The sequence below is a fragment of the Burkholderia reimsis genome, assembly GCF_003294055.1.
Lineage (GTDB): Bacteria > Pseudomonadota > Gammaproteobacteria > Burkholderiales > Burkholderiaceae > Burkholderia > Burkholderia cepacia.
Map to the genome: position 1 here is coordinate 167,468 of NZ_QMFZ01000002.1, position 55,795 is coordinate 223,262.

The window sequence follows — 55,795 nt, forward strand, 5'->3', positions numbered from 1 at the left end:
CGACGCGGCGCCCGCAGCCGCGACGCGCAATATTTGCCGCCGGGCCTGCATGTCCGGCTTGTGCTTGCGTTTCATTCCGAGTACTCCATGCTTTCTCGCTTTTCTCGACGGATTCAACTCACGGCGCGGCCAGCACGCCGTCCTGCGAAAACAGCACCGGCTTGCCGCGCGCGTCGATCAGCGCGGCGGTGAGCGTCGCGCGATCCGCGCGCTGCGCGACGTCGAACGGGCCGCCCGCGACGCGCTGCGTGAACGTCAGTCCGTCGAGCCCGACGCCGACCAGCCCGCCGCCGGTCGCGACGAGATCGGTGATCGAGCTGTGCGCGCCGGTATTCAGCGCGGTCCATGTCGTGCCGCCGTCGTGGCTCTCGAACAGGCTGCCGAGCAGCCCGCCGACCACGATCCGGCCGTCCGGCATCGCGACGCCCGACCACAACGTGCCCTTGCCGCCCGTTGGCAGATAGACCCAGTTCGCGCCACCGTCGGCCGACTTGAGCACCATCCCCTGTTCGGACACGACGTAGAGCGCCTGTGCGGCATCGGCAAACGCGTGATAGAGATTGCGGTCGGCCTTGCCGCCGCCCGGCGGCTTCGGCAGCGTCGTGCGCGCCCACGTCTTGCCGCCGTCGTGCGTCTGCAGCATCAGCGACCACAGGCCGACGGCAATCCCGTCCCGCGCGTTCGTGAACAGCACCGAGAACAGCGGCTGGTCGACCGACGTATCGAGCCGCTGCGTGACCCACGTGTCGCCGCCGTCGTCGGTCGCGAGAATCGCGCCCCACTGGCCGACGGCCCAGCCGTGCTTCGCATCCGCGAACGACACGGCCGACAGCGTCGCCGCAACCGGCACGCGTCGCGCCTGCCGCCAGGTCTTGCCGTCGTCGTCGGACAGCAGCACGATGCCGTGCTCACCGACCGCGACGATCCGCGATCCGGCGCGCGCCGCATCCATCAGCATCCGGTGCGTCGGCGCGGCCCACGCATGCGCGGGCTTCGTGGCCCAGGCCGCCACCGTTCCGTCCTGAGGTTGCGCGAAGGCCGCCGCGGCGGCGCACAGCGCGGTACAGGCAATGAGCGTCTTGATCATGGATGAACCTCCGTAGGGGTGTGCGCGGGCATCAGTGGCTGAACAGCACCGACCAGCCGGCATGCGCGACGCCGAGCGCGATGACGGGCGGCTTGTCGGCAACCTGCGCGGCCGCCGCCTGACGTCCGGCGTCGCCGTCGTTCGACGACGGGGCCACGGCCGGTTCGCCGCCCGTGGCGTGGCGCACGCTGACGCGTTGCGCGTTGGTTGCGAACGCGCGGGCCGGCGCGGGCTGTTGCGCAACCGTTTCATGGAAGCGTGCGAAGCCTGTCGCCACGAGGCAAAGTGCGCCGCACACAGCAAAGGTCTTGACCATGACTGGATCTCCGTCGGGATGTGCGTCAACTTCAGTGGCTGAACAGGCCCGGCGCGCGGGCCGGCTTGCGGCGCGGGAACCAGCGTTCGAGCAGCGACGCGAGCGCGGGCAGCGCGGTCATCGCCATCACCAGGTTCACGATGAACATGAACGCGAGCAGCTTGCCCATGTCGGCCTGGAACTTGAGCGCCGAGAAGCTCCACGTCGCGACGCCGATCGCCAGCGTGATCGCGGTGAAGATCGTGGCCACGCCCACTTCGAGCATCGCGTGCTGCACGGCCTTCACGATGTCCTGTCCGCCCGCGAGATGCACCTGCAGCCGGTTGTAGATGTAGAACGCGTAATCGACGCCGATGCCGACTGCCAGCACCATCACCGGCAACGTCGCGACGGTCAGCCCGATCTGCAGCTCCTTCATGAACCAGTAGCCGATGAACGTCGCGACCGACAGCGGCACGCAACAGGCGAGCATCGCGCGCCAGTCGCGATAGGCCAGGAACACGAGGACCAGGATCGCCGCATACACGTAGAGCATCATCGGCAGCTCGCTCTTCTCGACTTCGTCGTTCGTCGCGGCGAGCACGCCCGCGTTGCCTGCGGCGAGCCGCACCGTGATGCCCGGGAACGGATGCGACGCGCGGTACTGCTTCACGTCGTTGAGGATGCGGTTGATCGTCGTCGCCTTGTGATCGGTCAGGAACAGGTGCACGGCCGTCATCCCGCAGTCGCGGCTCATGAAGCCCTTCAAGCGCGACACGTCGACCGACACCGCGCCGTAGTTCTCGGCGGCGATCGGCACGACGTTCATCTTCGGGAAGTCCTCGTTGTAGCCCTGGTTGTACGCGCGCAGCATCGCCGAGTACGACTGCACCGATACGACGCCAGGCTCGGTCTTCATCGCGGCCGAGAAGTCGTCCTCATACAGGCCGACCGCCGGGTTGTCGCACGCCTTGCCGGTCGATTCGATCGCCACCGTCAGCCAGTCGAGGCCCATGTCGTAGTTGCCGGCGATCGACGTCGCGTCGCGGTTGAAGCGCGCGTCCGCGCGCAGCTCCGGCGCACCCGGCTGCAGCGTGCCGATCACGCGATCGCGGCTTTGCCACGCGGCGAGCGCGAAGATCGCCACCGTCAGCGCGACGGTGACGCCCGCGTACTTCGGCTCCGCCACGCGGGCGAGCACGCGCAGCGGTTTCGCACGCTGCTGCGCGCGCTTCAGCGAGTTGTCCGCATAGGTTTTCGTGAAGTTGAAGCACGATGCCGCGACGGGCAGCAGGATCAGGTTCGTGACGATCTTGTAGGCCACGCCGAGCGACGCGGTGATCGCCAGCTCGCGCACCATCGGAATCGGAATCAGCAACAGCGTGATGAACGACACGAACGCGGTGATCAGCGCGAGCACGCCGGGGATCAGCAGGCCGCTGAAGCTGTGGCGCGCCGCATCGAACGAACTCTGCCCGTGCGCGATCTCGCGGACGATGAAGTTCACCTGCTGCACGCCATGCGACACGCCGATCGCGAACACGAGGAACGGCACGAGCACCGCGAGCGGATCGAGGCCGAAGCCGAGCAGCTTCAGGGTGCCGAACTGCCATACGAGCGACGTCAGCGAGCACGCGACCAGCAGCACCGTGAAGCGCACCGAATGGCAATACCAGTACACCGCGAGCGTCGTCAGCAGCAGCGCGACCGCGCAGAAGCCGAGCACGGCCGTCGCGCCGTCGGCGATATCGCCGATCTGTTTCGCGAAGCCGATGATCTGGATCTCGTAGCCGGCATCCTCGAACGGCTTGCGGATCTTGTCTTCGAGCAGGTGATTGAACGCCACGTAGTCGAGCACCTTGCCGGCGCTGTCGCGCTCGTTCAGCTCGGCCGTGATCATCGCGCTGTCCTCGCCGTGCGACACGAGCGTGCCGACGTAGCCGCCGAGCGTCGTCGCGCGGCGCACCCGCGCGACGATGTCGGGCGTCAACTGGTCGGGCGTGACCGTGCCGGGAATGATCGGCTCGGCGCGAAACCCTTCGTCGGTCACTTCGTTGACGAACGCGTTCGGCGTCCACAACGAGCGCACGCCGATCCGGTCGACGTTCGGCAGGTACGTGACGGCCTGCGTGACGTCGTACAGCCGCGTCAGCCCCTGCTTCGACCAGATCGACCCGTGCCTCGCACGCACGACCACCGTGATCCGGTTCGCGCCGAGCAGGTCGTTCCGGTATTGCTGGAACGTGCGGATGTACTCGTGCCCGATCGGCATCTGCTTTTCGAAGCCGGCATCCATGCGCAGTTGCACGGCGAACACGGCCATCGCGACGGTGAACAACGCGATCGCCGCGAGTACGATCGCGCGGTGACCGAAGAAAAGCCTTTCCAGGCGACTGACCAGACGATTGAGCACGACGTTACCCCTTCATGTATTGCGGTGGCCCACCTGCCACCTGCCACCCGCCGCCGTCAGAAATTCCGCGTGACGAACAAGCCGACGAAATTGCGGTCCGCATAAGGCTGGCCCACCGTGTTGTGACCGCCCCAGAACGAAGTGAAGTTGATGCCGGCCTGCCAGTTCGGCGGGTTCTGGTTGAACAGCACGTAGACGTTCAGCGACTTCGCACCCTGCATGTAGTTCGCAGTGAAGGTCGGCGTGTAGCCGTACAGGCCGGTGCTGAACGTCACGCCCGGCGTGACCTGCCAGCCGGGAATCAGCGTGCCGTCATAGGTCCAGTTGAAGTCGATCGTCGCGCCCACCGAGCTCGACGTACCCTGGCCCATCCCGATCGGATAGCCGGCAGCCGACCCGTTGTTCAGCCACGGCAGGTAGCCGGTCTGCGGCACCTGCGTGACGGTCTGGCCGCCGACCGTGCGCGTGACGCCGCTCGGGCTCAGCCCCGGGTAGTAGATCCACGTCAGTTCCCACGTCAGCGCGGCCGAATCGGCGCCGAGCAGCTTCAGGAACGGATACTCGCTGCGCGTGAGCGCGAGCAGCCCGTTGATGTCGTACTGGAACTTCTTCTTGTCGACCCATTGCGGGCAGTCCACGCCGGCCACGCCGTTCGTGTTCAGGTCGAGCGGGCCGCCCGCGCCGTAGCAGCTCGACAGCGCGACCGCATCGCGCGGCCGGTACGACAGTTCGGTGCCGATCGCCCACGGGCCGACGCCGAAGTTCGCGCTGACGCCGAACAACTGGCGCCGGCCGAGATACGACCATTGCTCGGTGCCGTTCGCGAGCGACGCGAGCACCGGCGACTTGTCGGTGTAGTTCAGGTAGTAGAACGCGAAGTTCGCGTCGAACGAGCGCGGCGAATAGTTGAACTTCACGCCGAACTGCGGCCGGTATTTCGCCGGCAGGTTCGTCGTACTCGGCAGGCCGATGTCGTTGAACGGCGGCCCCGCGTATGTGCCGTTCACGAGCCCGTTCTTGATCGCATTGAGCGTGTCCTGGTTGCCCGCCGCACCCGATCCGCCGATCGCGTTCGCGATCGTGCCGGCGCTCGGGCCGATCACGTTCAGGTTGTTCGTGTTGATCGTGAACGGCTCCGCGCCTCGGCCGAAACCGTTCGTCACCGACCAGTACGAGCCGACCGGCGGATAGCGGTTGCCGTTCCACTGGAACTGGTAGTACGCCTCGGTGCTGAACCCGTGCGACAGGTCGGCTGCCAGGCTCACCATCGGCGCGGGCAGCAGCGCCTGCTTGAGCTGCGAGCCGGGAATCAGCAGCTTTTGTGTGTCGATGGAGTTCGTCGCGTTGATGCCGCTCTGCGCGAACATGCTCTCGCCCCAGTTGATCACCTGGTTGCCGAGCCGCACGTGCGCGTTGCGCCCGCCGATCGTGAAATCCTTCTGCGCCCACAGGTCGAGCAGCTGCGCGTTGTAGACGACCTGCGCGGCGGCCGTGCTCGACAACGGCGTGCGGTTCGTGTTCTTGGCCATGAAGTCGTACATGCCGGTACCGCGCACCATGAACTTCAACCCCTCGCTCGGCATCTTCAGCAGCAGCTCGCTGGTCGCGCTGATGTAGGTGCTGAACGGTTGGCCCCTGCGATAGTTCAGGTCGCCGTTGTCCGCATAGCCCCACTGGTTGGTGTTCGCGCCCGCGCCGCAGCCAAAGGCGTTCGGGTCGCCGGTGAGCGAGCAGCTCGGGTTTTTGGTGCGAATACCGGCGCCGGCCGTGAGGTTCGACACCCACGAGCCCTGCAGGGCCCCGCCGTTCAACGTGAAGTCATACGCGTACGCGCTCGACGTCGCGGCGCCCGCAATCGCGACCGATACCGTAGCATTCCTTAACAATCTTGCCGGTTCCATGATCCACCTCCGCCCCTGTTCGATGCCGGCGCACGATCGTTGCGCGCGCCGGTCCTTGTATCCGTCAGCCGGTCACCGTCAACGTTCGCTGACCGAGCGCAGCGATTCCGCCGTGTAGAAATCCTGCTTGAAGCGCGGATCGTCGGCCTGACCGAACCAGCGAATGTCCTTGCCCTGACCGATCGACGACGCATCGAACACATAGCGGCCATTGATCATGTCGTACTGCGCGAGCGGTTCGTTGTCGCAGGTGCCACCAAGCTCCCATACCGGAATCGGGTAGCTTTCCCGCACCTTCCACAACTTGCCCTGCGCGTCGTAGTCCTCGCCGACGAGCGCGAGCCAGCTGTCTTCGTCGAGATAGAACACCTTCTTCGACGCGACGTGCCGCGCGCTCGGCTTCAGCGTCGCTTCGACGACCCACACGCGATGCGTCTCGTAGCGACGGTTCGCCGCGGCGAGGCCGTCGGGCGTCGCGACGTCGTGCAGCTTGCTCTTGAACCGGTACATGCCGAACGCGTTGTACGGGACGAGCATTTCCTTCTTGCCGACCAGCTTCCAGTTGAACCGGTCGAGCGAGCCGTTGATCATGTTGGCCTCGTCGATCAGGTACTGGTTCTCGAAGCCGATCAACGGCGCGTCATGCGTATAGGCCGGCATGCGTCGCACGCGGCGCTGTCCCGGGAAGTAGTAGTAGGTTTCCGAATCCTTGTTGAAGTACTGCCGCTGAACGAAGGCCTGCCCGGCCAGCGCGGCCGGCGAGTTCATCTGGAAATAAACGGCGGCGCTCAACTGGTCGACCTCCTGCGGCGAGGTCTTGCCGAGCTTGGCCGACGGGAAGTAGAACGTCTGCGGGCCGACCGCGTCGATCCATTCGCTGCTGCCGGGGCGCGGCGAAATGCTCGTGGCGACCTGCGCCCATTCGACGCCTTCGCCGCGATAACGCATCTCGTAGTTCAGGATCGCTTCGATGCCGTTCTTCGGTTGCGGGAACGGCACGCCCGGCAACGCGGCCGCGGCGAGGTTCTCGCCGCTCGCATCCAGCTTCGCGGCCGTGAGGTTCGCCTTCGAGTTCTGCTCGGCGGCATCCGGCAACTGGCATTCGCGGTGGGACGGGTAGACGTCCATCCGATAGCCCTTCTTCTGCTTGATCAGCGCGACCTGGCCGGGCGACAGCTTGTCCGCATACTTGTCGACGTTCGCCGCGTCGATCGAATAGAGCGGCTTCTCGTTGCGATGCTTCCAGAAATCGCCGCGTACCTTGCCCCACTCCCAGCCGGCGTCGGGCGACTGCTTGCCCGCATAAGCCGGCACCGCGCCGTCCTTGCTCGCCGCACGATCGGCGCCGGCCGGTGTCAAGTCGTCCGCCGCGACGGCGGTGCCGATCGCGACACATGCAGCGGCCGCGATCGCGGACGTGGTCCAGAAACGATGCTTCTTCATCATGGTTCTCCTTCCTGCTCCGCCTTCGCTCGCCCATCCCGGACGAAACGCATTTGTTTCGATCGTCGTCGTCAATCGACGATGACGTCGCGCCCTGATCGAGGCCGGCCGGGGTCCCGGCCGGCCTCGTGCCAATCGACTGCTATCCCGTTACTTTTTCGTTAGGACTACGATTTATATGGAACGCAAATCCCGCGAAAAACCCTCGTGCCTTTCGTCAGCCCTTGCCGGAGCCGGCCACCGCCACCGCGCGAATCTCGACGCACAGCCCCGGCAGCGCCAGTTGCGTGACGCCGACCGCTGTCCACGACGGGTAACGGTCGGGGAAATACACGTCCTTGACCGCCGCGAAGCCTTCGGTCTCGCATTGCAGATCCGTGTGGAAAGTCGTGAGCTCCACGACATCGGCGAGGCTCGCGCCGGCTTCCTCGAGGATCGCCTTCAGGCACTCGAACGCGATCCGCGCCTGGGCCTGCACGCCGTCGGCCGGCTGCATCTGCGCGTCGAGGCCGACCTGGCCCGACACCCAGATCGTGTCGCCGACGCGCGTCGCCGGCGAGAAGTGGTACGCGTCGTACCACGGCTGGAACGCAGCCGGCACGATCGATTGCCGCTTCGGAGTTGCTGTCATGACGAATTCTCCCGGTTCAGACGAGTTGGCGGAAACACGGCGCGCGGAACGGATCGCCGGCCTTCAGCCCGGCGAGTTCCTCGACGAACAGCACGCCGGCCGGCGTGAATCCCGAGCGGCTTTCGTCGGGCAGCGGGCTGAACACCGCGTCGTCGCCGAAAAAGCGCAGCACGAGCGTATGGCGATCGGGGAAATCGGCGTCGACCGCGCCGCCGCCGTGCAGCACGCCTGGATGGAGCAGCAGCACGTCGCCCGGCTTCGTTTCCCACGACAGGATGTCGTACGCATCCGGCGCCGCGCGGCGCTCGGCCTCGATGTTCGGCAGGCGCGGCCACACGTCGCCGCCGTGCAGCGGGTCGGTCGGATCCTCGGCGTTCTGGAACGTCGTGCCGTCATGCCGCACGCCGTGATGCGAGCCGCGCACGATCTCCAGCGCATTACGCTTGGGCACGTGCTCGAAGCTGATCCACGCGTTGCCGAAGTGCATGCCCTGCCACGGCAGGTACGACGTGTCCTGGTGCCACGGCGAGCGTGCGCTCTTGCCGCCGCCCTTCATGAACAGCTCCTCGGCGAAGTACCACACGTGCTTCGAACCCCACAGGTCGGCGAACAGCTGCCCGAACGGCAGCGTGCCGACCAGCGCGTCGAGCCGCTCCTTCGCATACGGGTTCGCGTTGTCGTTGTGCGACTTGTATTCGGTGCCGTCGAGCAGCGTCGTCGCCATCGGGCCCGGATTCTCCATTCCCCAGTCGAACACCGCGCGGCATTGCGCGAGTTGTTCGTCGTTGAGCACCCCTTCGACGAGCACGGCTCCGTCCTCGAAGAACGCCTTTCGCTTCATTGCATCCATCGTCTATCTCCCGATTCGTTCAGCCTCAACCGGCGGTTCGTCTTCACTGCCGGCACATCAGTAGAACATGATGACTATGTTAGGTCATCATGACAAAAATAATTAAAAGAAAAAGACGGGGTATTCCCTGTTTCGTCTGCATGATCGACCGAGCGTCGCCGCCCGCCGCCGGCCCGTCATGACAACCGGCTTTCGGCCTTCATACAAGTGCACGACAACGCACGACCTCAGTTTCTTCGCGCCTTCATCCGCGCAAGTGGTCGAACACCGTGTGCGTGATGAAGCCAACCAGTACCGCATCGGCCAGCGCATCGACTGCGCCGTGCGATTGCATGCCGTCGCACAGCGCGGTCAGGCCGAGCGCCAGCACCGGCGTGGGCAACGGCAAAGACACGCCGGCCCGCGCGGCATACGCGTCGATGCACGCGGCCGCGAGTGCCTGGCGGTCTCTTAGCAACGCGCCGAAGCGCGCACGGAACCGCGGATCGCGCGCCGCCTGGAACTGCGCGTCGAGCCACATCAGGTGCACTGCAGGCTGGGTCGTGCCCCTTCGCCAATACGCGAGCATCGCGCGCTGCGCATCGTCGACCGGATCGTGCGAACCGACGATCCGCTGCAATGCCGCGGCAGCCTCGTCCCGATCGCGGCGCAGCAGCTCGAACAGCACGTCGGCCTTGTCGCGGAAGTTCGAGTAGAATGCGCCGCGCGTATGCCCGGCCGCCGCTGCAATATCCTCCACGCTCGCGGCCGCATAGCCTTTCTCCGCGAGGATCGCGCGCGCGGCGCCGAGCAGGCGTTCGCGCGTCGCATCGCGCCGCTCCGCGCGGGTCAGGCGGACCCGGTCCATCCGCGCGCCCCGCAATCGCCGCAGCCGGACCAGCAAGTGGTGCGAGCCGTCTCCACGTCCTCGGTATAACTACTCATTTCGGATACGACAAGATGCGCGCGTTCGCACTGCTGCGTCCGGCGTCTCGCTCCAGTGCGCAATATGCGTAATAGAGCGCGACGGTCAGGTACGACCAGGTCAGCAGTGCCAGTACATAGAAATTGAACACGACGTTGGTTTCCTCGCCCGGGATCTTGTAGAAATCGTAGATGCACGCGATCGCCTGCGAGGCGACGAGCGCGAGCGTCGTCGTCAGCGCATGGAGCGCGTGGCCGGCGCGCACGAGCCGCCACACGAAACCGGCGAGATAGATCGACATCAGTGTCCACATCGCCACGTAGAAGTACGGCAGCGCGTGCTGCAACACGCCGGCCACGAGCGCGACCGTCCCGAGCGTCGCGAGCACGAACAGCGTCACGTCCTGCCGCATCGACGGCCGGTAGCCGTGCGTGACGGCCATCAGGCCGGCGACCGCGATCACCGGCATCCCGAAGCCGCGCGAGAACGCGTCCAGAAAGTGCGAAATGAAGTACGACACCGGCGATTCGGTCGCGAAGAAGATCACGGCATTGGACGCGGATATCGTCACGATCCACCACTCGATACCGATCAGGAAGTTGCGCTTGCGCACGAACTTGAAGCCATAGAGGCCGGTCGTCATCGCAAGCGTCGCGCTGGAAAGACAAAGGACAAGTGATCTGTGATCCATGGTTCGAACTCCCGAAGTCGATTGCTGCCGTTGATTCACTGCCTGGCGGAGCTGAGGCTCGCGAGATAGGTTGCCACCGCCGCGCGGTCATCTGCCGACATCGCCTGCGCGACGCGCTGCATCGTGCCGGTCGCCTCGCTGCGCGAGCCGGTCGCGAACGCGTCGAGCTGCGCAAGCAGGTAGTCGTATCCCTGCCCGGCCAGCCGCGGGAACTGCGCCTGCCCCGTCAGCCGCGCACCGTGGCAGGCCGCACACGCGCCGCCCGTTACCAATTGCTCGCCTTTCGTACGTAGTCGTGCATCCGGCTTGAAATAGCGGTTGTCCAGCGGCGCCTGCTTCGCGTAATAACCGGCCAGGCGGGTGATCTCGGCTTCGCTCATCGTCATCGCGAGCGGGCCCATCGTCGGGTTCGTGCGCTGCCCGCCCGCAAATGCGCGAAGCTGCGCGGCCAGGTATTGCGCCGGCTGGCCGGCAAGGCTCGGATACGCCTGGCTGAGCGACGTGCCCTTCACGCCGTGGCAGCCCATGCACGCGTCTGTCACGCGCGGCCACGGGCCGCCGTCAGCGTCATCGGCTTGCGCGGCCGCATCGATATGGCGCTGCAGGCGATAGAAGCCGAGCAACGTCGGGCCGTAGAGGGCCAGCAACGCACCGATCGTCACCATCGCCGTGAGCAATAAAAGCCGTTTCTTCATCTTCGTTATCCTAAACATGACGCAGCGCATTCAGCGCCTGAAGCGCGCTTTGGTGACCGGAGCGCACGGCGCCGTCCATGTAGCCGGCCCAGATGTTCGCGGTCTCGGTGCCCGACCAGATCAGGTTGCCGCACGGCGCACGCAGCGCTTCGCCGTGCGCGCTCCAGAAGCCGGGCGGGATCGCCGATACGCACGTGAGCGTCCACGGGTCGGCGAGCCCCCAGTCACGATCGTGGTACGACACCGGCGCGCGCGCTTCGTCGCCCCACGCCTGCGCATAGAGATCCATGTGCATCTGCTTCGCGGCCTGCGGATCCGACGGCACCAACGCATTCCGGACGAACGCGTTGATCACGCCGATCTCGCCGCCCGGCGGTGAATTGTCGTAAGCCCAGAACACCGGCCCGTCGGTCTGGAAGATGTGGCCGTTCAAGCCCTTGTCGCGCCAGAACGGGCGGCGGTAGACCATCGCGGTCTTGCGCGCCGGCGAATGGGCCGGCCACGCACGCTGCAACGCGTGGCGCTTTTCAGGCAGCGGCGGATCGAACTGCACCTGATGACACAGCGCCGGGTGAAGCGCCATCACGACCTTTTTCGCGCGCACCGTGCCGCGATCGGTTTCCAGCATCACGACATCGCGATCCCAGCCGACGATCCGCCGCACCGGCGACGACAGCCGCACCTTGTCGCCCAGTTGCTGCGCCATCCGGATGCTGAGGATCTGCGAGCCGCCGACGAAGCGGGTTTCCTGCGCGCTGTGCTTGATCGAATCGAGCTGCGCGTAATCGCAATCGGCGGAGTTGATCATCGACAGGAAGTGCAGCAGCCCCATCTTCGCCGGCGCGACGCCGCCCGACAGCGAGATCGACGCGTTCCAGCCCATCCGGTCTTCCGCCTTGATGCCCTGCGTCGCGAGCCAGTCGCCGACCGACAGTCGGTCGAGTTCGCCGACCTTGGGCGACGTCCACGGCGCGCCCGACGGCACGTCGCGCGACAACCTGCTCAGTTTCGCCGCGACGGCCTCGTCGGTGCCGAAGGTGCCCTCCAGGTCGATCTCGGCGCGCCCGTCGCCGCCGAGAATCACGGTCTTGCCCGCGTAGTAGCTCGGGAACGTGCCGACTTCCAGCTCGCGAGCAAGATCGGCGACCGCCGTCTGGCCCGGGCCGATCCACTGGCCGCCGACTTCGGTCACGAAGCCGCCGCCCACGTCGTAGTTCAGCGTGCGGCCGCCCACGCGGTCGCGCGCCTCGAGCACGACGACGGATTCGCAGCCGGCGTAGCGCAGGTCGCGCGCGGCCGTCAGGCCCGCCAGCCCGGCGCCGACGATCGCGACATCGAGCACGTCGCTGTCGTTCCCGGCGGCAGGCGCCGCATCGGCCTTCGCCCGCGCGGCGCCGAGTGCGAGACCGCCCGCCGCGACCGATGCACCGGCAACCTTGAGCCACTGCCTGCGCTGCAGGTCGGCCGCCCCGCTGATGGATGACTTCCTGGACATGATCTGTGAATGACGCCTGCATTGGGGCGCGAACTCCGGCTGCCCTGGCGGCAGGCGGCCATCGTTCGCGCGGAGTCTGAAGACAGGATGCGATCCCGATCCGCTTCACCTGCCACCGGGCCGCCTGCCCTTGACGGGGGCGCTAATCCGGTTCGCATTCCTGCATGTACACGCGCCGTACTGCCCCATACCGATAAGGATTTTCTGGCGCCCTGAATTAGTAAATGTTACAAAAGTTAGGTCATGATACATAAAACATGATCGAAAAAAAAAGACAGGGTATTCCCCTGTCATACAGTACCTTGCCACGCATTTGAAAGGCTATGGAAAGTAAAAATATTGCCGCTTCGACGCACAAGATGCCAATTCATGCGTGGGGCGCAACCGGGATTCGCGAATAGGTCACGCGGATGACTTCGGTGAGCCCCTCCAGGCCATCGACCACGGTAATCAGGATGTCCTGGCAGCCGCGCGTCTTGAGACCGCCGTCGCAAGGAAGCCATACCTCCCCGCTGCATTACTCTTACCGCGTTATGAACCAGCCGCGAATCTAATACAGCCGTGGCCATGGATCGTTTCGTTGTCGAAAACCGAACGAGTCGGGATAGCACGCGATGCCGACTCTTGAATAGTTTTTGACTATTGATTCGATGAATCAATATATGAGAAAAAGCTCACAATCATTGAGACCCTACAAAGAGGTCACTTTTTGCCGCCCACCACCATCCATCCCCAATAAATCCCCTTGACGACCTATCTTTCGATATATATCTTTAGATATGTTTTCCGACATATAGGACACGATCATGCGACACAACCCTTCCCGCGGCCATGCCCGAAGCGACGGTCATGGTGCGCATGCCCGCCCTGACTGGTTCACCGGTCTCTGGTACGCGATTGGCCGCCACCGGCGCGGCCACGATCCGTTCGGTGGTGGCGGCCCGTTCGGCGGCCGTGGCGGGCGCGGCGGCTTTGGAGATTTCGGCGACGACGGCATGCCACGCGGCCGCCAGTTCAGCTCCGACGATCTCCAGTTGCTGTTGCTTGCGCTCGTCGCCGAGCAACCGAGCCACGGCTACGAGCTGATCAAGGCGCTCGACACGCGTTCGAACGGTTTCTACAGCCCGAGCCCCGGCATGGTGTATCCGGCGCTCACGTATCTCGAAGAAGTCGGCTTCGTCGCGTCGCAGGCGGAAGGCAACCGCAAGCGGTATGCACTGACCGACGCCGGCCGCACCCATCTCGACGCCCAGCGCGAACGGGTCGACACGCTGTTCGCACGCCTCACGCACCTCGCGCGCAAGATGGAGTTCATGCGCCGTGCGTTCGCCGGGGAATCGGCGGGCAACGAAACGCAGGACGAAACGCAAGCAGGCTGGCTGCCGGAGTTCGTCGAGGCGCGCCTCGCACTCAAGCGCGCGTTGCTGCACAAGAGCGCAGCCGGCCCGGATGAACAGCGCCGCGTCGCGGCCATCTTGCGCCGCGCGACGGCCGAAATCGAAGGCGGCACCGGCGCGTGATCCGCGCCGCCCCGTCAAACCTCAGGAGAACGGATTGATGCAGAACACATCCGAGCGCACCGTGACCCGCGTGCGCCACACCCTCAAGTTCCGCTTGCTGCAGGTCCTGCGCGTGCACGCCGTGACGCCGCACCTGCTGCGCGTCACGCTCGGCGGCCCCGATCTCGCGGATTTCGAATCCGCGTCGTTCGACGATCACGTGAAGGTATTTTTCCCGCCGCCCGGCGCCGAACGGCCTGCGATGCCGACGCTCGGCGCGAACGGTCCGGAGTTTCCGGAAGGCGAACCGAGGCCGGTCGCGCGCGACTTCACGCCGCGCCGCTTCGACCGCGCCGCCCGCGAACTCGATCTGGAATTCGTGCTGAACCACCCGGGCCCCGCGTCGCAGTGGGCCGCACAGGCACGCGTCGGCCAATGGCTCGGCATCGGCGGTCCGCGCGGTTCGTTCGTTGTCCCGACCGGTTTCGACTGGCACCTGCTGATCGGCGACGATACGGCGCTGCCGGCGGTCGCGCGGCGCCTTGAGGAATTGCCGGCCGGTGCACGCGCGGCCGTCGTGATGGAAGTCGCGGATCGCACCGCGCAGATCGCGTTCGACACGCGCGCCGACGTGCATGAAATCTGGCGCTTCCGCGCCGAAGCCGACGCCGCAAACGGCGACGTGCTGCTGAATGCCGTGCGCGACCTGCCGCTGCCGCCGTCCGGCGACGGCTACGTGTGGGCGGCAGGCGAAGCGCTGTCGATGCGCGCGGTACGCCAGCACCTGACCGGCGAGCGCGGCGTCGACAAATCGCGCATCCGCGCGGCGGCCTACTGGAAGCGCGGCGCGGCGGCCGTGCACGAAACCCTGGAAGACTGACGGATGCGGGTAGCCGTCAAAGGCGTACCCGGTTGACCGGCGGATGACACAATCGTCGCGTCGGCGCACCAGCGGGCTTGGCACCGCTATCGCGACTGGTATATATCTGTGTGTGCGACGCCGCTGTCGGGCGACAGCCGTCGCAGCCTGCCCAGGAGCGTCCGGTCATGACAAAAGAAAGCCCCGCTTCGCCTTTCCTTCGCAACCTGAAGATCGCCGGCTATTGCGGCCTTGCCGCGGTGGTACTTGTGCTGTTCGTCGCGATGTGCGCGATCCTGAAGGAAAGCGCGCTCGACCGCGACGCCGCGCAACATCCGGCCGATACGCCCGAACTGCACGATGCGGGGGGCGGGCCATCCGCATCGGCTGAACCGGCCAGGACACCCGGCTGACGGCGTCCGGCCCGATCCCCCCGCTTACGGCGCGTGCCGGCGCCCCATCACGACTGCATGCACCGAATCGCCGAGCCGTTCGAGCAGCGCGGTCGCGCGTTGTCCGTACAGGTGCGCGGCCAGCGCGCCGGCCGTGCCGACCAGCACGCCGCCCGCCATGTCGAACGGCCAGTGCACGCCCGCATAGATACGCCCCCATGCAATCGCCGCGGCCAACGCGGCCATCACGAACCCGGTGAGCCGGGTCGTGCCGCCGAGCATCAACCCGACTGCCATGCTCCACGCGAACGTCATGTGATCGCTCGGAAACGAGCTGTCCGGCGCATGCGGAATCAGTTGCGTGCCGACGCCGGCCATGAACGGACGCGGCGAGAACCAGAAATGCCCGATGACCTGCGCGAGCGCGAGCGCCACGCACACGCCGACACCGGCCTCGATCGCCTGGCGCCGCGTCGTGCGTGCGCCGAAGATCCAGGTCAGCAGCAGCATCGCGGGCAGCGCATAGACGAGCCAGTCGGCGGCGAAGATGGCGAGGCGGGCAACGCCCGGCTGCGGCGCAACCCCGGCGTTGATGGCGGAAAAAAGGGTGAGATTGAGGGTCTGCATGAATCCGGTTGCGTGGGGCGTAAAAACTCGGCCGGTTGCCCGGCCTGATACGAACGATGCTAGGGCGCTCCCGCTTAAGCGATGCTTAATGCGGCAGTCGCACGCGACGAAGCCCGCCGCGGCGAACGCACTTAGAGCCTGCACTGCAGCACAAGTTCACACAATTGTCACATTCCCGAGCGACCGCCTCCCGGAAAAGCTCACCTACCATCCCGGAAAGGCTCACCTTTTTCACATCGTGACGTCATCGATGCATGCGAATATCGGAACGCCGGGTGCCGTCCAGGCCGTTTGCATCATTCATCTCAATATTTACGCGTCGAATTCTACGAAATCGGCAACAATTAATTCCATATGCGGCATCGCACAACGGCAACGCACAGGCATAGGATTACGAGCTTACGAGCACTCATCCACGAAGCGATCAACAACAAGGAGTCCGCATGAAACCCAGCGATGTCCGATCGAAAGCGTTTGCGATGCCGTTGACCAGCCCTGCCTTCCCGATGGGCCCTTACCGTTTCGTCGATCGTGAGTTCCTGATCATCACGTATCGCACCGATCCGGACCGTCTCCGCGAAATCGTCCCCGAGCCGCTGCAGGTCACCGAGCCGCTCGTGCATTACGAATTCATCCGCATGGCCGATTCGACCGGCTTCGGCGATTACACCGAAAGCGGCCAGGTCATTCCCGTCGAATACAACGGCCAGCCGGGCGGCTATACGCTCGCGATGTATCTCGACGATCACCCGCCGATCGCCGGCGGCCGCGAACTGTGGGGCTTCCCGAAGAAACTCGCATCGCCCACGCTGCACGTGAACACCGACCACCTCCTCGGCACGCTCGACTACGGCAAGGTGCGCGTCGCGACCGGCACGATGGGCTACAAGCACAAGGAACTCGACATCGACGAGCAGACGAAGCGTCTTGCCGGCCCCAATTTCCTGCTGAAGATCATCCCGCACGTCGACGGCACCGCACGCGTCTGCGAACTGGTGCGCTACTACATGCAGGACATCAAGATGAAGGGCGCGTGGACGGGCCCCGCATCGCTCGAGCTGGCGCCGCACGCGCTCGCGCCGGTAGCCGACCTGCCCGTGCTCGAGATCGTCGAAGCCCGGCACATCGTCGCGGATTTGACGCTCGGCCTCGGCGAAGTCGTCTACGATTACCTGGCTCAGTAACACGTCCGCAGTCCTTTCTCCCTGTCAAACCTTTCACCACGGGAATTCGAACATGAGCAACCTGAATGGCAAGACCGCAGTCGTCACGGGCGCCGCGAGCGGCATCGGCAAGGAAATCGCACTCGAGCTCGCGAAAGCGGGCGCGGCCGTCGCGATCGCCGACCTGAACCAGGACGGCGCGAACGCCGTTGCCGACGAGATCGTCAAGGCGGGCGGCAAGGCGATCGGCGTCGCGATGGACGTAACGAACGAGGAAGCCGTGAACAGCGGTATCGACAAGGTGGCCGAAACGTTCGGCTCGGTCGACATCCTCGTGTCGAACGCGGGCATCCAGATCGTCAACCCGATCGAGAACTATTCGTTCTCCGACTGGAAGAAGATGCAGGCGATCCACGTCGACGGTGCATTCCTGACGACCAAGGCCGCACTCAAGCACATGTACAAGGACGATCGCGGCGGTGTCGTGATCTACATGGGTTCGGTGCACTCGCACGAAGCGTCGCCGCTGAAGTCGGCGTACGTGACGGCCAAGCACGGGCTGCTCGGCCTGGCCCGCGTGCTGGCGAAGGAAGGCGCGAAGCACAACGTGCGCTCGCACGTCGTGTGTCCGGGCTTCGTGCGCACGCCGCTGGTCGACAAGCAGATTCCGGAGCAGGCGAAGGAGCTCGGGATCAGCGAAGAGGAAGTGGTGAAGAAGGTGATGCTCGGCAATACGGTCGACGGCGTGTTCACGACGGTGCAGGACGTCGCGCAGACGGTGCTGTTCCTGTCGGCGTTCCAGAGCGCCGCGCTCACGGGCCAGTCGTTCATCGTCAGCCACGGCTGGTTCATGCAGTGAAGCCGCGCGCCCCCACGGAAAAGCAGGCCGTCGATGCGGCGGACCTGCATCACGAAGCCGGCGCACCGGTCCCCGCACGGTCGCTGCCGTACGAAACGATTGCACTCGTGCTGCAAGGCGGCGGCGCGCTCGGCGCGTACCAGGCCGGCGTGTTCGAAGGGCTGCACGAGGCGGGCATTCCGCTCGACTGGATCGCGGGTATCTCGATCGGCGCGCTCAACACCGCGCTGATCGCGGGCAATGCGCCCGAGCATCGCGTCGAGCGGCTGCGCGAGTTCTGGGAAACGATCTGCAAGCCGGCGTTCTTCCCGACGGTTCCGGCCGCATTCGAGTTCGCGCTGTTCAACAGCATCGACCAGGTTCGTACGTTCTTCACCGCGTCGCAGGCCGCAAGCGCGATGATGCAGGGCCAGCAGGGCTTCTTCGTGCCGCGCTTCCCGCCGCCGCTGCCGGGCGTGTCGGATCATCCGGAGAAGATCAGCTGGTACGACACGTCGCAATTGCGCGCGACGCTGCTGAAGCTGTGCGATTTCGACCGGATCAATTCGGGCGAAACGCGCGTGTCGGTGGGCGCGGTCAACGTCGGCACCGGCAACTTCGTGTACTTCGACAACTCGCGCATCCGCCTGGCACCCGAGCATTTCATGGCGTCCGGCGCGCTGCCGCCCGCGTTCCCGCCGGTCGAGATCGACGGCGAGTACTACTGGGACGGCGGTGTCGTGTCGAACACGCCGCTGATGGAAGTGCTCCGCGCACGGCCGCGCCGCGACACGCTCGCGTTCCAGGTCGACCTGTGGAGCGCGCGCGGGCCGCTGCCGCGCACGATGGCCGACGTCGCCGAGCGCACGAAGGACGTGCAGTATTCGAGCCGCACGCGCTTCGTGACCGACACGCTGCAGCGCGAACAGCGCTACCGCAACGTGCTGCGCCACGTGCTCGAGCAGGTGCCGGAAGAGCAGCGCAAGGCGGATCCCTGGTGCGTCGAGGCCGATGCGATGTCGTCCAGCAAGAAGTACAACATCCAGCACCTGATCTACCAGCAGAAGGCGTACGAGCATCACTACAAGGACTATCAGTTCGGTCTGTCGACGATGCGTGACCACTGGTCCGCGGGTCTCGACGACATCCGCAAGACGCTTGCAGTCAAGGACGGCCTCGCGCTGCCCAACAACGACGCGGGCTTCGTGACGCACGACATTCACCGCAAACGGTAATGCCGTGCGCGACGGATCGGCGCGATGCATGCGCCGGTCCGTCCTCTTCCCCGATCAGACATGCCGATTTTCATTGCACTGTTCGCGCTCATCGCTGCCGGATGGGGCGCGGTTCACCTGTTTCACGTCATCGCCGCGCAGTTCGGCCAGCCGGTCGCGATCGCGGCCGCCGTGCTCGCCGCCGCGATCCTGATCGCGCTGGTCGCCTGGTGGATCAAGCGCCGCCGCGACATCGCACCGAATACGAAGGAAGAAGGCTGGACCCACGTCGTGCATCGCGCGTGGGGCGAGCTGCGCGTGTCCGCGACGCAGGGGCTGCTGTGGCTGTCGCACGACGGCGCGGACGGCCGCTATACGCTGTCGCAGCTCGACGGCTGCCAGGCTGCGCCGATCGGCGGCCGCTGGCATCTCGTCGTGCACGTGCGCGATGGCGTGCGCAGCGAATGGAAGCTGCCGATGATGGACAAGCGCGACGCGCAACGCTGGGCGCGCGTGCTGACGCTCGCGAAGGACAACCGGCTTTGAGACGGCATGCCGTGGATGCACGGGCGCGGCATGCACGCATGAACAGCCGCGCCGCCTGGCCTGCATGCCGGTGCGCTATCGCGCGCCGAGCGCCCACAACGCATCGAGTACATGCTGGGTCGCCCGCTCGACCGGCCCCGCCCGATGGGCGATCCCAAGTTCACGCCATAACGCCGGGCGCAACGCCCGCATGACGATGCGCGCATCGGGTAGCGGGGCGCCCGCCTCGTGCGGCAGCAGCGTCGCGCCGTAACCCGCGGCGACCAGGCTCTTGATCGCATCGTTGTAGTTGAGTTCGATCCGCGGCTCCGGCCGATGGCCGCCGAGCGCAAACCATTCCGTCGTCAGCCGTGACAGGCGGGTGGTCGCATCGTTGAGAATCAGCGGGCGGGCGGCCAGATAGCCGGGCGTCACGCGCGCCGGAAGCGGCCAGTCCGCCGGCAGAAACGCCATCACCGGATCGCGCCGCCACGCGCGGATCGACAGCCCCGCGACGGCCGTCTGCGGCAGCGCTACCAGCCCGACATCGAGCGTGCCCTGCGCGATGCGCGCCAGCGTGTCGTGCGACGTGAGCACCGCGATCTGGACATCGATGTCCGGATGCTGCTCGCGCAAGCGGGCCACCGCCTGCGGCAGCAGGTGCGCGATCGCCCCGGTCGATGCGCCGAGGCGCACGCGCCCGGTCAACCCCTGCACCTGTCGCTGCACGTCGTCCAGCGTGGATTCGACCTCGGCCAGCAGGCGGCGCGCGCGCTCGACCAGCACTTCACCGATGGGCGACGGCCGCACGTTTCCGCGCGTGCGGGACAGCAACGGCGCGCCGATGCGACTCTCCAGTTCGGCAACGTGAAGGCTGACGGTCGGCGGCGCGAGGTGAAGCAGTTGCGCCGCGGCGACAAAGGACCCTTGGTCCGCGATGGCGACCAGCGTGCGCAGGCGGTCCAGGCTGATCTCCCGCATTCTCCACCCCTCGTTCAAGAAAACTGAATCTGATGGTCAGTAAATTCAACTTTTTCTATTCTAGGCGCTCGGTGGACGATACGGCTTTCCCGACCACGAACGCAAGGAACGCGACCACCATGAGCCAGCCCACTGTCTACATCGACGGCGATCAAGGGACGACCGGATTGCAGATCCACGAGCGCCTGCGCGGGCGCACCGACTTGCGGCTCGTCGCGCTGCCGGAGGCCGAGCGCAAGGATCCCGTGCGGCGCGCCGAGGCGATCAACGCAGCCGACATCGCCATTCTGTGCCTGCCCGACGCGGCCGCACGCGAAGCGGTCGGCTTCATCCGGAATCCGGCGGTACGCGTGATCGACGCGAGTTCGGCTCATCGCACGCAGCCGGAATGGGTCTACGGCTTTCCCGAGATGGCCGACGGGCAGGCACGGGCAATTGCACACGCGCGGCGTGTCACCAATCCGGGCTGCTACCCGACCGGCGCGATCGGGCTGCTGCGGCCGCTGCTGCAGGCCGGACTGCTGCCGCGCGACTACCCGGTGAACATCCATGCCGTGTCCGGATACTCGGGCGGCGGGCGGACCGCCGTCGACGCTTTCGAAGCGAACGACGCTTCGCGCGCGAAACCGCTCCAGGTCTACGGCCTCGCACTCGCGCACAAGCATGTGCCCGAGATCCGGCTGCATGCCGGTCTGGCGAACCGTCCGTTGTTCGTGCCGGCTTACGGTGCCTATCGGCAAGGCATCGTGCTCACCGTGCCGATCGAGTTGCGTCTGCTCCCTGCCGGTGTGACCGGTGAGCAACTGCATGCGTGTCTCGCGCACCATTACGCCGAGTCGCGCCACGTCGACGTCACGCCGCTCGCGGACACGCATGCGATCACGCATCTCGATCCGCAAGCGCTGAACGGCACCAATGACATGCGGCTCGGCGTGTTCGTCAATGCCGAGCACGGCCAGGTGCTGCTGTCCGCCGTGTTCGACAATCTCGGCAAAGGCGCATCCGGCGCAGCCGTGCAGAATCTCGACCTGATGCTCGGGGCGGCAGGCGCGGCACAAGCGGCGTAAGCCGTGTGCGGGCACCAGCGTCGGCGGGCCCGGCACCTCGCGACCGCGATGTGTTGGTACCCGTTCGACGCGACCGGCTCGCGACGCGGTTGCGAGCCGGAAACGAGGCCTGCCGATGTTGCGCACATGCCCCCGTAAAAGCTCACCTTTAGCCGGTTTCAGGCCGTATCGTCACCCGCCGCGGCATTCAAGCCAGCCAGCGTCTCCATCAGAAAATCCACGCACACGCGCACTTTGGCCGACGCCGCGACGCGCTCCGGATACACGGCCCAGATGTTCGCGGGCTGGATTGCGTCCGGCAGCACGCGACACAGTGCACCGCGTTCGATCAGCGGCGCGGCTTCCCAGATCGAACGCAGCACGATGCCGCGCCCGGCCAGCGCCCATTGCACGGCGACCTCGCCATGGTTCGTCGACAGCGCGCCGCCAACCTTCACCGTGGCCGTTTCACCGCGCACGTTCAGCCGCCACACGCCGAACGGGTGATCGCGCTCCTTGATGGCAAGACAGTCGTGCGAAGCGAGATCCGCGAGCGAGCGCGGTGTACCGCGCCGGGCGAGATAGTCGGGCGACGCACACAGCACGCGGTAGTTCGCGGCGAGGCGGCGCGCGATCAGGTGATCGGCGATCTCGTCGCCGATGCGCACGTCGAGGTCGTAGCCTTCGCCCGCGACGTCGACGAGCCGGTCGAACAGATCGAGCCGCACGTTCAGTTGCGGATAGCGTGCCGAGAAGTCGAGCAGCGCCGGCGCGACGATGTGCCGGCCGAAACCGAAGCTGCTCGAAATGCGCAGCGTGCCGCGCGGCACCGTGCGCGTGGTCGACACGTCCTCGACGAGATGATCGACGTCGTCGAGAATCTTCTCGGAGCGCGCGAACACGCGCTCGCCTGCTTCCGTGACCGTCACGCGGCGCGTCGAGCGATGCAGCAGGCGCGTGCCGAGCTGCGCCTCGAGCAACGCGATGCGCTTGCTGACATAGGCAGGCGACACCGCGAGCTGCTCGGCGGCCGCGCTGAAGCTGGTCAGGCGGACGACCAGGCTGAACACGCGCAGGTCGTCGAGATTCGGCGATTTATTCACGATTCGTGGAAAATCGATTAACCTTTCGCGCGATTTTAATCCAGATGGAAATAAATAGAATGACGTGACGCGCCGCTGCCTCTCCCCGCGGCCAGCCCACCAGCCAAGGAGCTTTGCATGACCGACAGGACCTACAGAATTGCCGTGATCCCCGGCGACGGCATCGGCCGTGAAGTGATGCCCGAGGGCCTGCGCGCGCTCGACGCCGTGACCGCGCGCTTCGGCATCCGCTTCGACTTCGTCCAGATCGACTGGGCGAGCTGCGACTACTACGCACAGCACGGCAAGATGATGCCGGACGACTGGAAGGCGCAACTGTCGGGCATGGACGCGATCCTGTTCGGCGCGGTCGGCTGGCCCGCGACGGTGCCCGATCACGTTTCGCTGTGGGGCTCGCTGCTGAAATTCCGCCGCGAATTCGACCAGTACATCAACCTGCGGCCCGCGCGCCTGTTCGACGGCGTGCCGTCGCCGCTCGCCGGCCGCCGCGCGGGCGACATCGACTTCATGATCGTGCGCGAGAACACCGAGGGCGAGTATTCGTCGGTCGGCGGCACGATGTTCGAAGGCACCGATCGCGAGATCGTGATGCAGCAGGCGATCTTCACGCGTCACGGCACCGAGCGCGTGCTGAAATTCGCGTTCGAACTCGCGCAGCGGCGCGCGAAGCGCCTCACCGTCGCGACAAAGAGCAACGGCATCGCGATCAGCATGCCGTGGTGGGACGCACGCACGGCCGAGATGGCCGAACGTTATCCCGACATCGCCGTCGACAAGCAGCACATCGACATCCTGTGCGCGCGTTTCGTGCTGCAGCCGGACCGCTTCGACGTCGTCGTCGCATCGAACCTGTTCGGCGACATCCTGTCGGACCTCGGGCCCGCGTGTACGGGCACGATCGGCATCGCGCCGTCGGCGAACCTGAACCCCGACCGCACGTTTCCGTCGCTGTTCGAACCCGTGCACGGCTCCGCGCCCGACATCACGGGGCGATACATCGCGAACCCGGTCGCGATGATCTGGTCGGCGGCCCTGATGCTCGATTTCCTCGGCAACGGCGCAGGCCGCGAACGCGAAGCGCACGATGCGATCGTCGCCGCGATCGAGGACGTGCTGCGCACGGGGCCGCATACGCGCGATCTCGGCGGCAACGCGAGGACACAGGAAGTGGGCGAGGCGATCGGCGCGCGCATCGCGGGCTGACGATCAGGCCCGGCGCAATCGCACGCGCCGGGCAGAGGCTGCACGAATCGGTGTGCGGTGAGTTGCACGCCATGCGTTTGCGCACGCATGCGAATTCCCGAGCCTGCCTGGTGAAGTCGAGCGGTGAGCAACGTCGCACCGCAACGCGCACGGCAGGCGCCATCAGGCGTCGACGTCGATACGATCGGTGAGTTGCACGCCACATGCGTGCACACCGATCGTCAACCGCTACCGGCCCCGATCGATCGGTGAGATGCATCGCGTGGTGAAGCACACCGTTGCATACCGATACGCGCATCACGAGATCCCGACGTGCATGGCACGTCCGCTTTGCCCGGGACGATGCCGTGTCGAACGGCTCGAAGCACACAGTCCGACGCGACATTTCCCCTCGTCCCGAAAAACCTCACCTTCAGCGCATCGACTCCCGAATTTCCTCACCGTTGAAGCCCGGTGATGCGTTCGCCGGTCCGTCGAGTCGGCACGCGCGTCACAGGCCGAGATCGGACAGCCCGGGATGATCGTCCGGACGACGGCCGAGCGGCCAGTGATAGAGACGATCCTGCTCGCGAATCGGCAGGTCGTTGATACTCGCGTGACGATGCGCCATCAGCCCGTTTTCGTCGAACTCCCAGTTTTCGTTGCCGTACGAACGGAACCAGTTGCCGGCATCGTCATGCCATTCGTACGCAAAGCGCACCGCGATGCGATTGCCGTCGAATGCCCACAGCTCCTTGATCAGCCGGTAGTCGAGCTCGCGCGCCCACTTGCGCTGCAGCAGCCCGACGATCTCGTCGCGACCGGTCACGAATTCCGCGCGATTGCGCCATCGGCTTTGCGGCGTATAGGCGAGCGACACGCGCTGCGGGTCGCGCGTGTTCCACGCATCCTCGGCGGCGCGCACTTTCTGGCGCGCCGTTTCGAGCGTGAAGGGCGGAACGGGCGGACGGACTTCGAGGGAAGCGGACATGGGTTGCTCCTGTTCAGGTTCTGGCCACGGACAACCGCGGCCGGTTCGGATTCGCTGCTTCGACTACCGTGATACCGCGTCGAGCAGCAGTTCGGCCGTCGCGCGCGCATCGCGCGCGGCGTTTGCATCTCCACTGACGAGCGCCACGCCGATTGCGCCGTCGATCAGCACGAGCCACTGACGCGCGATGCGCGCGAGCCCACGACGCTCGATGCCGGTTTCATCGGCATACGCATCGAACCGCTCGCGCACGAACGCCAGCAAGCGTGCCTTGTGCGCGCGTGCGACGACGCGCACCGGATCGTCGGCATCGGGAATCTCGCCCGATGCGTTGAGGAACGCGCAGCCGTGAAAGTCGGGTTGCCCGAACCAGTCGCGCAGCACGTCGAACATGCCGAGCAGCTGCACGCGCGGTGCCTTGCCGCGCGCCAGCGTCGCGTCGACGAACCAGCGCATCCAGCGCTCGTCGCGACGTTCGAGCGCGGCCAGCACCAGCGCCTCTTTCGATTCGAAATGCGAATAAAAGCTCTTTCGCGCCGCGCCGGATCGCTTGACGATCGCATCGCCACCGGTTGCATGGATGCCTCCCGAGTAAATCAGCGCTTCGGCTGCATCGAGCAGCCGGTCGCGAACGCCCGGTTCGCCGGAAGGGTCGTGATGTGTGTTCATGGGTTTACGGTAGAACGATCGTTCTCCATCGTCAACACCCGGATGAAAAAGCCCTGCTGGCGGGAGGGCTGAAGCGCGGCCTGGCCGCGCGATGCGCGCCCGCCGCGTTTACGACATTTTTTCTTGAAGCGGACGCGCGACGCTCACTACACTTCGGTCACCCTGTCTGGGCGAAAGGACATCATGCAGCGACCGGAATCCGCGCGCCCCGCGCGCGCCTATGCGGCTTATGCCAAGCGGCTCGATGGCCGCATCGTCGTGCGGCGCTTCGACCCGCGCAACGATTCGTACGACACGTTGACCGCGCTGCTGCATCGCGCCTTCGCACCGCTCGGCGCACTGGGCTTCAACTGCCCGTGCGTCGATCAGCCGGCCTCGGCGACACGCGAACGCGTGCTCACCGGCGAGTGCTTCGTTGCGCTCGGCAACGCGCATCTGGTCGCGACGATGACGATGCGCTCGCACGATCCCGATTCCCGCTGCGATCCGTACCGCAGCCGGCACGTCGCGACGCTCGGCCAGCTGGCCGTCGATCCCGTCTGGCAGGATCGCGGCATCGGCCGATCGCTGCTCGCATTCGCGCAACGGCGGGCCGCCGCGCGCGGCGCGACGCACCTGGCGCTCGACGCACCGTACGCGGCGGTCCGGCTCATCGATTTCTATCGTCGCGAAGGATTTCAACCGGTCGACGTGATGCGCTTTCCGGGGCACAACTACGACAGCACGATCCTGTGCAAATCGGTCTGCGTCACGAACGGTCGCATCGTTGCCGGTGATACGACGCAGATCGACATTGCACGACCGGTCGGTGCCGCGTCGTGAAACACGACATGCCGAAGCGCGAAGGCGGCGACGATCGCACCCGGCTCGCCGTCCGGCAGGCACGCGTGCGCGCTGCATTGCGGCTGCGTGGCGTGTTGAAGCTGACGATCGTCACGATCGCGGTCGCGCACGTGCTGGCATTCGTGTTCGACAACCTGCTGGTCGTGGCCGGTTTCGCGCCGGATGCCGCAGCGGTGCTGCTGTTCCGTTTCGTGACGTGCGCGCTGGTCAGCTTCTGGCTGCAAGCGGATGCGTTGCGCGCGTATCAATACGCGGTGCAACACGGGTTCGTCACCGCGCACGGAGTGCACGGCGGCCCGGTCGACGTTGCACCGCAGTGTCCGAGACGCTGGCTCGTCGTGTTGAGTCTTCAGCTCGACCCACGCGGGTTGAACGGTGAACGGATCAAGTAGCCGTCGGCGCACCGATCGACGTCGATCGATATCGAATGGTTTCACGCATGAGTGAGTCGCGACGACGCGCGCGGGCTCACGGTTGACGCCACGGTTCGGCACGACATCGCGTGCGGTGCATGACGAGCGATCGCGCGGCAAGGCAAGCGGGGAAGTGTCTGGAAGGGGAGAGCAGGTGCCGGAAGGCACGAGGGCGGAAAGCGAGGCAGCTTCCGTCAGGTGAAGTGAACGTGCGATTGCAGTTCACCGATGCGCAATCGTGTCGCGATTCGGCGCGCCGACACAGCTCCCGAATAATCTCACCTTGAGCCCGGATTCGTGCGTTTCGGCCTCGAAAACGCAGCCGTAAACGAAAGCGGGGCAGGCGGCGAACACGCAGCACTGCCCCGTGGCACTCAGGCCGTCCAGTCGAGAATCACCTTGCCGCTCTCGCCGGACAGCATCGCGGCAAAGCCTTTCTCGTAATCGTCGGCCGCGAAGCGATGCGTGATGATCGGCGACAGGTCGAGGCCGCTCTGCAGCATCGCGACCATCTTGTACCAGGTCTCGAACATCTCGCGGCCGTAGATGCCCTTGATCTCGAGCCCCTTGAAGATCACCTGGTTCCAGTCGATCGCCGTCTGCGCGGGCGGAATGCCGAGCAGCGCGACCTTGCCGCCGTGGTTCATCGCCTCGAGCATGCTCGTGAATGCGCTCGGCACACCCGACATTTCGAGGCCGACGTCGAAGCCTTCGGTCATGTGCAGGTCGGTCATCACGTCGCGCAACGACTCGCGCGCGACGTTGACCGCGCGCGTCGCACCCATCTTGCGCGCGAGTTCCAGCCGGTAGTCGTTGATGTCGGTGATGACGACGTTGCGCGCGCCGACGTGCTTCGCGATCGCAACAGCCATGATGCCGATCGGGCCCGCGCCGGTGATCAGCACGTCTTCGCCGACGAGGTTGAACGACAGCGCCGTATGCGTCGCGTTGCCGAACGGATCGAAGATCGACGCGAGATCGTCGGAGATCTCGGGCGGGATCTTGAACGCGTTGAATGCGGGAATCGCCAGATACTCGGCGAACGCACCTTCGCGGTTCACGCCGACGCCGACCGTGTTGCGGCACAGATGCCGGCGTCCCGCGCGACAGTTGCGGCAGAAGCCGCACGTGATGTGGCCTTCGCCGGACACGCGATCGCCGATCGCGAAGCCGCGCACTTCCTGCCCCATCTCGACGATCTCGCCGACATATTCGTGACCGACGTGCATCGGTACGGGAATCGTCTTCTGCGCCCAGTCGTCCCACTTCCAGATATGGATGTCGGTGCCGCAGATCGCCGTGCGGCGGATCTTGATCAGCACGTCGTTGTGGCCGACTTCGGGGCGCTTCACGCGCGTGAGCGTGAGGCCGGGGCCGCGTTCGAGCTTTGCCAGTGCTTTCATGGTCGCGCCTCCGTCAGATCACGCCGAGCGACTTGCCGACGCGCACGAACGCGGCGACCGTCTGGTCGATCTGTTCGGGCGTATGCGCGGCGCTCATCTGCGTGCGGATGCGGGCGCGGCCGCGCGGCACGACGGGGAACGAGAAGCCGATCACGTAGACGCCTTCGCCGAGCAGCCTGTCGGCCATGTTCGTCGCGAGCTGCGCATCGCCGAGCATCACCGGGATGATCGGATGCGCGCCCGGCACGAGCGTGAAACCGGCTTCGGTCATCTGCTTGCGAAACCGCGCACCGTTCTCGCGCACGCGCTCGCGCAGCTTCGCGCCCTCGTCGCTGCCGAGCAGTTCCAGCACCTTCAGCGATGCCGCGGCGATGCTCGGCGTAAGCGTGTTCGAGAAGAGATACGGGCGCGAGCGCTGGCGCAGCAGCTCGACGACTTCGCGACGCGCCGCGACATAGCCGCCCGATGCGCCGCCGAGCGCCTTGCCGAGCGTACCCGTGATGATGTCGACGCGGCCTTCGACGCCGCAGTGCTCGGGCGTGCCGCGGCCGTGCGTACCGATGAAGCCGACCGCATGCGAATCGTCGACCATCACGAGCGCGCCGTAGCGATCGGCGAGATCGCAGATGCCTTTCAGGTCGGCGATGATACCGTCCATCGAGAACACGCCGTCGGTCGCGATCAGCTTGTGGCGCGCGCCCGCTGCATCGGCTTCCTTCAGCTTCGCCTCGAGGTCGGACAGGTCGTTGTTTTTGTAGCGGAAACGCTTCGCCTTGCAGAGGCGGATGCCGTCGATGATGCTCGCGTGGTTCAGCTCGTCGCTGATCACCGCGTCGTTCTCGTCGAGCAGCGTCTCGAACAGCCCGCCGTTCGCATCGAAGCAGCTCGAATAGAGGATGCTGTCCTCGGTGCCGAGAAAGGCGGCCAGCGCGCTTTCCAGTTGCTTGTGCACGGTTTGCGTGCCGCAGATGAAGCGCACCGATGCCATGCCGAAGCCGTCCTGGTCGAGGCCGGCCTTCGCCGCATCGATCAGGCGCGAATCGTTCGCCAGGCCCAGGTAGTTGTTCGCGCAGAAATTGAGCACGCCGGCACCGCCGGCGAGCCGCACGGCTGCCGCCTGGGGACTCGCGATCTCGCGCTCGGTCTTGTAAAAACCGTCCGCGCGGATCTGGTCCAGCGTCCCGCGCACCTGGGCGAGAAAGGCATCACGCATCGCAAAGCTCCTGACAGGGTTTCGCATTCCGCAACGCGCCACTCGTGGCGGCGGCGCAACGGCCTGCTACTGTTATAGTCGGTCGTTCGGTTGACCGCATTTATCCGATATTCCGAACTAGAATTCGAAATACCGAACAACTCTAAGCGAACGGAATCCAAATGGCAAGTTCCTCCGGTTCGCGGCGCACGCCTGCCAGCGCCGCACCGCAACCGCCGGCCGCCACGCCGCCGCGTGTCGGCGAGCAGATCCAGCGGCTGCGCAACGAACGCAAGCTGACACTCGACGACCTGTCGCGCGCAGCCGGCGTATCGAAATCGATGCTCTCCGAGATCGAACGCGACAAGGCCAACCCGACGATCGCCGTGGCGTGGCGGCTGACGAACGCACTCGGCATCACGCTCGACGAGCTGTTCTCGCAACCGAAGGCGCCCGAGACGATCCGCGTCGACGGCCCGCACGACATTCCGACGCTCGCCGGCCATGACGGCCGATACCAGTTGCGCGTGTGGGGCCCGATCGACCTCGCCGGCAAGTTCGAGTGGTACGAGCTGACGCTGCCGGGCGGCGGCGCACTGATATCGAACGCCCACGAGCCCGGCACGCGCGAGCACCTGACCGTGCTGCAGGGCGCGATGGAAATCGAAGCCGCGGCGGCAAGCCGGCGCCTGAAGGTAGGCGACACCGCGCGCTACCCGGCCGACGAGCCGCACGCGATCCGCAATCCCGGCAAGGCCGAGGCGCGGGCACTGCTGATCGTGATACACCGCTGACGGCGCGGATAGCCGGCCGAAAGGCCAATTGCAGGCCAGTTGCGGAAAACACTGTATGTTTGTACAGTATACGGACATTCCGCCATGCATGGGCTGGAGCCGGCGCACCGAGGCGCCTGCCCGGTCGACAGGAGCCTGCAATGACAGAAGAACAAGATTTGGCCGCGCTCAGCTTCAAGGCTGCCGCGCACGACCTCGAGCTGATCGTTCGCCATATCGCCGGGCGTTATATCCGCCAGCGCGTGCCGCTGACGTGGCGCCTGCTGCACGCGATCGAAGCCGAGGCGCTTGCCGATCTCGGCTTTGCCAGCCGGCACGAGGCCGGCATGCGTCAATTGTTCGAACGGCCGTCTGACATGACGTTTCCCGAAACGGACGATCCGATCGACTTCGGGCGCTCGAACGCGCTACCCGCCGTATTTTCGTTCGCGGTGCTCGCGTACGAAGCCGCGTCAACCTCCAACGACACCGCGCCTCGCGAGCGGGCTCACCGCCCGTCCAAGGCGTGGGGCGACTGACTGCCCGCCCGGGCCGCCACGCGTGGCGGCCTTGTCCTGCCCCTTGCCTCTTGATGCCCGAGACGTTGCGGAAAGGGCTACCATATACGCAACTAACGGAATAAATCACATGTCTCCTCCCGCCTCTCCCGACACCCCCGCACGCCCGGAAGAAACGGACCTGTTCGACCGCGGCGCGTCCGACTGGATCGTCTCTCCCGAAGCCGCATTCGATGCATGGCTCGCCATGCAGGACTATCGTCGCTCATCGGCCGACGTCTATCGCGCGCAATGGGGCGCGTTTCTCACATGGCTGCGTACGCACCAGAAGAATCTGGCGACGGTCGATACGGCAACCATCGCGAATTTCGTCGGCGAGCTCCCGATCCGGAAAACCCAGCGAATGCGCTATCTTCGGCTGATCGAGCGTGTGCTCGACCATATCCGGCGCACCGAATACGCGTCGACCAACCCGGCCCGGTTCATTGCTCAGGATGGCGAAGCGAACTGGCGCAAGGCGCGCGACAACGAACCTACCGGTTTCCTCACGCCGGCCGAGCGCGCGACGTTGCTCACGTACCTGTTTTCGCCGATCGGCGTATCCGGTTCCGCGTACTGGAAAGAGCGGCGCGACCGCGCGCTCGTTGCCGCGTTTCTTGGCGCCGGCATTAAAACCGGTGAAGCTCGCGCACTTACGATTAGTTGCATCAATACGGCCGGAACGTCGCTTCAGATCGAGTCGACGCACCCTGATTTCTCGCGCGAAACCCATCTGGCGTCGTTCGCGATCGCCCTGCTCGAAGCGTGGCTCACCGAACGCAAGCGCCAGGAGATTCCCGGCGAACTCGTGTTCCCCGCATCCCATGCCGGGCGGCCGATGCACAAGGCGACGATGCTGCGCGCCATCGACGCGATCGTCGAATCCGCCGGGCTCACGTCGTCACGCACCGCACGCGCCAGCCCGCAAACCCTGCGTAATACCTACGCGGCCGAACTGTTCGAACACGACGTGCCGCCCGAACGAGTCGGCAAATGGCTGGGCTTCATGCGACCGATCTCGTCGAACCGCCTGCATCGCGCATGGAAGAACTGGCGCGACGGTCTCGCCGACAACAATGCCGACGGTGACGCGTCGGGCATCGACGAAACTCACTGATCCCCAAACGGCTGCTCACGCCAAGCGATCCGTGAGCAGCCTTGTATGGCACAGCCTCACCGTTCAATCGCTCCCGAAAAACCTCACCTCTGGTTTCCCGGATCGTCTCACCTGTGCGATGCAGCCGCCCCTTGCGTCACGTGCGCACAAAGCGGGCGACGGCTTCCAATCGGGATGGCCATGCGCCCGAAGCGTGTTCGCACTCGGGGCAGGCCACTTCAAAACCCTCTTTTCCGTGTGACAGCTCGGGCTCACCGTCGCAATGCGGGCAATGGGCCGGTACCGGCGTCTCTTGATCCAGTGAGGTACCGATCGCGGCAAACGCCTTCGCATCCAGTTGCCCGGCATCAGCCAGGCGGCGGATCAGCGCGGCGATTTCCGGATTCATTCCGCGGCTCGCGCGCAGCAAACTCACATCGCGCGTCGCGCGTTCCAGTTCGTCTCCCTGGCTGCGCAATTGTTCTTCGAGCCGGTCGGCACGCGCCTTGGCCGCGCTCAACTGCTGCAGGAAATCGAATTCCTTGCGCTGAACGTCGCGCAAGCCGTTCTGGTAGGTCGACGCCGTGCTGCGCAACGAATCCAGCTCGACCAGCATCGGCTTCACGCGGCGTTCGGCTTCGGCCACCGCGTCCTTGATTTGCTGCGCGTAGTGCTCGGTGCGCTGCTGCAGTTCGGTTTGAAGCGCATCGATGCGGTCGCGCAGCGTGGCGTTCTGCGCCTGCTCGGCTTCGACACGGCCGACCGCCGCGGCCAGTTCCTTCTCCAGTCGTGCGACTGTGGTGAGTAACGTCGCTTCGCTTGCCGAACCGTGCGTCGTTTGCGATGCGAGCTGGACTTCGAGTTCGGTCACGCGCGCCTGCAATTGCTCGTTTTTCGCTTCGCCACGTGCGAGCGCGCCTTCGAGCGTCTCCTGACGGACGATTGCGTCGCGCAACCGCTGTTCGGCGTCGGCCACGCCGGCGCGGACCTGTTCGCGATCGACATCGAGGCTGTCTCGCGCGGCTTTCAACGCTTCTTCATAGAGTGCCCCGAGCAACGCGCCGGCTTTTTCCTCAACGGCTTTCGGAATTGCGGCACCGTCGAGCCTGACCTTGGAGGCGGAACGGATGCGCTCCCAGAAATGGTCGATGTCTTTCGGGATATCGCTGGCGCTGCCGGTCTGGGTGAGATCGCGGACGTTGGCAGCCGACGGCCGGATGCCAAGATCGAAGAACAACCGCTTGCATGCATGCAGCGACAATTCCTGCCGTCGCGCACCTTTTGCACGCAGCGATTCCAGTTCGTCCCGAATGGTTTGGCGTATTTCGTCCAGGGTCATCGCTGTGCTCACAGACATTGAAGTGTGGCAATCATAACGAAATACGTACTTATCGATACTTGTTTCGGCTCGGCGTTGTGAATTTACGTCGCTTCGCACAGAAATCGGGTCTGTGAGCCGATCTGGGCGACTGTGGTCCAGGATTCCGTGAAACAAAGCGAAGAAAGTTAGCCAAGTCCTTGTCGTACAAGCGTTTTCCTGTCGATCCCGAATTTCGGCATTTGTTTCACATGACAGCGGATCCGGTTGCCTGTCGGTGTTCAGGGGTTGGGGTGTCTGTGGAAAACTCTGCAGCCGATGTCTTGAGAGTATTAGAAGTAAACACCCTTGAACCCTTAGTTAAAAACGTTAACGCCACGGCACAGCCTTATGCTGCAAGGCTTTCCGGCCGGCAAGGTGAAGTTTTACGGGAGCCAAGGTGATCTTCTGCGGGAGCTGAAGTGATGGGGTTCAGGGAGCTGCGTGAGCCGTTGCGGGAAAGGTCGTGAGCGGATTCGGGATCACAGTGAAACACGAGATTTCCCAAAGGTGAGGCTTTTCGGGGCCTCACAGCCACAGAACCCGCGCTGTGCCTGACTGCACAGTTTTCTGCCTGTGCAGACATAGGTGAGAATTTGCGGGACCTTCTTTGCGCCCCGATTCTGCCCATCTTTTAGGCAGTTTCTGTGAAAGGTGAGGTTTCACGGGACTCCGCGGGCGTTTGATGTGAGGATTTCCGGGAAACGGACGCCATTTTGCACAGCAAAAGTGCTCTCGTGGGCCTGTGATGCACTAAAGGTGAGGTTTTTCGGGAGGGAAATCCGGGTTTTCCTGCCCGGATCCCGCTGAGGTGAGCTTTTTCGGGGCATGGATCACAGGCTGTGATTCGGGCCACAGGTGAGCCTTTTCGGGAATGGAATTTGCCCGAAAAATGGTCAAAGGTGAGGCTTTTCGGGATCTGTGGACGGTCGAATTGGCCGAAAAGCCCGCCAGGACTGGAAGAAATCTCGTTTTTGCTGTGCCTCTTTTTGGCACAGGTGAGATTTTTCGGGGGGCCACACACCGTTGTCGTATGACGGATTTCCGTCGAAAGGTGAGGCTTTTCGGGGGATGTCGGCGGCGCACAGCCAAATGCCTTCTGTGCATAAGTATCGGAAGGCATTGAGGTTTTTGATACCGCGTCAGTTACGGTGAGATTTTTCGGGAGCCATTTCCGTGCCAGAGGCGGCACAGCGATTTTTCGGTAAGGTGAGCATTTTCGGGAGGCTCTGGTGGCGAATCCCGCGCGTGCCGGGCATTCGTCGGTCTCCAGACGAATGAACATGCTGTGCTCAAGGTGAGTTTTTTCGGGACCCGATACGGTTTGTGCGCTGTACAATGCGCGCCCGGGCCGGCACAGCAGGCTCGTTCGGGTCGCGCGGGCCGGTTTGGCGGGCGTCTTCCGGGGTGGCGGGCCCGATCACGATCGCCCGGTGGGTCGCGCCTGTACATGCATACAGGGCCGAGCGGGTCGATCGGGAAGCGCGATGAGGTGGGATCGCAACCCTGTGCCGAACTTCCGGCAGCGCAGTCGTAAAATTACGACAAATCGAAAGGTGAGCCGATACGGGAGCACATTTCGCACGTTCCGCGCACAGGTGAAATTCTGTGAATCGGCGCATCCCGCAGCACGTCTGGACGAGTCCGGAACGCTGCAAATCCGGACTGGTGAGGTTTTTCGGGAGCGCCTGGGGTGAGTGCCGTTTTACACGCGCACTTCACCCGCTATGGTGAGCATGTCGTTCTGGACGCACTTCACCGCAGACGCTATCCTTCCGGAAAACTTCTCCTCCGACCCGACGTATGGCCACGACGAAGCGCGCCAAGAAAACCGATGTGGATGTGGTGAGTGCCAGTTCAGCCGAATTGCGGAAGGCCGTCGAGGCGATCGCAATTCAGCCGAAGAGCGGCAAGATCACGCTCCTCACTCGCAAGCTGTTCAATGTCCTGCTGGCCGTGGCGCAGCAGGCCGACGACTCGGGCGATACGTATCGCGCGCTGCTCTCGGACATCGTCGCCAACTCCGCCTTCGATTCGAACGACACCGCGCTGGTGAAGGAACACCTGCGCCGCATGGTGTCGGTGCAGGTCGAATGGAGCACGGGGACGTCGAGCCAGAAGCCGGGACGCAAGTGGGGGATCTCGACACTGATCGCCGACGCCGAAATTCTCGAGGATCCGGCGACCCGCCGCGTGTGGGTCGAATTCTCGTTCGCGCCGAAGATCAAGAAAAAGCTGCTCGATCCGGTCCAGTACGCGCGCCTGAGCCTGCAGTTCCAGAGCCAGCTGCGCAGCAGCGCCGGCCTCGCGCTGTACGAAATCTGCGTGCGCTACCTGACGAACCCGAGCCACCTGACGATGCGCGAGCCGTGGGAATGGTGGCGGCCGATCCTGTCGGGCACGCCCGACACGGAAGCTGGCGACGAAGCGAAACGCGAGTACAAGTACTTCAAGCGCGACTATCTGCGTCCCGCGATCGCGGAAGTCAACGCGGTCACCAACATCTTCGTCGAGCTGATCGAACACCGTGAAGGGCGTCGGGTCGCGGAGATCCAGTTCCGCGTGACCGAGCGCAAGCAGCCGATGCTCGCGCTCGACGAACATCCGAACGTGTTCGACAGCACGCTGGTCGACCGGATGGTGAAGATCGGGATCCCGCTGAAGGAAGCGCAGACGCTCTATGCGGACAGCGAGGAAAATCGCATTCGTGCCGCGCTGCAGATGACCGAGCAGCGGATGCGCAGCACGACGCTGCCGCCGGTGCGCAGCGCGCCGGCGTTGTTCAAGGATGCGCTGAAGAAGGGTTATGCGCCGCCGGTCGAATCGGTCGACGCGCTGCCTGCCGGCACGCCGCCTGCGAAGATTGCGGCGGCCCAGCCGGACGATCTGAAGGCGCGCCTGTTGAGCGAGTTCGCTGCGTTCCGTCGCAAGGAAGCGAAGGTGCTGTACGAAGAGCAGGGCGACGCCGAGCGCGAAGTGGCGCGCGAGTCGTTCGAGTCGGAGGCGCTGCCGACGATGGGTACCCATCTGCGCGACGACTGGCGCAAGCGCGGCCTCGATTCCAAGCTGGCCGAGACGGCCTTTTTCGACTGGCTGGCCCAGAAGACCTGGGGCGAGCCGACGGACGGCGACCTGCTGTCGTTCACGCTGAACCAGTCGCGGGCCGCCTGAGGGCCGCTCAGGCCCGCTGACGGGCCGCCGCCGGTCCCGCCCTCGGTTGGCGGGCCCGGCATCTTCACCAGGCCCAACCGGCCGTTTCCATCACTCCGACAACAGCATCCGCTCGAGCTGCTCGAGGATCGCGTCGCGCTTGTCCTTCGGGAGGCCGCGCAGGCGCAGTTCGATGCGATCTTCGCCATACGACTTCAGGTCGCCGACCGACTTGCCGCCAAGCTTGATCTCGAGACGCTGCGCATAGCGCTGACGGCCGGCAGCCTTCGGCGTTTCCTGCGCCGCGACGCGGCCCTTGACGATGTCCGACACCTGGCGCGTGCTGAGATCGTCCGACACGATCTTGTTGATCAGCCGCAGCGTGGCCTCGGTGCCGCGCGCGTTGTGATAGCGGCCGACCTGATACGCCATGTTTGAACCGAAGCGATCGGGGCGCGCGACCATTTCCTGCATGATCGCTTCCGGCAGTTTGCCGATCGACAGGGCGACGGCCACCGTCGATTCGTCGAGGCCGAGGTGCTCGGAGAGTTCCTTCTGGCTCTGGAAATGCTTGTCGTCGAGGAAGCGGCGCCACACGACGGCGTTGTCGAACACCGTCTGCGAATCGCGCTGGACGTTGAGATCGTAGCCGAGCTTGTAGCTCTGGATGCCGATCGGCACGTCGATCACGATCGCCTTGACCGACTCCTTGTTGGCTTCCTTCAGTGCCCGCACGCGGCGGCCGCCATCGCTGACGAAATACGTGCCCGGATTGTCATAGTCCGGAATTACGTGGATCGCCTGCTGTTGCCCTTGCTTCGCGAGGTTGACCGCGAGTTCGGCAATCGACGATTTCAGATAGAAGTGTCGCGGATTGAACGGGCTATGCTTGATCGCCTTCAGCGACAGCTCGATCACTTGCCCGGGCGCATAGCGGTTCTCGAGACGCCACGCACGATATTGCGCCGATTCATCGATCGACGAATCGAGCGTGAGCTCGGGAGCGGGCTGCGGCGCGGTGTCTTTCTTCGCGGATTTGGTCGGTGCCGGGGTAGGGGTCTCGGACTTGACGATGCCGTCGATCGCATTGAGTCGATCGAGCGCCGTGCGCTTCTCGCTCGTCGTGATATCCGGGCGCGCTTGGAATCCTTTGGCAAATTGGGAGGGTTTCATGTGACTCCTTTGTGCGCATAAAGTCAGGGCAGCATCGCGACGATTTCGTCGGCGCATGCGCGAATTTCCGTGGCGGCCAGCTTGCCGCCACGATCGTTCATCTGCAGCACGGTCTGACCGAGCGCCATCGCCTGCTTGTACGCCTCCCGGGTCGGGATCTGCGTTTTCAGCAACGGGAAGCCGAGTTCCTCGAGCGCGCGCTTGAGCTCGCGGGTCAGCATGCGCTTCTCTTCGGTCTTGTTCAGCAGGAAGACTGCGCGGAGGTCTTCGTTCATGACCTGCGCCTGCTGGATCAGTTTGACCAGCCCGACGCTCGACCAGTAATCAGCCGGCGACGACGACGTCGGAATCACGGCAATCGATGCGGCCAGCAGGACGACGCCTGACACCTTCTCGGTGATCGACGGCGGGCAGTCCACGACGATGATGTCGTAGTCGTTGATGAACTTCTTGATCTCGCGATGGATCTGGCCATCGGCTTCGGCAAGGTTGACGACCGGAAACGGGATGCCGTTTTCGCTGTCGCCGGATGCGCTCGACCAGTGAACCAGCGTGTTTTGACGGTCTGCGTCGATGACGAGGACGCGCTTCCCTTTTTCATGGAACGCGGCACCGAGGTGCATGGCAATCGTGCTTTTGCCGACGCCACCTTTTTGTTGAGTGACTGCAATGATTTCCGCGGCCAATTTTCACTCCTATTTTGGTCGTTGGAATTCTACAGGACGATATTTGAATTTCAATGAAATTGTCGTTCGACAACTACGCATTGGCCATTCGGGCTATCGGTTTATGCGCATAAACGAACCGGAGATGGCGAGTGACTCGATTGGAGGGTGTGGCGGGTGTCTGCAACGTCGATGAACGGGGCGGGGTTTGAGTCATCGCGTGTGGCGTCGCTGGTGTGAGTAGCAAGTTGCCGCGGGATCGTGGCGCGTTGTCCTTTCCGTTCGATGAGGCGGTTCGGGCTGAGAGCTGGGGAGTTTGTGCGCATAAACTCCGCTGAAACCGAGGCTGTCGATCGCGCGACCGGGGGCGCGACTCTTCTGAGAGTGGGGGGTGAGCGGTATTGTCGTGGCCCGGTACACCGTGTTGAGGCATGCCACTGAACCCAAGCGTGTCGACACAACCCGCCGCCTTGGGCGTCTCGTTTATGCGCATAAACTGCGGCCGGTGGCGATGGCGATGGCGATGGCGATGGCAAGCGGCAAGCGGCAAGCGGCAAGCGGCAAGCGGCGAAGGATCACGTCCCGACTGCTCCGGAATCCAGTGCGCGGCGATTGACCAGCGGGCATGTCGACGTAGCAATCGCATCCACGTGAGGAGGTTTCCACAGCTACCGCGCCGCGAATCGAGAGGTACCTCACCCGGCAATCACGCGCTTTATGCGCATAAACCAACCGGCGTGCGACGCAACCGCCCCCGTCCTTTCCGCTCAGAAACGCCCATCGTATTGATCCGGCGTACGGCACCTCGATCCGTCATCCCGTGACAGACAGAAAGCTGCTCACCTTTATGCGCATAAATGCATCAACGCGACTCCGTGAAGCGCATCCCGAACAGCACTCCCCTCTCATGGCCTGTCGCACTGCCTCATCCACCTGCTTCTGCGAAGCAGCGAATCCACTCGAGATCCCGCCATCCCGCGCCAACCTCCCCGCCCGGACACCCGATACAGACTGGCTACAATACGGGGCTCTACCCTCCAGGCTTGAACGATGATCACGATCTACCACAACCCCCGATGCTCGAAGTCGCGCGAGACGCTTGCTTTGATCGAGTCGCTGAATACCACCGGTGCGCCCCTGAATGTCGTCGAGTACCTGAAGACGCCACCGACGGTAGAGGAGCTGGAAGCACTGCATCGGCAGCTTGGCCGCCCGGTTCGAGACATGCTGCGCGACGGTGAGGAACCGTACAAGACGCTGAATCTGGCCCGCGCCGATCTGACCGACGCACAAGCCTACGCGGCGATTGCCGCTCATCCGATTTTGCTGCAGCGGCCCATCGTCGTTTATCGGGGCAAGGCCGCCATCGGCCGGCCGCCCGAATCGGTGCGGGCGCTGTTCGAATAATTCTTGCGCGCCGTATTTTTCTGATTGCATCGGCCCGGCGCAAACATCGGCATTCGAAGCCGACACGATCGCCGAACATCATGCGACCACCACCCGGGCGATCGCAGCCAAGCGAGCCGCCCCTAGCCTTCCCCGGACGACCCATCAGCGTCGTCCGGCCCCCGCCCCGCCGCCGCTTTCGCGGCTGTCCGCAGCAGCGCGATCTGACCGCGATAGGCCCTGCAGCCACTGCAGGTCGGCAGGTGTACACGCACCTGCAGGCGCTCATGCAGGGTCAGATGCCGGTCGAGCGCATCCGACAGCAGTCGCGTCACGTCAGTACATTTCCCCGGCAGCATCTTCGGTCGTCAGTCCTTTTTCACTGAGGCAGGTTCGCAGGCGTGTGCGCGCCCGATACAGCAGCACGCTGCAATGATTCGTCGTCAGCGTCAATTCGCTGCAGATGTCCGTAATCTCGACGTCGAGGAATTCGCGCATCATGAACACGCGCCCGATCTGCTCCGGCAGGTGGTCGAGGCAGGTCTGGAACAGCGTCCAGAACTGCTGCTGCTGCAACAGCGTTTCCGGGCGGGGCCACGGTCGCGGCTTCGCATGCGCGGCCCAGTGCCCGTTTTCCTTGAACAGCTCGCGATCGAGCACCGATTCGCCGTCGAGCTCGGCATCGAGCGCCGACAAGCTCACGGTCCGCTGCCGCGCGCGCAGCACGTCGATCAGCTTGTTGCGCAGGATGCCGAACACCCAGGTCTTGTGGGCCGACAGCCCGGCGAAATCGCCCGCGTGCGACCACGCGGCGGCGAGCGCTTCCTGCACGGCGTCTTCGGCTGCGTCGGCATCGCGGAGCTGGAGTCGCGCGAAGCGCAGCAGGTCGCGCCGCAGTTGCGCGAGATAGGCGGGATCGTCGTATTCGGACGGCATGTCTGGGTTGCGGTGTCTCGAGGCAATCGCGTGCGCCACCAAGCGGGCGCGTCGCGGTGCGAGCAGCTTACTGGGCGCGGTGCCTGCCTGCAATGCATGTTCCGTCACGAATTCACGAAACCGGTCGACGCGCTGCGCTATGCTTGCCGAACCCTGTGTCGTGTGTCGACCTCGACACGCGGCGGGCAATGTGTAACGTCAGATCATAACGGCCAAGTTATCCACAATTTCTGTGGAAAACCTTGTGGAAAGTCGGCCGGGCGGCCCCGTGGGGCGGTTCGCGGGCTGGCTTGCCTATAAACAGACCTTTGTCGCTCGTTCGGAAGCAATCGATCCGATTCCTCACTCACCGGAAGGAGAATGTCATGTCCTATCGCATCGCCGTGGTCGTCGGCAGCCTGCGTCGCGCTTCGTGGAACCGCGCGCTCGCGCACGCCGTGATCTCGCTCGCCCCCGCCGATTTCTCGTTCGAGTTCGTCGAGATCGGCGAACTGCCGCTGTACAGCCAGGACTACGACGCGGATTTCCCGGAAGTCGCGAAGCGCTTCAAGCAGTCGATCGAAGCCGCCGATGCGCTGCTGTTCTTCACGCCCGAGTACAACCGCTCGATTCCGGGCGTGCTGAAGAATGCGCTCGACTGGGGCTCGCGCCCGTGGGGTTCCAATTCGTGGGCGGGCAAGCCGGGTGCGGTGCTCGGCACGTCGCCGGGTGCGACGGGCACCGCGCTCGCGCAGCAGCACCTGCGCAACGTGCTCGCGTACCTCGACGTGAAGACGCTCGGGCAGCCCGAGATGTTCATCAAGCACGATCCGGCACGCATCGACGATCAGGGCCAGATCGTCAGCGAAGACACCCGCAAATTCCTGCAGGGTTTCGTCGATCGCTACACGGGCTGGGTGCGCTTGCTGAAGTCGGCCTGAGCGTCGCCCCGTTCATGCCGTCGGCGCCGGCCCGCGCGTAGCGGGTTACGTGCCGGTGTGCCGCGCGTGCCGTGCATCGCGCGCTTCGCGGATGCCCAGCAGGATCTCGTCGAGCAGCGCGATGTCGAACGGCTTCGACAGCACGCGGACGTTGACGGTGCGCGTGCGGTCGAGTTCCTCCGCGTAGCCCGTGACGAGAATCACGGGCAGCTTCTCCGGCCGCTTCTCGACTGCTTCGGCGAGGTCGATGCCGTTCAGGCGGCCCGGCATGTGGATATCCGAGATCACGAGGTCGAACGCGTCGTTCGCAGCGGCGCCTTCGATCAGGTGCAACGCGTCGTCGGCGGTGGGCGCGTAGGTCACGCGGTGCCCGAGCAGCGACAGCAGCGCTTCGGTGCCGGCCGCGACTTCGCTGTTGTCCTCGACGAGCAGCACGTGCAGGCCGGCGAGCGCGCCCGTGCCCGTGCCCGCGTCGTGCGCGACCGCCGGCGGCCGTGCGACGACATCCTCGGCGCGCGCGCGCGGCAGGTAGAGGCGCACCGACGTGCCGGCGCCGACCGCGCTGTCGATCGTCGCGAGGCCACCCGAGCGTTCGCAGAACGCGAATACCTGCGGCAGGCCGAGCCCCGTCCCCATCCCCTGAGCCTTCGTCGTGAACAGCGGCTCGAACGCGCGGGCGAGCACGTCGGGCGCCATGCCCGAACCCGTATCGTCGAGCGAGATCTGCACGAAATCGCCCGTCAGCGGAAAGCCGTCCTCGCGACGCAGCGTCACGTTGCGCGCGCCGACCGTGAAGCGGCCGCCGGCCGCCATCGCGTCGCGCGCGTTGACCGCGAGGTTGATCACCGCGAGTTCGAGCTCCGCGACGTCGACGCGGATCGGCCACACACCAGGCTCGATCGCGACGACCAGCGACGATTTCGAACCGAGCGACGTCTTCAGCAGTTCGCGGCATGTGCCGACCCATTGCCCGACGTCGATCGTCTCGTTGTGCAGCGGCTGCTTGCGTGCGACACCGAGGAGCTGGCGCGTGAGCGACTGCCCGTTCTTCAGCGCGCGTTCGATCGCGCCGAGTTCCTTGTCGAGATGCTGGACCCCGCGCCGCCGCACGATCTGCACGTTGCTCGAGATGATCATCAGCAGGTTGTTGAAATCGTGCGCGACGCTGCCGACGAGGTTGCCGAGCGCCTGCATCTTGCGCGACTGCCGGTACGCCGATTCGATCGAACGGCGCATCGACGCTTCGGCCTGCCAGCGGTCCCACGCCTCCTCTTCCGCCTTCAGCCGCTTGAGCGACAGCCAGATCACCGACCACAGCGCGACCGACGGCGCGAACATCGAGAGGAACAGCACGCTCAGGTGTTCGTACCATTCACGCCAGATCGCCGACGTGCGATACGAGCACGTCACGTAGACGGGATAACTGCCGACCTGGCGATACGCGACGATCTCGCTGCTCCCACCGTCGTGGCGCACCCGCACGACGCCGGCGCGCGGATCGTTGCGCGCGTCGCCGAACGTGGCGGCGCGATCGGTGTGCGCGAATGCCGGCGGCGGCGGATACGACGCGATCACCGCGCCGTCCGAGCGCGCAAGCGCCATCGTCATCGGCGTGCTCGCACCGCCGAGCAGGTCGCGGTAGAACGCGTTGAAATACGACGACTTCAGCGCGATCGACACCATCCCGGCGAACGAACCGTCGCTATGGCGACGTGCGACGCCCGTGTTGAACACGGGAATGTTCTCGAGCTTGAGCGGCCCCATCATCAGCCGCGAGATGTGTTCGATCACCTTGCCGTCGCGAATGCCGGCGAAATCGTCGCGGTTCGCGATCGACGCATAGGGCGCCGGATAGTAGAGGCTGTTCGCGAGCAGCATCCCGCTCGCGCCGAAGATCGACACGGCCGCCACCTGCGGATAGCCGCCGCCGATCGTGTTCAGCGCTTCGTGGATGTCGGACTCCCTGTTGCGCACGGTCGCGTCGTCCATGTCCTGCACGAGATCGACGATGCGCGCATCGAGCGTCTCGCTCAGGTCGAACACCTTGAGCGCGTGCTCCTCGGCAACCCGCACGGTGCGCATCGTCACGTCGCTCGCGGCGGCCTCGCGCGTCTTCAGGTCGTTGTACGCCATCACCACGACGTAGATGCAGGGCAGCACGATCGCCGCAACGAGCAGCACGATCAGCGTCACGCGCCGCACTGCGAAATCGTGCTCGGGCGCACCGGACGCATAGTTGCCGTCGTCCTGCCAGTCGTCGGCGGGCGGGGAGGCGGGAGCGTGGGAATCGGCGGGCCGGTCGGACGTCATCGAGGAAGCGGGTGAGGCGAAGGTGCCTGCCATCATAAACGAGTTGCGACGGCCCGCCGTACAGCCCCGGATGCACCCGGACGCCAGTAATCCTGTCGATTCCGACAGGCGGAAATTGTCAGATTGAAAACGCGACGAATCCGGCAGCGCAAACGTACACAAGGAAAAATTTTGCGTGCTTATCTCGAAAATGGTCGCGGCTGTTTTCGGAATGGCGCATGTTCGGACCAATTCTGTCCGAAATGGTGAATATGGCGAGTTGCATCGCCTCCGGTTTACTCCGAGAATCGCGCCTTGCTTTCCCTATGACAGATATCTGCGCCTGCCGGCATTCGCCGCGCGGCGCGTCGCGCGCGCCCGCGTTGCGGCGCCCGCGCGCGGTTGCAAGGCGGCTGCCCGCGCCCGAACGCATTGGCGCCTCAAGAAGTGCGCCGCGCGGTCGTTAACGCGAGAGAGACCATTCCGTATACCGCTTCGCCCCATGCCTTTGCCGATTGTAATTGCCGACGATTCGCTGCTCGCTCGCAAACTTCTGACAAAGGCGCTGCCGGGAGGCTGGGACGTCGATGTCGCGTATGCCGCGAATGGTCGAGAGGCCTTGGCGCTGTATCGTGACGGCAAAGCTTCCGTAATGTTTCTGGACCTGACGATGCCCGACATGAGCGGATATCAGGTGCTGGAGACACTGCGCCACGAAGATCTGAACACGTTCGTGATCGTGGTATCCGCCGATATCCAGCCGCAGGCGCAAGCACGCGTGCGCGAATTGGGCGCGATCGCATTCGTTGCCAAGCCCGTGACGTCGGAGGCATTGCTGCCCATTCTCAAGGAGTATGGGTTGTATGCCTGACTCGGTGTTCACGGCGGAGCAACGCGACGCGTTGCAGGAGATCGCCAACCTCGCAATGGGCCGTGCCGCCGCACGGCTCGCGTTGTTGCTCGGGCGCTTCATCGAACTGTCGGTGCCGCGCGTGCGGGTCGTGAAAGCGACCGACGCGGGCGATGCGCTGCGCGAGATGACGGGCATCTACGACAACGTGACCGCCGTGCGCCAGGGCTTCCGTTCCGACATCAAGGGCGAGGCGATCGTGCTGTGCCGTACCGCGAGCATCGCGCGGCTCATGTCGGTCGTCGACCGCACGTTCGGCGAAGGCGTGTACGGCGGGATGGCGACACCCGACGAAGTCGTGTTCGACGTCGCGAACGTGCTGATGGGCGCCTGCGTCGCATCGATCCTCGACGAGCTCGGGCGCAAGCCCGTGTTCTTTCCGCCGGGGCTGCTCGGTGCGAACGTGTCGTTCGACGACGTCTTCCAGCCGACCGAGCTGGCATGGAGCGTGGCATTGCTGCTCGAGGTGAACTTCGGGCTCGAGGACCACGCGTTCCGGGCTCACTTCGTGATGCTGATGGCCGAGGATTCGATCCGGCTGATGGGCGACGCGCTCGACGCGTTGCTGTCCGCGCTATGACGACCGCTGCCCCGTCGCTGAGCGACCTCGTGATCGAGCGGGTGGGCTTCGGCCTGTTCGTGCTCGACCGTGCGATGACCGTGCTGATGTGGAATCGCTTCATGCAGGACCACAGCGGCATCCCGGCCGCCGACGTGATCGGCCGCAACCTGTTCGACTGTTTTCCCGACCTGCCGCGCGCGTGGCTGTCGCGCAAGCTCGAGAGCGTGTTCCAGCTCGGCAGCTTCGCGTTCAGTTCGTGGGAGCAGCGGCCCTACCTGTTCCGCTTCGAGCACGACCGGCCGATCACGGGCGGCGTCGACTACATGCAGCAGGACTGCACATTCATGCCGCTCACGCGCGGCCGCGACGTCGAAGCCGTGTGCGTGACGATCTCGGACGTCACGCACGTGAGCGTGATGCAGCGTGAGCGCGAGGAGGCGGTCGCGAAGCTGCGCGAACACGCGAATCGAGACGGCCTGACCGGCATCGCGAACCGGCGCTTCTTCGAGGCGCGGCTCGGCGACGAATTCGCGCGCTGGCAGCGCTACGGCGGCGACATGTCGGTGCTGCTGTTCGACCTCGACCACTTCAAGACGATCAACGACCGTTTCGGGCACGCGGCCGGCGACGCCGTGCTGCGCGAGACGGCGCGCCGCGTCGCGTCGATCGTGCGTGCGCAGGATACGTTCGGCCGCTTCGGTGGCGAGGAATTCGCGCTGCTGCTGCCGTGCACGAATCTCGACGAGGCGATGCTCGTGGCCGACAAGGTGCGCGATGCGATCGGCAGCGTGCCGGTCGATGCCGAGGGCGTCAGCGTGCCGGTGACGGCGAGTGTCGGCGGCGCGTGTGCAAAGGCGGGCGCGGCCACTTGCGACGTGCTCGTCAACGAGGCCGACGCCGCGCTCTATCGCGCGAAGCGCCTCGGGCGCGACCGCTCGGTGGCCTACGCGTAGGCGCACACCCGCACCGCCCTGCTGCGCGCAGAGCGGATGCGCCCCGCGCGTGCCGTGCTCAGCTTTTCGCGATGTCGGCCAGCACGCCGGCCAGGACGGCCGGCTGCGACATGAACGGCGAATGGCTGCTGTCGAGCTGGTGCACGTGGGTCGGGTTGCCGGGCGCGAACGCGTCGGCTTCGTCGATGAAGCGCTGCTGCAGCGCGGGCAGGATCACGCGATCCTGCAGGCACTTGATGTAGTGGCGGTCGATCGCGCCCCAGCGCGCGGCCGTCGTCGGGATCGCGGTCGCGAACGGCGCGGCCGGCACGTCGCAGGTCATCAGGTTCGCGACGGCTTCGAAGTCGGCTTGCGGCACGTCGTCGTACAGCGCGCGCTTCGCGAGCTCGCGATACGCGGCGTCACCGCTGCGCGGATCGATGCGCAGCGCACCGGCGACGCGCGGGCTCGCCAGCATCAGCGGGCCGAGCATCTCACCCTTGTTCTCGGGCGCGCGCACGTAGTCGAGGCCCGGCACGCCCGACGCGGGCATGAAGGCCGAGAGATAGACGATCTTCGCGATTTTCTCGGGCGCGCGTTCGGCAGCCGCCGTGATCGCGAGGCCGCCCATGCTGTGCCCGACGAGCACGACCTTGCCGTGGCCGAGCGCGTACGCGTCGTCGACCGCCTGCATGACCTGCGTCGCGTAATCGTCGAGCGTCGTGTTCGCGACCGGCGACGGCTCGGCGCCGAACGCATCCTTGTCGAGCGGGCGGGAGAAGTAGGAAACCGGAAAGCGGGCGTTGATGCCGTGCGCGGGCAGGTCGCGCGCGATCGACAGGTGGCCGCGCTCGGCCAGCGCGGCCGCAACGTGCGCATAGCACCACGCGCCGTGCCAGGCGCCGTGCACGAGCACGAAAACGGGATGATCGGACTGCGGGGTGGCGCTTGCGTTCGTCTCCATGATGTCCGGGTCTTCAGATTTTGAGAAAGGTGTCATCTTAGACGAACCCGCGCGCACCCAGACGGGCCGCTTTCGATCTGTCCCTCTTGTCTCGTACAGGCCACATTTCGTCCGTATCCGATATGAATTTATCCCGAAGCGCGCTAATTTGTTGCTTTGCCCGCGATTGCGCCCCATGAACGTCGACTATCTCTTCTATCGGAAGCCGAACAAACCCGGCCCCTATTCGCTCGACGACCTGGGCGACATCGCGCCGCCGATCGGTCCGGGCGACCTGATACGCGCGGGCATCGCGCGTGTTTTCGCGCAGATCGACTGGCAGGAATCGCCCGACGTGCCGGGTGCGTGGTTCGGCACGGGCGGCGCGGTGTTCCAGTTCACCGCGGAGCCCGACGGCCACGTGACGAGCTTCATGGGCTCGCGCCTCGAACGCCGCTCGATGTTGCAGCTCACCCGCGAAATGGGGCTCATTGCGCTCGACCTGCAGCGCGACATCGTCTACGGCTGACGCAGCGCCGGCGCCGCTTCCTGCCCGGGCCGGGCGCCCTTGCCGGTCAACGGCCTCCGGCATGCCGCCGCATGCGGCGAGTGTCCGCCATCGAACTTCAAAGATTGCTATACTTTCGCCCAATTCCGGCTTCCGGCCGGTAATTTGTGCCTGTCTGCGTCGATCGTTCGCATATCTCGCACGCATTTGACGCCCTGACCATCCCAGCCGGGCATGGCTTCTTCAATCGCCCCGCGTGGGTGTCTCCGTGGAGCTTGTCTTGGCCGTTTCCAATTCCGTCGTGGACGAACAAGAAACCGACGCCGCTGCCGTCACATCGGGCAGTTCTTTCTATCTTGCGATGCGCATCCTGCCGGCCGTGCAGCGCGATGCGATGTTCCAGGTCTATGCGTTTTGCCGCGCGGTCGACGACATCGCCGACAGCGACCTGCCGCGCGCCGAGCGCAATGCGGGCCTCGATCGCTGGCGCGCCGACATCGACGCATGCTACGCCGGCCGCCCGCCGCGCCACCTGGCCGCGCTCGACCGCGAGATCCGTGCCTTCAACCTGCAGCGCGACGACTTCCACGCGATGATCGACGGGATGGCGATGGACGCGGTCGAAGACATCTGCGCGCCCGACGAGCCGACGCTCGACCTCTTCTGCGATCGCGTGGCGAGCGCGGCCGGCCGGCTGTCGGTGAGGATTTTCGGGATGCCTGAAGCCGAAGGGATCAAGCTGTCGCATCACCTCGGCCGCGCGCTGCAACTGACCAACATCCTGCGCGACATCGACGACGATGCGGCGATCAACCGCTGCTACCTGCCGCGCGAGCTGCTCGCGCGCGAAGGCATCGCGATTACCGACCCGGCGACGATCGTGCGCGATCCGGCGCTGCCGCGCGTGTGCGCGACGCTCGTCGAGCGCGCGCTCGAGCATTTCCGCCAGGCCGACGCGGTGATGGATACGTGCCCGCGTGCGCAGGTGAAGGCGCCGCGCATCATGTCGGGTGCGTATCGCTGCATTCTCGAAGCCGCGGTCGCACGCGGCTTCGCCTTCCCGCGCGCGCCGTTGCGCAAGCCGAAGGCGCGCATGCTGATGATCGCCGCGCGCTACGCGCTGTTCTGAGTCGACCGAGTCGATGCCCAGGACCGTCCACGTGATCGGCGCCGGCCTTGCCGGCCTGTCGGCCGCGGTCGAGCTGCAACGCCGCGGGCGGCGCATCGTGCTGCACGACGCGCACGCGCATGCGGGCGGCCGCTGCCGCTCATGGTTCGACGGGACGCTGAACACGACGCTCGACAGCGGGCTGCACACGGTGTTCGCGGGACAGCCCGCGACGCAGCGCTACCTGCGCGCGATCGGCGCGGCCGACCGGCTCGCGGGGCCCGCGCTGCCTGAATTCCCGGTCGTCGACGTCGCGTCGCAGCAGCGCTGGACGCTGCGCTTCGGCGACGGGCGCTGGCCGTCGTGGCTGTTCGATGCCGCATCGCGTGCGCCGGGTACGACGCCGTTCGACTACCTCGCGCTCGCCCCGCTCGCGTTCGCGCGCATGGGCCGCTCACTCGCACAGACGATGCGATGTGACGGCATGCTGTGGGAACGTTGGCTGCGGCCGTATTTCCTCGGTGTGCTGAACGTCGAGCCGCGCCACGCGAGCGCCGAACTCGCGCGTGCGGCGCTGTGCGGCACGTTTGCCGCGGGCGGCCCCGGCTGCCGTCCGCTCGTCGCGCGCCAGGGTCTCGGCAGCACATTCGTCGAGCCGGCGCTGCGGATGCTGCAGCACGGCGGCGCGCAGATCCGGCTGAACTCGCGGCTCGACGCGTTCGAATTCGGCGCGCACGGCAATGCGGTCGATGCGGTCTCGGTCGGCGGCGAGCGGATCGATCTCGCACCGGGCGACGCCGTCGTGCTGGCCGTGCCGCCCGAGGTCGCGCAGCCGCTCGTGCCCGAGCTCACCGCGCCCGACACGTTCAGCGCGGTCGTGACCGCGTATTTCGCGATCGAGGCGCCGGCCGGCACGCCGTTGCAGACGGCGGTCGTGAACGGCGTCGTCGATGCGGTGCGCACCGGCGGCGGCCAGCTCGCGGCGACGATCCGCGACGCCGGCCGCTGGCTCGACACGCCGCGCGACACGCTTGCGCGGCGCATCTGGGAAGACGTCGCGCGCGTGACGGGCGCGAACCCGGAAACCATCCCCGCGTGGCAGCTCGTCGTCGAGCCGCGCGCGGGCTTTGCGGCGGTGCCGTCGCAGGAAATGAAGCGTCCGGCCGTGCGTACGCGCTGGACCAATCTCGTGCTGGCGGGGGACTGGATTGCCACCGGCTTGCCCGCCACGATCGAGGGCGCGATCCGCTCCGGCCAGCTGGCCGCGGACGTGCTCCAGACACAGTAAGCAACAGAGGGACCGATGAACGATCTCACCGAAATGGCTACCTTGTCCGCCGGCACCGTGCCGGCCGGCGTCGATGCGGCCGTCGCGCGTGCGACCGACGCGCTGCTGGCCGCGCAGAACGCCGACGGCCACTGGGTCTACGAACTCGAAGCCGATTCGACGATTCCCGCCGAATACGTGCTGCTCGTCCACTATCTCGGCGAGACGCCGAACGTCGAGCTCGAACAGAAGATCGGCAAGTATCTGCGCCGCATCCAGCAGGCCGACGGCGGCTGGCCGCTGTTCACCGACGGCGCGCCGAACATCAGCGCGAGCGTGAAGGCGTATTTCGCGCTGAAGGTGATCGGCGACGACGAGAACGCCGAGCACATGCAGCGTGCGCGCCGCGCGATCCACGCGATGGGCGGCGCCGAGATGTCGAACGTGTTCACGCGCATCCAGCTCGCGCTGTACGGCGCGATTCCGTGGCGCGCGGTGCCGATGATGCCGGTCGAGATCATGCTGCTGCCGCAGTGGTTCCCGTTCCACCTGTCGAAGGTGTCGTACTGGGCGCGCACCGTGATCGTGCCGCTGCTCGTGCTGAACGCGAAGCGCCCGCTCGCGAAGAACCCGCGCGGCGTGCGCATCGACGAGCTGTTCATCGATCCGCCCGTCAACGCCGGCCTGCTGCCGCGCCAGGGTCACCAGAGCCCCGGCTGGTTCGCGTTCTTCCGCGTGGTCGACCATGCGCTGCGCGCGGCTGACGGCCTGTTCCCGAACTACACGCGCGAACGCGCGATCCGCCAGGCCGTCTCGTTCGTCGACGAGCGCCTGAACGGCGAGGACGGCCTCGGCGCAATCTATCCGGCGATGGCCAACGCGGTGATGATGTACGACGTGCTCGGCTACGCGGAAGATCATCCGAACCGCGCGATCGCACGCAAGTCGATCGAGAAGCTGCTCGTCGTGCACGACGACGAAGCGTATTGCCAGCCGTGCCTGTCGCCGGTGTGGGACACGTCGCTCGCCGCACATGCGCTGCTCGAGACGGGCGACGCGCGGGCCGAGGAAGCCGTGCTGCGCGGCCTCGAATGGCTGCGCCCGCTGCAGATCCTCGACGTGCGCGGCGACTGGATCTCGCGCCGCCCGCACGTGCGGCCCGGCGGCTGGGCTTTCCAGTACGCGAACGCGCACTACCCGGACGTCGACGATACGGCGGTGGTCGCGGTGGCGATGGATCGCGCGCAGAAACTCCGGCAGAACGACGCATATCGCGATTCGATCGCGCGCGCGCGCGAGTGGGTCGTCGGGATGCAGAGCAGCGATGGCGGCTGGGGCGCGTTCGAACCGGAAAACACGCAGTACTACCTGAACAACATCCCGTTCTCGGATCACGGCGCGCTGCTCGATCCGCCGACGGCCGACGTGTCGGGCCGCTGCCTGTCGATGCTGGCGCAGCTCGGCGAGACGCCGCTGAACAGCGAGCCGGCGCGCCGCGCGCTCGACTACATGCTCAAGGAGCAGGAACCGGACGGCAGCTGGTACGGCCGCTGGGGGATGAACTACGTGTACGGCACGTGGACGGCACTGTGCTCGCTGAACGCGGCCGGCCTGACGCCGGACGATCCGCGCATGAAGCGCGGCGCGCAGTGGCTGCTGTCGATCCAGAACAAGGACGGCGGCTGGGGCGAGGACGGCGACAGCTACAAGCTGAACTATCGCGGCTTCGAACAGGCGCCGAGCACGGCGTCGCAGACGGCCTGGGCGCTGCTCGGCCTGATGGCGGCCGGCGAGGTGAACAACCCGGCGGTGGCGCGCGGTGTCGACTACCTGATCGCCAACCAGAACGAAGAAGGCCTGTGGGACGAGGCGCGCTTCACGGCGACGGGCTTCCCGCGCGTGTTCTACCTGCGCTACCACGGCTATCGCAAGTTCTTCCCGCTGTGGGCGCTCGCGCGCTATCGCAACCTGAAGCGCGACAACACGACGCGCGTCACGTTCGGGCTGTAACGCGTGGCGACGCAATCCACCGGCATGCTGCCCGTCATCGCCGTGACGGGGATGGCGTTCGAGGCGCGCATTGCGCGCGGCGACGGCGTCGAAGCGGTCTTCGCCGCGCGCGCCGACCGGCTCGAACGCGCACTGACCGAGGCGACCGCGCGCGGTTGCGCGGGCATCGTGAGCTTCGGCACCGCGGGCGGGCTCGCGCCCGACCTGGCGCCCGGCGCGCTCGTGATCGCGAACGCGATCGACGGGCCGTTCGGCCGCGTCGAGACCGATACGCGCTGGAGCACGCGGCTCGTCGCCGCGCTGCACGACACGCCGGTGTGGGCGCGCGTCACGCGCGGCACGATCGCGGCCGTGGGCGCACCGGTCGTCAGCGAACAGGAAAAGACGTCGCTGCATCGCGCGAAGGGCGCGCTCGCCGTCGACATGGAGTCGCATATCGCGGCGGCCTTCGCGGCGGCGCGCGGTGTGCCGTTCGCGGTGTGCCGCGCGATCGTCGATCCGGCGTGGCGCACGTTGCCCAGCGCGGCGACGGCCGGCCTGCGCGACGACGGCAGCACGGCGATCCTGCCGATCCTGCGTGAGCTGCTGAAGCAGCCGTCGCAGCTCGGCCCGCTGCTGCAGGTGGCCAGCGACGCGCGCGCGGCGCGCACGACGCTGATCCAGGCGCGGCACGCATTCGAGCGTGCGGGCGCGATGCGGATCGTCTGAGCGGCGTTCGCCGCTTTTCTCTTTCCCTCCTCTTCCCGTTTTTCGCCGACGAATCGCGGACAAATCGCGGACAAAAAAAGAGCGCTGCAGATTTGAACTGCAGCGCTCTTTTTTCTTGCGGCGGTGGCCGTTGCAGCGTTACTGCGCGGCCGGACTGCTCGCAGGCGTTGCCGGCGCGGTTGCCGATGCGGCGGCAGGCGGAGCAGCCGGCGTGCTCGCAGGCATCGCACCGTCCGCACCCGGATCGTCGTACTGCGGCAGCCCCGGCGCGGCCGGCGCATTGTTCGGCGCCGCGCCCGGTGTACCGCCCGACTCGCCCGGATCCTCGTAGTTCGGCAACCCCGGCACGGCAGGCGTTGCGGCCGGCACGGCACCCGATTCACCCGGTTCGTTGTAGGTCGGCAGCGTCGCCGCCGACGACTGGCTGCGATACGTCAGCGACTTGCGCTGCTGCAGGTACGCGTCGCGCACGAACGAATACGGATCGAGCGCGGCCTGCTTCAGCAGGTCGGTCGCGCCGAGCAGGTCCGAACGCGCGCTGATGAACTGCGCGATGTACATCGGGTTGCGCGCGGCCGGCTCGATGTAGTTGAGCAGGTTGAAGCGCACGTCCACCGCGCGGCCGACGCCGTCGCGGAACGTGCTCGGCCCGAACACGGGCAGCACGAGGTACGGGCCCGACGGCACGCCCCAGCGTGCCATCGTCAGGCCGAAGTCCTGGTGATGCTTCGGCAGCCCGGCCGGCGTCGCGATGTCGATCAGGCCGGCGACGCCGAACAGCGAGTTCATCGCGACGCGCATCAAGTCCTGCGTCGCATCGGTGATGCGCAACTGCAGCAGGTTGTTCGCGATGTTGCCGAGGTCGCCGAGGTTCGAGAAGAAGTTGCTGATCGCGGTGCGCACGGGCGTCGGCGTGACCTTCTGGTAACCCTTCGCGATCGGCTGGGCGATGTTCGTGTCGACGGTGTCGTTGAACTTGTACATCGCCCGGTTCATCGGCTCGAGCGGGTCGTTGGGGTTGCGGTTCGGTCCCGTCGCGCAGCCGGTCAGCACTGCGCTGGCGGCAACGGTCGCCGCAATGATTCGCACCTTATTCATTGATTCCTTGCGATTGGTTCTTGGCGCGTTTGACGCGCGGTTTGCCCATCAGGACGGGCTGGAACACCACGGCGCCGATCAGCGTGCAGGTCAGGGCCAGCGCGAGCAGCTTGCCCATGCTCGACGTGCCCGGATGGTGCGACAGCCACAGGCTGCCGAATGCGGTCGCCGTCGTCGCGGCGCTGAACAGGACGGCGTGCGTGAGGCTCGAATGCAGCAGCCCGGTTTGCCCCCCGCGCCACGCCATCACGAAATACACCTTGAACGCGACGCCGACGCCGAGCATCAGCGGCAGCGCGATGATGTTCGCGAAGTTGAGCGACATGCCGAGCACGACGCACAGTTCGAGCGTCACGATGCCCGACACGAGCAGCGGCACCAGCGTGCGCAGCACGTCGCCGAAGCGGCGCAGCGTGACCCACAGCAGGATCGTGATCGAGATGATCGACCACAGTGCCGCATGCAGGAACGCGTTGATGATCGTGTCGGCCGAATGCAGGATCGAGATCGGCCCGCCGGTCGCGCCCGGCTCCGCGGCCTTCACGGTCTTCGCGAAGCGGCGCAGCATGTTGTCGTCGTTCGGGTCGACGCCCTTCGGCACCTTCGGCGAAATCTGCACGAGTGCATGGCCGTCCGGTGCGACCCAGTCGCGCACGAGCTGCGGCGGCAGCGATTCGCGCGTGATGTCCTGCGGCTGCAGCAGCGAGGCGAGCTGGTTGAGCGCGATGCGCAGCGTGTCGGAAAACGCACGCTCGGCGCGGTCGCGCGTCGCGGCGTCCGCGGCGGCGAGTTTCGCGAGCGAGGCCGACAGGTGCTGCGCGGCGGCCGCACCCGGGCCCGGATGATCTTCGGCCGCGTAGCTCAGCAGGTCCGACACGCGCTTGAGCGCGGCGACGCGCTGCGCGTCGGTCGCGGGCGGCGCGGCCGGCTGCGTCAGCGCGGGCAGCAGGTCGCTCGCGGCGGCTGCGATCGCCGCGCGCTTGGCCGGCTGGTCGGCGGGGATGAAGGTCGACAGCGTGGTCGTGCGGCCCACTTCGGGCAGTGCGTCGAGGCGCTTCGCCGCCGCGTCGGCATCGGCGAGCGACGGCGCGAGCAGCGTGACGTCGTTGACGGCGGCTTCCGGCGAATCCTTCAGCGCGAGCAGCGTCGCCATCGATTCGCTGTGCGGATCCTTCAGGTGCAGCGGGTTGAAGTCGAAGTGGAGGAACGCGAGCAGCGGCAGCGCGCCGACCACGACCACGAGCGTGCCGATCAGGATCGGCTTGCGATGGCGATCGAGGTAGTCGTCGACCGGCGCGAGCCACGGGAAGCCCGGCGTCTTCGATTCGCCCGGCGGCGCGAACAGGCGCAGCAGCGCCGGCAGCAGCGTGATCGTGGTCAGCAGCGCGACGAACATCCCGACGCCCGCGATCAGGCCGAGTTCGGACACGCCGCGATAGGCGGTGGGAATGAACGAGAAGAAGCTCGCCGCGACGGCCGCGGTGGCCAGCGCGAGCGGCATGCCCATCGAGTGCGCGGCGCCGATCAGCGCGTGATCGATGCGCGGATCGCGGAAGCGCTCCTCGCGGTATTTCACGCCGTACTGGATCGAGAAGTCGACGCCGAGGCCGACGAACAGGACCATGAACGCGACCGAGATCATGTTCAGCGAGCCGACCATCGCGAGGCCGAGCGCGGCGGTCACGACGAGGCCGACGAACAGCGTGACGAGCACCGAGCCGATCATCCGCTTCGAGCGCAGCGCCAGCCACAGGATGACGAGGACGGCGAGCAGCGTGAGCGCGCCGTTGAGCGCCGCGCCATCTTCGACGGACGCGAATTCGTCGTCGGCGAGCGGCTGTTCGCCGGTCAGGCGCACGGCGGCGCCGTAGCGCTTCTCGAGGTCGAGCGAACGGGCCGCGTCGCGGATCACCTGGCTGGTTTCCGCGCCGGCCTTCAGCGCGCCGTAGTTGACCACCGGCTGCACGGTGACGAACGCGCGCGCGGGCTGCCGCGCGGCATCGTTGTCGACCAGCGCGCGCCACGAGAACGCGGCCGGCTTGCCGGCCAGCACGTCGTCGACCGTCGCGGCGCTGCGTGCGAGCAGCTTCGCCATCGCGGGC

Annotated in this window: 54 protein-coding genes and 1 pseudogene (2 of these 55 cut by a window edge); 25 read left to right on the forward strand and 30 right to left on the reverse strand. The window is 65.8% G+C overall.

Annotated features, from left to right (window positions below; all coding sequences use genetic code 11):
- The 13 genes and pseudogenes from DPV79_RS03675 to DPV79_RS43820 form a co-directional block, all read right to left on the reverse strand.
- Positions 1-75: the beginning of a flavin monoamine oxidase family protein gene (locus tag DPV79_RS03675; protein ID WP_113044805.1), read on the reverse strand. Its footprint begins 1,407 nt before the window's first position; the window shows 75 of its 1,482 coding nt (coding positions 1-75); it begins with the start codon at positions 73-75; its stop codon lies beyond the left edge, outside the window.
- Between the two features lie 43 nt (positions 76-118).
- Positions 119-1,087 (reverse strand): WD40/YVTN/BNR-like repeat-containing protein, encoded by a 969-nt coding sequence (locus tag DPV79_RS03680; RefSeq protein ID WP_113044806.1) that lies wholly within the window; start codon positions 1,085-1,087, stop codon positions 119-121.
- Between the two features lie 31 nt (positions 1,088-1,118).
- Entirely contained in the window at positions 1,119-1,403 is a 285-nt protein-coding gene (locus DPV79_RS03685; protein WP_027790170.1) for a hypothetical protein, read from the reverse strand.
- A gap of 31 nt (positions 1,404-1,434) precedes the next feature.
- Positions 1,435-3,795, reverse strand: a complete 2,361-nt coding sequence (locus DPV79_RS03690; protein WP_113044807.1) for an efflux RND transporter permease subunit — start codon at positions 3,793-3,795, stop codon at positions 1,435-1,437.
- A gap of 56 nt (positions 3,796-3,851) precedes the next feature.
- A complete protein-coding gene (locus DPV79_RS03695; RefSeq protein ID WP_113044808.1) occupies positions 3,852-5,696 on the reverse strand; it encodes a DUF1302 domain-containing protein in 1,845 nt (614 codons plus the stop codon).
- A gap of 78 nt (positions 5,697-5,774) precedes the next feature.
- On the reverse strand, positions 5,775-7,142 hold the full coding sequence (locus DPV79_RS03700) for a DUF1329 domain-containing protein (protein WP_113044809.1): 1,368 nt from the start codon (positions 7,140-7,142) through the stop codon (positions 5,775-5,777).
- A gap of 214 nt (positions 7,143-7,356) precedes the next feature.
- The gene (locus tag DPV79_RS03705) at positions 7,357-7,770 is read right to left on the reverse strand and encodes a RidA family protein (protein WP_113044810.1); all 414 of its coding nucleotides are present in this window, start codon (positions 7,768-7,770) and stop codon (positions 7,357-7,359) included.
- Between the two features lie 16 nt (positions 7,771-7,786).
- A complete protein-coding gene (locus DPV79_RS03710) occupies positions 7,787-8,620 on the reverse strand; it encodes a phytanoyl-CoA dioxygenase family protein (RefSeq protein ID WP_113044811.1) in 834 nt (277 codons plus the stop codon).
- Between the two features lie 244 nt (positions 8,621-8,864).
- Positions 8,865-9,467 carry a TetR/AcrR family transcriptional regulator gene (locus DPV79_RS03715; protein WP_113044812.1) on the reverse strand — a complete coding sequence of 201 codons (603 nt, stop codon included), beginning with the start codon at positions 9,465-9,467 and terminating at the stop codon, positions 8,865-8,867.
- Between the two features lie 73 nt (positions 9,468-9,540).
- Positions 9,541-10,215: a hypothetical protein gene (locus DPV79_RS03720; protein ID WP_113044813.1), complete on the reverse strand. Its 675-nt coding sequence runs from the start codon at positions 10,213-10,215 to the stop codon at positions 9,541-9,543.
- Positions 10,216-10,250: 35 nt separating this feature from the next.
- A complete protein-coding gene (locus DPV79_RS03725; RefSeq protein WP_113044814.1) occupies positions 10,251-10,910 on the reverse strand; it encodes a c-type cytochrome in 660 nt (219 codons plus the stop codon).
- 10 nt (positions 10,911-10,920) lie between these two features.
- Positions 10,921-12,405 carry a flavin monoamine oxidase family protein gene (locus DPV79_RS03730; protein WP_113044815.1) on the reverse strand — a complete coding sequence of 495 codons (1,485 nt, stop codon included), beginning with the start codon at positions 12,403-12,405 and terminating at the stop codon, positions 10,921-10,923.
- Positions 12,406-12,787: 382 nt separating this feature from the next.
- Positions 12,788-12,907 (reverse strand): annotated as a pseudogene (locus tag DPV79_RS43820) (transposase); the annotation flags it as partial.
- A gap of 304 nt (positions 12,908-13,211) precedes the next feature.
- On the opposite strand from DPV79_RS43820, the gene DPV79_RS03740 reads away from it, so the two are divergent.
- The 3 genes from DPV79_RS03740 (at position 13,212) to DPV79_RS03750 (ending at position 15,176) form a co-directional block, all read left to right on the forward strand.
- Positions 13,212-13,925 (forward strand): PadR family transcriptional regulator, encoded by a 714-nt coding sequence (locus DPV79_RS03740; protein WP_027790182.1) that lies wholly within the window; start codon positions 13,212-13,214, stop codon positions 13,923-13,925.
- Between the two features lie 37 nt (positions 13,926-13,962).
- Positions 13,963-14,784 (forward strand): siderophore-interacting protein, encoded by an 822-nt coding sequence (locus tag DPV79_RS03745; RefSeq protein ID WP_165843487.1) that lies wholly within the window; start codon positions 13,963-13,965, stop codon positions 14,782-14,784.
- A 167-nt stretch (positions 14,785-14,951) separates the two neighbouring features.
- Positions 14,952-15,176: a hypothetical protein gene (locus DPV79_RS03750; RefSeq protein ID WP_113044817.1), complete on the forward strand. Its 225-nt coding sequence runs from the start codon at positions 14,952-14,954 to the stop codon at positions 15,174-15,176.
- Positions 15,177-15,200: 24 nt separating this feature from the next.
- Here the strand turns inward: DPV79_RS03750 and DPV79_RS03755 are convergent, their stop codons facing one another.
- Positions 15,201-15,782 (reverse strand): undecaprenyl-diphosphatase, encoded by a 582-nt coding sequence (locus tag DPV79_RS03755; protein ID WP_059489788.1) that lies wholly within the window; start codon positions 15,780-15,782, stop codon positions 15,201-15,203.
- A gap of 443 nt (positions 15,783-16,225) precedes the next feature.
- Here DPV79_RS03755 and DPV79_RS03765 point away from each other — a divergent pair, with 443 nt between their 5' ends.
- From DPV79_RS03765 to DPV79_RS03780, 4 genes are read left to right on the forward strand one after another with little or no spacing between them, the layout of a single operon-like run.
- Positions 16,226-16,966: an acetoacetate decarboxylase gene (locus DPV79_RS03765; RefSeq protein WP_021157498.1), complete on the forward strand. Its 741-nt coding sequence runs from the start codon at positions 16,226-16,228 to the stop codon at positions 16,964-16,966.
- A gap of 52 nt (positions 16,967-17,018) precedes the next feature.
- Entirely contained in the window at positions 17,019-17,804 is a 786-nt protein-coding gene (locus DPV79_RS03770) for a 3-hydroxybutyrate dehydrogenase (protein ID WP_113044818.1), read from the forward strand.
- Positions 17,801-19,018 carry a patatin-like phospholipase family protein gene (locus tag DPV79_RS03775; protein WP_021163707.1) on the forward strand — a complete coding sequence of 406 codons (1,218 nt, stop codon included), beginning with the start codon at positions 17,801-17,803 and terminating at the stop codon, positions 19,016-19,018. The genes DPV79_RS03770 and DPV79_RS03775 overlap by 4 nt, the downstream gene beginning before the upstream one ends.
- A 60-nt stretch (positions 19,019-19,078) precedes the next feature.
- Positions 19,079-19,543 (forward strand): hypothetical protein, encoded by a 465-nt coding sequence (locus tag DPV79_RS03780; RefSeq protein WP_048021176.1) that lies wholly within the window; start codon positions 19,079-19,081, stop codon positions 19,541-19,543.
- Between the two features lie 75 nt (positions 19,544-19,618).
- Here DPV79_RS03780 and DPV79_RS03785 read toward each other — a convergent pair whose 3' ends face one another.
- A complete protein-coding gene (locus tag DPV79_RS03785; protein WP_021163709.1) occupies positions 19,619-20,503 on the reverse strand; it encodes a LysR family transcriptional regulator in 885 nt (294 codons plus the stop codon).
- Positions 20,504-20,622: 119 nt separating this feature from the next.
- Here DPV79_RS03785 and argC point away from each other — a divergent pair, with 119 nt between their 5' ends.
- Positions 20,623-21,570: an N-acetyl-gamma-glutamyl-phosphate reductase gene (gene argC / locus DPV79_RS03790; protein WP_113044819.1), complete on the forward strand. Its 948-nt coding sequence runs from the start codon at positions 20,623-20,625 to the stop codon at positions 21,568-21,570.
- 158 nt (positions 21,571-21,728) lie between these two features.
- Here the strand turns inward: argC and DPV79_RS03795 are convergent, their stop codons facing one another.
- Positions 21,729-22,652, reverse strand: coding sequence for a LysR substrate-binding domain-containing protein (locus DPV79_RS03795; protein WP_113044820.1), 924 nt, complete (start codon positions 22,650-22,652; stop codon positions 21,729-21,731).
- A 117-nt stretch (positions 22,653-22,769) separates the two neighbouring features.
- On the opposite strand from DPV79_RS03795, the gene DPV79_RS03800 reads away from it, so the two are divergent.
- Positions 22,770-23,855, forward strand: a complete 1,086-nt coding sequence (locus DPV79_RS03800; RefSeq protein WP_113044821.1) for a tartrate dehydrogenase — start codon at positions 22,770-22,772, stop codon at positions 23,853-23,855.
- A 490-nt stretch (positions 23,856-24,345) separates the two neighbouring features.
- Here the strand turns inward: DPV79_RS03800 and DPV79_RS03810 are convergent, their stop codons facing one another.
- Complete coding sequence (locus DPV79_RS03810) at positions 24,346-24,825, reverse strand: nuclear transport factor 2 family protein (RefSeq protein ID WP_048021168.1); 480 nt, start codon at positions 24,823-24,825, stop codon at positions 24,346-24,348.
- Positions 24,826-24,888: 63 nt separating this feature from the next.
- Positions 24,889-25,494 (reverse strand): TetR/AcrR family transcriptional regulator, encoded by a 606-nt coding sequence (locus DPV79_RS03815; protein ID WP_113044822.1) that lies wholly within the window; start codon positions 25,492-25,494, stop codon positions 24,889-24,891.
- 183 nt (positions 25,495-25,677) lie between these two features.
- Here DPV79_RS03815 and DPV79_RS03820 point away from each other — a divergent pair, with 183 nt between their 5' ends.
- Together DPV79_RS03820 and DPV79_RS03825 are read left to right on the forward strand one after the other, a co-directional pair.
- Positions 25,678-26,316, forward strand: a complete 639-nt coding sequence (locus tag DPV79_RS03820) for a GNAT family N-acetyltransferase (RefSeq protein WP_113044823.1) — start codon at positions 25,678-25,680, stop codon at positions 26,314-26,316.
- Positions 26,313-26,729, forward strand: a complete 417-nt coding sequence (locus tag DPV79_RS03825; RefSeq protein ID WP_244321708.1) for a hypothetical protein — start codon at positions 26,313-26,315, stop codon at positions 26,727-26,729. The genes DPV79_RS03820 and DPV79_RS03825 overlap by 4 nt, the downstream gene beginning before the upstream one ends.
- Before the next feature lie 395 nt (positions 26,730-27,124).
- Here DPV79_RS03825 and tdh read toward each other — a convergent pair whose 3' ends face one another.
- Together tdh and DPV79_RS03835 are read right to left on the reverse strand one after the other, a co-directional pair.
- Positions 27,125-28,153: an L-threonine 3-dehydrogenase gene (tdh, locus tag DPV79_RS03830; RefSeq protein ID WP_021163717.1), complete on the reverse strand. Its 1,029-nt coding sequence runs from the start codon at positions 28,151-28,153 to the stop codon at positions 27,125-27,127.
- A gap of 13 nt (positions 28,154-28,166) precedes the next feature.
- Positions 28,167-29,366, reverse strand: coding sequence for a glycine C-acetyltransferase (locus DPV79_RS03835; protein ID WP_059863374.1), 1,200 nt, complete (start codon positions 29,364-29,366; stop codon positions 28,167-28,169).
- Positions 29,367-29,527: 161 nt separating this feature from the next.
- On the opposite strand from DPV79_RS03835, the gene DPV79_RS03840 reads away from it, so the two are divergent.
- The 3 genes from DPV79_RS03840 to DPV79_RS03850 all read left to right on the forward strand — a co-directional run bounded on the left by DPV79_RS03840 (position 29,528) and on the right by DPV79_RS03850 (position 31,792).
- Positions 29,528-30,139 (forward strand): helix-turn-helix domain-containing protein, encoded by a 612-nt coding sequence (locus DPV79_RS03840; RefSeq protein WP_021163719.1) that lies wholly within the window; start codon positions 29,528-29,530, stop codon positions 30,137-30,139.
- Positions 30,140-30,279: 140 nt separating this feature from the next.
- Positions 30,280-30,657, forward strand: coding sequence for a DUF2471 family protein (locus DPV79_RS03845; RefSeq protein WP_021163720.1), 378 nt, complete (start codon positions 30,280-30,282; stop codon positions 30,655-30,657).
- Between the two features lie 109 nt (positions 30,658-30,766).
- On the forward strand, positions 30,767-31,792 hold the full coding sequence (locus DPV79_RS03850) for a tyrosine-type recombinase/integrase (RefSeq protein WP_113044824.1): 1,026 nt from the start codon (positions 30,767-30,769) through the stop codon (positions 31,790-31,792).
- A gap of 136 nt (positions 31,793-31,928) precedes the next feature.
- Here the strand turns inward: DPV79_RS03850 and DPV79_RS03855 are convergent, their stop codons facing one another.
- Positions 31,929-33,110, reverse strand: a complete 1,182-nt coding sequence (locus DPV79_RS03855; RefSeq protein ID WP_113044825.1) for a DNA-binding protein — start codon at positions 33,108-33,110, stop codon at positions 31,929-31,931.
- A 1,821-nt stretch (positions 33,111-34,931) separates the two neighbouring features.
- Between DPV79_RS03855 and DPV79_RS03860 the strand changes: the two genes are divergently transcribed.
- Positions 34,932-36,299, forward strand: coding sequence for a replication initiation protein (locus tag DPV79_RS03860; protein ID WP_021163723.1), 1,368 nt, complete (start codon positions 34,932-34,934; stop codon positions 36,297-36,299).
- A 90-nt stretch (positions 36,300-36,389) separates the two neighbouring features.
- Here the strand turns inward: DPV79_RS03860 and DPV79_RS03865 are convergent, their stop codons facing one another.
- A complete protein-coding gene (locus DPV79_RS03865) occupies positions 36,390-37,451 on the reverse strand; it encodes a ParB/RepB/Spo0J family partition protein (protein WP_113044826.1) in 1,062 nt (353 codons plus the stop codon).
- A gap of 23 nt (positions 37,452-37,474) precedes the next feature.
- Positions 37,475-38,137, reverse strand: a complete 663-nt coding sequence (gene parA / locus DPV79_RS03870; RefSeq protein WP_027790199.1) for a ParA family partition ATPase — start codon at positions 38,135-38,137, stop codon at positions 37,475-37,477.
- A gap of 1,029 nt (positions 38,138-39,166) precedes the next feature.
- Between parA and arsC the strand changes: the two genes are divergently transcribed.
- The gene (gene arsC, locus DPV79_RS03875; RefSeq protein ID WP_059487735.1) at positions 39,167-39,523 is read left to right on the forward strand and encodes an arsenate reductase (glutaredoxin); all 357 of its coding nucleotides are present in this window, start codon (positions 39,167-39,169) and stop codon (positions 39,521-39,523) included.
- 122 nt (positions 39,524-39,645) lie between these two features.
- Here the strand turns inward: arsC and DPV79_RS03880 are convergent, their stop codons facing one another.
- Positions 39,646-39,861 (reverse strand): zf-HC2 domain-containing protein, encoded by a 216-nt coding sequence (locus DPV79_RS03880; protein ID WP_059553207.1) that lies wholly within the window; start codon positions 39,859-39,861, stop codon positions 39,646-39,648.
- A complete protein-coding gene (locus DPV79_RS03885) occupies positions 39,839-40,438 on the reverse strand; it encodes an RNA polymerase factor sigma-70 (protein ID WP_042976293.1) in 600 nt (199 codons plus the stop codon). Before DPV79_RS03885 ends, DPV79_RS03880 begins: the two co-directional genes overlap by 23 nt.
- Positions 40,439-40,803: 365 nt before the next feature.
- Here DPV79_RS03885 and DPV79_RS03890 point away from each other — a divergent pair, with 365 nt between their 5' ends.
- Complete coding sequence (locus DPV79_RS03890) at positions 40,804-41,358, forward strand: NADPH-dependent FMN reductase (protein ID WP_059688142.1); 555 nt, start codon at positions 40,804-40,806, stop codon at positions 41,356-41,358.
- Between the two features lie 45 nt (positions 41,359-41,403).
- On the opposite strand, the gene DPV79_RS03895 is transcribed toward DPV79_RS03890, so the two are convergent.
- Both DPV79_RS03895 and DPV79_RS41955 read right to left on the reverse strand, forming a co-directional pair.
- Positions 41,404-43,668, reverse strand: a complete 2,265-nt coding sequence (locus DPV79_RS03895) for a hybrid sensor histidine kinase/response regulator (protein ID WP_042976295.1) — start codon at positions 43,666-43,668, stop codon at positions 41,404-41,406.
- 118 nt (positions 43,669-43,786) lie between these two features.
- The gene (locus tag DPV79_RS41955) at positions 43,787-44,080 is read right to left on the reverse strand and encodes a hypothetical protein (protein WP_021161389.1); all 294 of its coding nucleotides are present in this window, start codon (positions 44,078-44,080) and stop codon (positions 43,787-43,789) included.
- 69 nt (positions 44,081-44,149) lie between these two features.
- Between DPV79_RS41955 and DPV79_RS03900 the strand changes: the two genes are divergently transcribed.
- From DPV79_RS03900 to DPV79_RS03910, 3 genes are read left to right on the forward strand one after another with little or no spacing between them, the layout of a single operon-like run.
- Positions 44,150-44,518: a response regulator gene (locus DPV79_RS03900; RefSeq protein WP_021161390.1), complete on the forward strand. Its 369-nt coding sequence runs from the start codon at positions 44,150-44,152 to the stop codon at positions 44,516-44,518.
- Positions 44,511-45,137, forward strand: a complete 627-nt coding sequence (locus DPV79_RS03905) for a chemotaxis protein CheC (RefSeq protein ID WP_021161391.1) — start codon at positions 44,511-44,513, stop codon at positions 45,135-45,137. Before DPV79_RS03900 ends, DPV79_RS03905 begins: the two co-directional genes overlap by 8 nt.
- Positions 45,134-46,072: a GGDEF domain-containing protein gene (locus tag DPV79_RS03910; protein WP_113044827.1), complete on the forward strand. Its 939-nt coding sequence runs from the start codon at positions 45,134-45,136 to the stop codon at positions 46,070-46,072. Before DPV79_RS03905 ends, DPV79_RS03910 begins: the two co-directional genes overlap by 4 nt.
- 58 nt (positions 46,073-46,130) lie before the next feature.
- Here DPV79_RS03910 and DPV79_RS03915 read toward each other — a convergent pair whose 3' ends face one another.
- Positions 46,131-47,015, reverse strand: a complete 885-nt coding sequence (locus DPV79_RS03915) for an alpha/beta fold hydrolase (RefSeq protein WP_113044828.1) — start codon at positions 47,013-47,015, stop codon at positions 46,131-46,133.
- A gap of 175 nt (positions 47,016-47,190) precedes the next feature.
- Here DPV79_RS03915 and DPV79_RS03920 point away from each other — a divergent pair, with 175 nt between their 5' ends.
- The 5 genes from DPV79_RS03920 (at position 47,191) to DPV79_RS03940 (ending at position 52,595) form a co-directional block, all read left to right on the forward strand.
- Positions 47,191-47,523, forward strand: coding sequence for a hypothetical protein (locus DPV79_RS03920; protein ID WP_027790205.1), 333 nt, complete (start codon positions 47,191-47,193; stop codon positions 47,521-47,523).
- A gap of 259 nt (positions 47,524-47,782) precedes the next feature.
- Positions 47,783-48,631, forward strand: a complete 849-nt coding sequence (gene hpnD, locus DPV79_RS03925) for a presqualene diphosphate synthase HpnD (protein WP_059651463.1) — start codon at positions 47,783-47,785, stop codon at positions 48,629-48,631.
- Between the two features lie 13 nt (positions 48,632-48,644).
- Positions 48,645-49,898, forward strand: a complete 1,254-nt coding sequence (gene hpnE, locus DPV79_RS03930) for a hydroxysqualene dehydroxylase HpnE (protein WP_113044829.1) — start codon at positions 48,645-48,647, stop codon at positions 49,896-49,898.
- A gap of 15 nt (positions 49,899-49,913) precedes the next feature.
- Positions 49,914-51,887, forward strand: coding sequence for a squalene--hopene cyclase (gene shc / locus DPV79_RS03935; protein ID WP_021161397.1), 1,974 nt, complete (start codon positions 49,914-49,916; stop codon positions 51,885-51,887).
- 24 nt (positions 51,888-51,911) lie between these two features.
- Positions 51,912-52,595, forward strand: coding sequence for a phosphorylase (locus tag DPV79_RS03940; protein WP_113044830.1), 684 nt, complete (start codon positions 51,912-51,914; stop codon positions 52,593-52,595).
- Between the two features lie 138 nt (positions 52,596-52,733).
- Here the strand turns inward: DPV79_RS03940 and DPV79_RS03945 are convergent, their stop codons facing one another.
- On the reverse strand, positions 52,734-53,693 hold the full coding sequence (locus DPV79_RS03945) for an MlaA family lipoprotein (RefSeq protein ID WP_113044831.1): 960 nt from the start codon (positions 53,691-53,693) through the stop codon (positions 52,734-52,736).
- Positions 53,686-55,795, reverse strand: the 3' portion of a protein-coding gene (gene hpnN / locus DPV79_RS03950; protein ID WP_048023923.1) for a hopanoid transporter HpnN. The gene runs 524 nt beyond the window's last position; 2,110 of the gene's 2,634 nt are visible here — the last part of the coding sequence; its start codon lies off the right edge, out of view — the gene reads right to left on this strand; it ends in the stop codon at positions 53,686-53,688. Before hpnN ends, DPV79_RS03945 begins: the two co-directional genes overlap by 8 nt.

Excerpts from the sequence above, each read along its gene's own strand:
- DPV79_RS03680 (WP_113044806.1), bottom strand. The coding sequence starts at position 1,087 with ATGATCAAGACGCTCATTGCCTGTACCGCGCTGTGCGCCGCCGCGGCG.
- DPV79_RS03685 (WP_027790170.1), bottom strand. The coding sequence starts at position 1,403 with ATGGTCAAGACCTTTGCTGTGTGCGGCGCACTTTGCCTCGTGGCGACA.
- DPV79_RS03695 (WP_113044808.1), bottom strand. The coding sequence starts at position 5,696 with ATGGAACCGGCAAGATTGTTAAGGAATGCTACGGTATCGGTCGCGATT.
- DPV79_RS03700 (WP_113044809.1), bottom strand. The coding sequence starts at position 7,142 with ATGATGAAGAAGCATCGTTTCTGGACCACGTCCGCGATCGCGGCCGCT.
- DPV79_RS03705 (WP_113044810.1), bottom strand. The coding sequence starts at position 7,770 with ATGACAGCAACTCCGAAGCGGCAATCGATCGTGCCGGCTGCGTTCCAG.
- DPV79_RS03710 (WP_113044811.1), bottom strand. The coding sequence starts at position 8,620 with ATGGATGCAATGAAGCGAAAGGCGTTCTTCGAGGACGGAGCCGTGCTC.
- DPV79_RS03715 (WP_113044812.1), bottom strand. The coding sequence starts at position 9,467 with ATGGACCGGGTCCGCCTGACCCGCGCGGAGCGGCGCGATGCGACGCGC.
- DPV79_RS03720 (WP_113044813.1), bottom strand. The coding sequence starts at position 10,215 with ATGGATCACAGATCACTTGTCCTTTGTCTTTCCAGCGCGACGCTTGCG.
- DPV79_RS03725 (WP_113044814.1), bottom strand. The coding sequence starts at position 10,910 with ATGAAGAAACGGCTTTTATTGCTCACGGCGATGGTGACGATCGGTGCG.
- DPV79_RS03730 (WP_113044815.1), bottom strand. The coding sequence starts at position 12,405 with ATGTCCAGGAAGTCATCCATCAGCGGGGCGGCCGACCTGCAGCGCAGG.
- DPV79_RS03740 (WP_027790182.1), top strand. The coding sequence starts at position 13,212 with ATGCGACACAACCCTTCCCGCGGCCATGCCCGAAGCGACGGTCATGGT.
- DPV79_RS03745 (WP_165843487.1), top strand. The coding sequence starts at position 13,963 with ATGCAGAACACATCCGAGCGCACCGTGACCCGCGTGCGCCACACCCTC.
- DPV79_RS03750 (WP_113044817.1), top strand. The coding sequence starts at position 14,952 with ATGACAAAAGAAAGCCCCGCTTCGCCTTTCCTTCGCAACCTGAAGATC.
- DPV79_RS03755 (WP_059489788.1), bottom strand. The coding sequence starts at position 15,782 with ATGCAGACCCTCAATCTCACCCTTTTTTCCGCCATCAACGCCGGGGTT.
- DPV79_RS03765 (WP_021157498.1), top strand. The coding sequence starts at position 16,226 with ATGAAACCCAGCGATGTCCGATCGAAAGCGTTTGCGATGCCGTTGACC.
- DPV79_RS03770 (WP_113044818.1), top strand. The coding sequence starts at position 17,019 with ATGAGCAACCTGAATGGCAAGACCGCAGTCGTCACGGGCGCCGCGAGC.
- DPV79_RS03780 (WP_048021176.1), top strand. The coding sequence starts at position 19,079 with ATGCCGATTTTCATTGCACTGTTCGCGCTCATCGCTGCCGGATGGGGC.
- DPV79_RS03785 (WP_021163709.1), bottom strand. The coding sequence starts at position 20,503 with ATGCGGGAGATCAGCCTGGACCGCCTGCGCACGCTGGTCGCCATCGCG.
- argC (WP_113044819.1), top strand. The coding sequence starts at position 20,623 with ATGAGCCAGCCCACTGTCTACATCGACGGCGATCAAGGGACGACCGGA.
- DPV79_RS03800 (WP_113044821.1), top strand. The coding sequence starts at position 22,770 with ATGACCGACAGGACCTACAGAATTGCCGTGATCCCCGGCGACGGCATC.
- DPV79_RS03810 (WP_048021168.1), bottom strand. The coding sequence starts at position 24,825 with ATGTCCGCTTCCCTCGAAGTCCGTCCGCCCGTTCCGCCCTTCACGCTC.
- DPV79_RS03815 (WP_113044822.1), bottom strand. The coding sequence starts at position 25,494 with ATGAACACACATCACGACCCTTCCGGCGAACCGGGCGTTCGCGACCGG.
- DPV79_RS03820 (WP_113044823.1), top strand. The coding sequence starts at position 25,678 with ATGCAGCGACCGGAATCCGCGCGCCCCGCGCGCGCCTATGCGGCTTAT.
- tdh (WP_021163717.1), bottom strand. The coding sequence starts at position 28,153 with ATGAAAGCACTGGCAAAGCTCGAACGCGGCCCCGGCCTCACGCTCACG.
- DPV79_RS03835 (WP_059863374.1), bottom strand. The coding sequence starts at position 29,366 with ATGCGTGATGCCTTTCTCGCCCAGGTGCGCGGGACGCTGGACCAGATC.
- DPV79_RS03840 (WP_021163719.1), top strand. The coding sequence starts at position 29,528 with ATGGCAAGTTCCTCCGGTTCGCGGCGCACGCCTGCCAGCGCCGCACCG.
- DPV79_RS03845 (WP_021163720.1), top strand. The coding sequence starts at position 30,280 with ATGACAGAAGAACAAGATTTGGCCGCGCTCAGCTTCAAGGCTGCCGCG.
- DPV79_RS03850 (WP_113044824.1), top strand. The coding sequence starts at position 30,767 with ATGTCTCCTCCCGCCTCTCCCGACACCCCCGCACGCCCGGAAGAAACG.
- DPV79_RS03855 (WP_113044825.1), bottom strand. The coding sequence starts at position 33,110 with ATGACCCTGGACGAAATACGCCAAACCATTCGGGACGAACTGGAATCG.
- DPV79_RS03860 (WP_021163723.1), top strand. The coding sequence starts at position 34,932 with ATGGCCACGACGAAGCGCGCCAAGAAAACCGATGTGGATGTGGTGAGT.
- DPV79_RS03865 (WP_113044826.1), bottom strand. The coding sequence starts at position 37,451 with ATGAAACCCTCCCAATTTGCCAAAGGATTCCAAGCGCGCCCGGATATC.
- arsC (WP_059487735.1), top strand. The coding sequence starts at position 39,167 with ATGATCACGATCTACCACAACCCCCGATGCTCGAAGTCGCGCGAGACG.
- DPV79_RS03880 (WP_059553207.1), bottom strand. The coding sequence starts at position 39,861 with ATGCTGCCGGGGAAATGTACTGACGTGACGCGACTGCTGTCGGATGCG.
- DPV79_RS03885 (WP_042976293.1), bottom strand. The coding sequence starts at position 40,438 with ATGCCGTCCGAATACGACGATCCCGCCTATCTCGCGCAACTGCGGCGC.
- DPV79_RS03890 (WP_059688142.1), top strand. The coding sequence starts at position 40,804 with ATGTCCTATCGCATCGCCGTGGTCGTCGGCAGCCTGCGTCGCGCTTCG.
- DPV79_RS03895 (WP_042976295.1), bottom strand. The coding sequence starts at position 43,668 with ATGACGTCCGACCGGCCCGCCGATTCCCACGCTCCCGCCTCCCCGCCC.
- DPV79_RS41955 (WP_021161389.1), bottom strand. The coding sequence starts at position 44,080 with ATGCGTTCGGGCGCGGGCAGCCGCCTTGCAACCGCGCGCGGGCGCCGC.
- DPV79_RS03900 (WP_021161390.1), top strand. The coding sequence starts at position 44,150 with ATGCCTTTGCCGATTGTAATTGCCGACGATTCGCTGCTCGCTCGCAAA.
- DPV79_RS03905 (WP_021161391.1), top strand. The coding sequence starts at position 44,511 with ATGCCTGACTCGGTGTTCACGGCGGAGCAACGCGACGCGTTGCAGGAG.
- DPV79_RS03910 (WP_113044827.1), top strand. The coding sequence starts at position 45,134 with ATGACGACCGCTGCCCCGTCGCTGAGCGACCTCGTGATCGAGCGGGTG.
- DPV79_RS03915 (WP_113044828.1), bottom strand. The coding sequence starts at position 47,015 with ATGGAGACGAACGCAAGCGCCACCCCGCAGTCCGATCATCCCGTTTTC.
- DPV79_RS03920 (WP_027790205.1), top strand. The coding sequence starts at position 47,191 with ATGAACGTCGACTATCTCTTCTATCGGAAGCCGAACAAACCCGGCCCC.
- hpnE (WP_113044829.1), top strand. The coding sequence starts at position 48,645 with ATGCCCAGGACCGTCCACGTGATCGGCGCCGGCCTTGCCGGCCTGTCG.
- shc (WP_021161397.1), top strand. The coding sequence starts at position 49,914 with ATGAACGATCTCACCGAAATGGCTACCTTGTCCGCCGGCACCGTGCCG.
- DPV79_RS03940 (WP_113044830.1), top strand. The coding sequence starts at position 51,912 with ATGCTGCCCGTCATCGCCGTGACGGGGATGGCGTTCGAGGCGCGCATT.
- DPV79_RS03945 (WP_113044831.1), bottom strand. The coding sequence starts at position 53,693 with ATGAATAAGGTGCGAATCATTGCGGCGACCGTTGCCGCCAGCGCAGTG.